58 protein-coding genes (2 of these 58 only partly in view) are annotated in these 55,667 nt (G+C 72.3%); 38 read left to right on the top strand and 20 right to left on the bottom strand.

Annotated elements, in window-relative coordinates; all coding sequences use genetic code 11:
* Together gcvT and JT1_RS06365 are read left to right on the top strand one after the other, a co-directional pair.
* On the top strand, positions 1-531 hold the 3' end of the coding sequence (gene gcvT / locus JT1_RS06370) for a glycine cleavage system aminomethyltransferase GcvT (RefSeq protein WP_068324800.1). The gene continues 579 nt to the left of window position 1, outside the view; 531 of the gene's 1,110 nt are visible here — the last part of the coding sequence; the start codon falls outside the window, past its left edge; its stop codon occupies positions 529-531.
* Positions 528-740 carry a hypothetical protein gene (locus JT1_RS06365; RefSeq protein WP_068324798.1) on the top strand — a complete coding sequence of 71 codons (213 nt, stop codon included), beginning with the start codon at positions 528-530 and terminating at the stop codon, positions 738-740. Before gcvT ends, JT1_RS06365 begins: the two co-directional genes overlap by 4 nt.
* Before the next feature lie 4 nt (positions 741-744).
* On the opposite strand, the gene JT1_RS06360 is transcribed toward JT1_RS06365, so the two are convergent.
* Positions 745-1,332 carry a DUF3043 domain-containing protein gene (locus JT1_RS06360; protein ID WP_068324796.1) on the bottom strand — a complete coding sequence of 196 codons (588 nt, stop codon included), beginning with the start codon at positions 1,330-1,332 and terminating at the stop codon, positions 745-747.
* A 65-nt stretch (positions 1,333-1,397) separates the two neighbouring features.
* Here JT1_RS06360 and JT1_RS06355 point away from each other — a divergent pair, with 65 nt between their 5' ends.
* From JT1_RS06355 to JT1_RS06340, 4 genes are all read left to right on the top strand, one after another.
* Positions 1,398-2,765, top strand: a complete 1,368-nt coding sequence (locus JT1_RS06355) for a dipeptidase (RefSeq protein WP_068325433.1) — start codon at positions 1,398-1,400, stop codon at positions 2,763-2,765.
* A gap of 3 nt (positions 2,766-2,768) precedes the next feature.
* Positions 2,769-3,266: a macro domain-containing protein gene (locus JT1_RS06350; protein WP_068324794.1), complete on the top strand. Its 498-nt coding sequence runs from the start codon at positions 2,769-2,771 to the stop codon at positions 3,264-3,266.
* A 28-nt stretch (positions 3,267-3,294) separates the two neighbouring features.
* A complete protein-coding gene (locus tag JT1_RS06345; RefSeq protein WP_068324792.1) occupies positions 3,295-4,335 on the top strand; it encodes a glutathione S-transferase family protein in 1,041 nt (346 codons plus the stop codon).
* A gap of 110 nt (positions 4,336-4,445) precedes the next feature.
* A complete protein-coding gene (locus JT1_RS06340; protein ID WP_068324787.1) occupies positions 4,446-5,282 on the top strand; it encodes a phosphatidylinositol-specific phospholipase C/glycerophosphodiester phosphodiesterase family protein in 837 nt (278 codons plus the stop codon).
* Positions 5,283-5,409: 127 nt separating this feature from the next.
* On the opposite strand, the gene nadA is transcribed toward JT1_RS06340, so the two are convergent.
* A complete protein-coding gene (nadA, locus tag JT1_RS06335; RefSeq protein WP_169701882.1) occupies positions 5,410-6,621 on the bottom strand; it encodes a quinolinate synthase NadA in 1,212 nt (403 codons plus the stop codon).
* Positions 6,622-6,661: 40 nt separating this feature from the next.
* Between nadA and JT1_RS06330 the strand changes: the two genes are divergently transcribed.
* The 4 genes from JT1_RS06330 to aat all read left to right on the top strand — a co-directional run bounded on the left by JT1_RS06330 (position 6,662) and on the right by aat (position 10,148).
* Positions 6,662-7,828 (top strand): glycerate kinase family protein, encoded by a 1,167-nt coding sequence (locus tag JT1_RS06330; RefSeq protein ID WP_068324784.1) that lies wholly within the window; start codon positions 6,662-6,664, stop codon positions 7,826-7,828.
* Positions 7,829-7,945: 117 nt separating this feature from the next.
* Positions 7,946-8,329 (top strand): HesB/IscA family protein, encoded by a 384-nt coding sequence (locus tag JT1_RS06325; RefSeq protein ID WP_068324782.1) that lies wholly within the window; start codon positions 7,946-7,948, stop codon positions 8,327-8,329.
* 71 nt (positions 8,330-8,400) lie between these two features.
* Positions 8,401-9,390, top strand: coding sequence for a carbohydrate kinase family protein (locus JT1_RS06320; protein WP_068324780.1), 990 nt, complete (start codon positions 8,401-8,403; stop codon positions 9,388-9,390).
* Between the two features lie 11 nt (positions 9,391-9,401).
* A complete protein-coding gene (gene aat, locus JT1_RS06315) occupies positions 9,402-10,148 on the top strand; it encodes a leucyl/phenylalanyl-tRNA--protein transferase (RefSeq protein ID WP_082807510.1) in 747 nt (248 codons plus the stop codon).
* Here aat and JT1_RS06310 read toward each other — a convergent pair.
* Positions 10,145-11,317 (bottom strand): cysteine desulfurase family protein, encoded by a 1,173-nt coding sequence (locus JT1_RS06310; RefSeq protein ID WP_255218273.1) that lies wholly within the window; start codon positions 11,315-11,317, stop codon positions 10,145-10,147. The genes aat and JT1_RS06310 overlap by 4 nt on opposite strands.
* Before the next feature lie 53 nt (positions 11,318-11,370).
* On the opposite strand from JT1_RS06310, the gene ctaC reads away from it, so the two are divergent.
* The 4 genes from ctaC to JT1_RS06290 all read left to right on the top strand — a co-directional run bounded on the left by ctaC (position 11,371) and on the right by JT1_RS06290 (position 15,784).
* Complete coding sequence (ctaC, locus tag JT1_RS06305) at positions 11,371-12,315, top strand: aa3-type cytochrome oxidase subunit II (RefSeq protein ID WP_439645744.1); 945 nt, start codon at positions 11,371-11,373, stop codon at positions 12,313-12,315.
* Positions 12,315-14,060 (top strand): aa3-type cytochrome oxidase subunit I, encoded by a 1,746-nt coding sequence (ctaD, locus tag JT1_RS06300; RefSeq protein ID WP_068324776.1) that lies wholly within the window; start codon positions 12,315-12,317, stop codon positions 14,058-14,060. Before ctaC ends, ctaD begins: the two co-directional genes overlap by 1 nt.
* Complete coding sequence (locus JT1_RS06295) at positions 14,057-14,458, top strand: cytochrome c oxidase subunit 4 (RefSeq protein ID WP_068324774.1); 402 nt, start codon at positions 14,057-14,059, stop codon at positions 14,456-14,458. Before ctaD ends, JT1_RS06295 begins: the two co-directional genes overlap by 4 nt.
* Positions 14,459-14,575: 117 nt before the next feature.
* A complete protein-coding gene (locus tag JT1_RS06290; RefSeq protein ID WP_068324772.1) occupies positions 14,576-15,784 on the top strand; it encodes a L,D-transpeptidase in 1,209 nt (402 codons plus the stop codon).
* Positions 15,785-15,800: 16 nt separating this feature from the next.
* Here the strand turns inward: JT1_RS06290 and JT1_RS06285 are convergent, their stop codons facing one another.
* The 6 genes from JT1_RS06285 to ctaE form a co-directional block, all read right to left on the bottom strand.
* The gene (locus JT1_RS06285) at positions 15,801-16,184 is read right to left on the bottom strand and encodes a metallopeptidase family protein (protein ID WP_068324770.1); all 384 of its coding nucleotides are present in this window, start codon (positions 16,182-16,184) and stop codon (positions 15,801-15,803) included.
* 2 nt (positions 16,185-16,186) lie between these two features.
* Positions 16,187-17,443 (bottom strand): multidrug effflux MFS transporter, encoded by a 1,257-nt coding sequence (locus tag JT1_RS06280; protein WP_082807508.1) that lies wholly within the window; start codon positions 17,441-17,443, stop codon positions 16,187-16,189.
* 91 nt (positions 17,444-17,534) lie between these two features.
* Positions 17,535-19,238 (bottom strand): cytochrome bc1 complex cytochrome b subunit, encoded by a 1,704-nt coding sequence (gene qcrB / locus JT1_RS06275; RefSeq protein ID WP_068324768.1) that lies wholly within the window; start codon positions 19,236-19,238, stop codon positions 17,535-17,537.
* Positions 19,238-20,365 carry a cytochrome bc1 complex Rieske iron-sulfur subunit gene (gene qcrA, locus JT1_RS06270; RefSeq protein WP_068324766.1) on the bottom strand — a complete coding sequence of 376 codons (1,128 nt, stop codon included), beginning with the start codon at positions 20,363-20,365 and terminating at the stop codon, positions 19,238-19,240. The genes qcrB and qcrA overlap by 1 nt, the downstream gene beginning before the upstream one ends.
* Positions 20,366-20,402: 37 nt before the next feature.
* Positions 20,403-21,191 (bottom strand): cytochrome bc1 complex diheme cytochrome c subunit, encoded by a 789-nt coding sequence (gene qcrC, locus JT1_RS06265; RefSeq protein WP_068324764.1) that lies wholly within the window; start codon positions 21,189-21,191, stop codon positions 20,403-20,405.
* Between the two features lie 50 nt (positions 21,192-21,241).
* The gene (ctaE, locus tag JT1_RS06260; protein ID WP_068325427.1) at positions 21,242-21,844 is read right to left on the bottom strand and encodes an aa3-type cytochrome oxidase subunit III; all 603 of its coding nucleotides are present in this window, start codon (positions 21,842-21,844) and stop codon (positions 21,242-21,244) included.
* Positions 21,845-21,991: 147 nt separating this feature from the next.
* Here ctaE and JT1_RS06255 point away from each other — a divergent pair, with 147 nt between their 5' ends.
* Positions 21,992-22,450 carry a response regulator transcription factor gene (locus JT1_RS06255; RefSeq protein WP_068324760.1) on the top strand — a complete coding sequence of 153 codons (459 nt, stop codon included), beginning with the start codon at positions 21,992-21,994 and terminating at the stop codon, positions 22,448-22,450.
* Complete coding sequence (gene trpD / locus JT1_RS06250) at positions 22,447-23,508, top strand: anthranilate phosphoribosyltransferase (RefSeq protein ID WP_068324758.1); 1,062 nt, start codon at positions 22,447-22,449, stop codon at positions 23,506-23,508. The genes JT1_RS06255 and trpD overlap by 4 nt, the downstream gene beginning before the upstream one ends.
* 28 nt (positions 23,509-23,536) lie before the next feature.
* Here the strand turns inward: trpD and JT1_RS06245 are convergent, their stop codons facing one another.
* Positions 23,537-23,815 carry an Lrp/AsnC family transcriptional regulator gene (locus JT1_RS06245; RefSeq protein WP_068325425.1) on the bottom strand — a complete coding sequence of 93 codons (279 nt, stop codon included), beginning with the start codon at positions 23,813-23,815 and terminating at the stop codon, positions 23,537-23,539.
* On the bottom strand, positions 23,812-25,503 hold the full coding sequence (locus JT1_RS06240; RefSeq protein WP_068324756.1) for a DEDD exonuclease domain-containing protein: 1,692 nt from the start codon (positions 25,501-25,503) through the stop codon (positions 23,812-23,814). Before JT1_RS06240 ends, JT1_RS06245 begins: the two co-directional genes overlap by 4 nt.
* A 63-nt stretch (positions 25,504-25,566) precedes the next feature.
* Here JT1_RS06240 and JT1_RS06235 point away from each other — a divergent pair, with 63 nt between their 5' ends.
* Positions 25,567-26,598: a DUF2332 domain-containing protein gene (locus tag JT1_RS06235; RefSeq protein WP_082807506.1), complete on the top strand. Its 1,032-nt coding sequence runs from the start codon at positions 25,567-25,569 to the stop codon at positions 26,596-26,598.
* 74 nt (positions 26,599-26,672) lie between these two features.
* Entirely contained in the window at positions 26,673-26,945 is a 273-nt protein-coding gene (locus tag JT1_RS06230) for a hypothetical protein (RefSeq protein WP_245634694.1), read from the top strand.
* A 28-nt stretch (positions 26,946-26,973) separates the two neighbouring features.
* Here JT1_RS06230 and JT1_RS06225 read toward each other — a convergent pair whose 3' ends face one another.
* Positions 26,974-28,764: an AMP-dependent synthetase/ligase gene (locus tag JT1_RS06225; protein ID WP_068324752.1), complete on the bottom strand. Its 1,791-nt coding sequence runs from the start codon at positions 28,762-28,764 to the stop codon at positions 26,974-26,976.
* A gap of 120 nt (positions 28,765-28,884) precedes the next feature.
* Here JT1_RS06225 and JT1_RS06220 point away from each other — a divergent pair, with 120 nt between their 5' ends.
* The 7 genes from JT1_RS06220 to JT1_RS06190 are packed head-to-tail and all read left to right on the top strand — an operon-like array spanning position 28,885 to position 33,573.
* Positions 28,885-29,238, top strand: coding sequence for a hypothetical protein (locus JT1_RS06220; protein ID WP_068324750.1), 354 nt, complete (start codon positions 28,885-28,887; stop codon positions 29,236-29,238).
* Positions 29,239-29,248: 10 nt separating this feature from the next.
* The gene (locus tag JT1_RS06215) at positions 29,249-29,695 is read left to right on the top strand and encodes an SRPBCC family protein (RefSeq protein WP_068324748.1); all 447 of its coding nucleotides are present in this window, start codon (positions 29,249-29,251) and stop codon (positions 29,693-29,695) included.
* Positions 29,696-29,702: 7 nt separating this feature from the next.
* Positions 29,703-30,614 (top strand): ArsA family ATPase, encoded by a 912-nt coding sequence (locus JT1_RS06210; protein WP_068324746.1) that lies wholly within the window; start codon positions 29,703-29,705, stop codon positions 30,612-30,614.
* Positions 30,607-30,942 (top strand): hypothetical protein, encoded by a 336-nt coding sequence (locus JT1_RS06205; protein ID WP_068324744.1) that lies wholly within the window; start codon positions 30,607-30,609, stop codon positions 30,940-30,942. The genes JT1_RS06210 and JT1_RS06205 overlap by 8 nt, the downstream gene beginning before the upstream one ends.
* Positions 30,939-31,898: an ROK family protein gene (locus JT1_RS06200; RefSeq protein WP_068324742.1), complete on the top strand. Its 960-nt coding sequence runs from the start codon at positions 30,939-30,941 to the stop codon at positions 31,896-31,898. The genes JT1_RS06205 and JT1_RS06200 overlap by 4 nt, the downstream gene beginning before the upstream one ends.
* Entirely contained in the window at positions 31,895-32,869 is a 975-nt protein-coding gene (locus JT1_RS06195; RefSeq protein WP_068324740.1) for an ROK family glucokinase, read from the top strand. The genes JT1_RS06200 and JT1_RS06195 overlap by 4 nt, the downstream gene beginning before the upstream one ends.
* The gene (locus JT1_RS06190) at positions 32,866-33,573 is read left to right on the top strand and encodes an endonuclease/exonuclease/phosphatase family protein (protein ID WP_068324738.1); all 708 of its coding nucleotides are present in this window, start codon (positions 32,866-32,868) and stop codon (positions 33,571-33,573) included. The genes JT1_RS06195 and JT1_RS06190 overlap by 4 nt, the downstream gene beginning before the upstream one ends.
* 9 nt (positions 33,574-33,582) lie before the next feature.
* On the opposite strand, the gene JT1_RS06185 is transcribed toward JT1_RS06190, so the two are convergent.
* Positions 33,583-34,158, bottom strand: coding sequence for a hypothetical protein (locus JT1_RS06185; protein WP_068324736.1), 576 nt, complete (start codon positions 34,156-34,158; stop codon positions 33,583-33,585).
* 64 nt (positions 34,159-34,222) lie between these two features.
* Between JT1_RS06185 and JT1_RS06180 the strand changes: the two genes are divergently transcribed.
* From JT1_RS06180 to JT1_RS06165, 4 genes are all read left to right on the top strand, one after another.
* The gene (locus JT1_RS06180) at positions 34,223-35,038 is read left to right on the top strand and encodes a lysophospholipid acyltransferase family protein (protein WP_068325421.1); all 816 of its coding nucleotides are present in this window, start codon (positions 34,223-34,225) and stop codon (positions 35,036-35,038) included.
* Between the two features lie 3 nt (positions 35,039-35,041).
* Complete coding sequence (locus tag JT1_RS06175; protein WP_068324734.1) at positions 35,042-36,187, top strand: ATP-binding protein; 1,146 nt, start codon at positions 35,042-35,044, stop codon at positions 36,185-36,187.
* Between the two features lie 34 nt (positions 36,188-36,221).
* The gene (locus JT1_RS06170) at positions 36,222-36,905 is read left to right on the top strand and encodes a response regulator (RefSeq protein ID WP_068324732.1); all 684 of its coding nucleotides are present in this window, start codon (positions 36,222-36,224) and stop codon (positions 36,903-36,905) included.
* A 109-nt stretch (positions 36,906-37,014) separates the two neighbouring features.
* A complete protein-coding gene (locus tag JT1_RS06165) occupies positions 37,015-38,340 on the top strand; it encodes a class II 3-deoxy-7-phosphoheptulonate synthase (RefSeq protein WP_068324730.1) in 1,326 nt (441 codons plus the stop codon).
* 32 nt (positions 38,341-38,372) lie between these two features.
* Here JT1_RS06165 and JT1_RS06160 read toward each other — a convergent pair whose 3' ends face one another.
* From JT1_RS06160 to JT1_RS06150, 3 genes are read right to left on the bottom strand one after another with little or no spacing between them, the layout of a single operon-like run.
* Positions 38,373-38,822, bottom strand: a complete 450-nt coding sequence (locus tag JT1_RS06160) for a DUF2177 family protein (protein ID WP_068324719.1) — start codon at positions 38,820-38,822, stop codon at positions 38,373-38,375.
* The gene (gene pknB / locus JT1_RS06155) at positions 38,822-40,735 is read right to left on the bottom strand and encodes a Stk1 family PASTA domain-containing Ser/Thr kinase (protein ID WP_068324716.1); all 1,914 of its coding nucleotides are present in this window, start codon (positions 40,733-40,735) and stop codon (positions 38,822-38,824) included. The genes JT1_RS06160 and pknB overlap by 1 nt, the downstream gene beginning before the upstream one ends.
* Positions 40,736-40,770: 35 nt before the next feature.
* Positions 40,771-41,910 (bottom strand): LysM peptidoglycan-binding domain-containing protein, encoded by a 1,140-nt coding sequence (locus JT1_RS06150; protein WP_068324714.1) that lies wholly within the window; start codon positions 41,908-41,910, stop codon positions 40,771-40,773.
* Between the two features lie 169 nt (positions 41,911-42,079).
* On the opposite strand from JT1_RS06150, the gene JT1_RS06145 reads away from it, so the two are divergent.
* On the top strand, positions 42,080-42,436 hold the full coding sequence (locus JT1_RS06145; protein ID WP_082807505.1) for an Rv2175c family DNA-binding protein: 357 nt from the start codon (positions 42,080-42,082) through the stop codon (positions 42,434-42,436).
* A gap of 4 nt (positions 42,437-42,440) precedes the next feature.
* Here JT1_RS06145 and JT1_RS06140 read toward each other — a convergent pair whose 3' ends face one another.
* The gene (locus tag JT1_RS06140; protein ID WP_068324712.1) at positions 42,441-43,526 is read right to left on the bottom strand and encodes a polyprenyl synthetase family protein; all 1,086 of its coding nucleotides are present in this window, start codon (positions 43,524-43,526) and stop codon (positions 42,441-42,443) included.
* Positions 43,527-43,645: 119 nt separating this feature from the next.
* On the opposite strand from JT1_RS06140, the gene JT1_RS06135 reads away from it, so the two are divergent.
* From JT1_RS06135 to JT1_RS06110, 6 genes are all read left to right on the top strand, one after another.
* Positions 43,646-43,954: a DUF6504 family protein gene (locus JT1_RS06135; RefSeq protein WP_068324710.1), complete on the top strand. Its 309-nt coding sequence runs from the start codon at positions 43,646-43,648 to the stop codon at positions 43,952-43,954.
* A 10-nt stretch (positions 43,955-43,964) separates the two neighbouring features.
* Positions 43,965-44,375 (top strand): SAV_6107 family HEPN domain-containing protein, encoded by a 411-nt coding sequence (locus JT1_RS06130; protein ID WP_169701880.1) that lies wholly within the window; start codon positions 43,965-43,967, stop codon positions 44,373-44,375.
* Complete coding sequence (locus JT1_RS06125) at positions 44,375-48,118, top strand: DNA polymerase III subunit alpha (protein ID WP_068324705.1); 3,744 nt, start codon at positions 44,375-44,377, stop codon at positions 48,116-48,118. Before JT1_RS06130 ends, JT1_RS06125 begins: the two co-directional genes overlap by 1 nt.
* Before the next feature lie 68 nt (positions 48,119-48,186).
* Entirely contained in the window at positions 48,187-48,966 is a 780-nt protein-coding gene (locus tag JT1_RS06120; protein WP_068324703.1) for a class I SAM-dependent methyltransferase, read from the top strand.
* Between the two features lie 6 nt (positions 48,967-48,972).
* A complete protein-coding gene (gene dinB, locus JT1_RS06115) occupies positions 48,973-50,241 on the top strand; it encodes a DNA polymerase IV (RefSeq protein ID WP_068324701.1) in 1,269 nt (422 codons plus the stop codon).
* A gap of 80 nt (positions 50,242-50,321) precedes the next feature.
* A complete protein-coding gene (locus JT1_RS06110; protein WP_068324699.1) occupies positions 50,322-50,753 on the top strand; it encodes an SCO2097 family morphological protein in 432 nt (143 codons plus the stop codon).
* A 68-nt stretch (positions 50,754-50,821) separates the two neighbouring features.
* Here the strand turns inward: JT1_RS06110 and JT1_RS06105 are convergent, their stop codons facing one another.
* Positions 50,822-51,337 carry a DUF456 domain-containing protein gene (locus JT1_RS06105; RefSeq protein ID WP_068324697.1) on the bottom strand — a complete coding sequence of 172 codons (516 nt, stop codon included), beginning with the start codon at positions 51,335-51,337 and terminating at the stop codon, positions 50,822-50,824.
* A 13-nt stretch (positions 51,338-51,350) separates the two neighbouring features.
* Positions 51,351-51,575, bottom strand: coding sequence for a DUF7455 domain-containing protein (locus JT1_RS06100; RefSeq protein WP_068324695.1), 225 nt, complete (start codon positions 51,573-51,575; stop codon positions 51,351-51,353).
* Between the two features lie 193 nt (positions 51,576-51,768).
* Here JT1_RS06100 and JT1_RS06095 point away from each other — a divergent pair, with 193 nt between their 5' ends.
* Both JT1_RS06095 and JT1_RS06090 read left to right on the top strand, forming a co-directional pair.
* Positions 51,769-53,904, top strand: a complete 2,136-nt coding sequence (locus tag JT1_RS06095) for a DNA gyrase/topoisomerase IV subunit B (protein ID WP_068324692.1) — start codon at positions 51,769-51,771, stop codon at positions 53,902-53,904.
* Positions 53,905-54,046: 142 nt separating this feature from the next.
* Positions 54,047-55,489 carry an APC family permease gene (locus JT1_RS06090; RefSeq protein ID WP_068324690.1) on the top strand — a complete coding sequence of 481 codons (1,443 nt, stop codon included), beginning with the start codon at positions 54,047-54,049 and terminating at the stop codon, positions 55,487-55,489.
* Between the two features lie 146 nt (positions 55,490-55,635).
* Here JT1_RS06090 and JT1_RS06085 read toward each other — a convergent pair whose 3' ends face one another.
* Positions 55,636-55,667 carry the 3' portion of a DNA gyrase/topoisomerase IV subunit A gene (locus JT1_RS06085; RefSeq protein WP_068324688.1) on the bottom strand. It continues 2,404 nt past the right edge of the window, so only the last 32 of its 2,436 coding nucleotides appear in the window; its start codon lies beyond the right edge, outside the window; its stop codon occupies positions 55,636-55,638.

The raw sequence follows: 55,667 nt of genomic DNA, 5'->3' as shown, positions 1-55,667 counted from the left end.
ACGGGGGAGCGCGGCTACGAGCTGGTCGCGCCGGCCGCGGCCGGCCTCGAGCTGTGGGACGCGATCGTCGAGGCGATGGCCCCCTTCGACGGGCTGCCGTGCGGTCTCGGTGCCCGGGACACGCTGCGCACCGAGATGGGCTACCCGCTGCACGGCAACGACCTGTCGCCGGAGATCACCCCGGTCATGGCGCGCTCCGCGTGGGCGGTCGGCTGGGACAAGGAGACCTTCTGGGGCAAGGACGCGCTCGTCGCCCAGCGGGTGGCCAAGTCCTCCAGGCTCCTGCGGGGCCTGCTCGTCACCGGCCGCGGCATCCCGCGCAGCCACTGCGCGGTCCTCGTCGACGGCGTCGAGGTCGGTGAGGTCACCTCCGGCACCTTCAGCCCCACCCTCAAGCAGGGCATCGCCCTCGCGCTCCTCGACCGCTCGGTCACCGACGGCGACGAGGTCGTCATCGACGTCCGCGGCCGCGAGGTCGCGGCCACGGTGACCAAGCCCCCCTTCGTGCAGGTGCAGGTGAGGCAGGCATGAGCGACTCCTACCGCTGGCGGCTCGAGGACTCCTCGGGCGCTCCGCTGGTCAACGGCCCGGGCCACACCGTGCCCTTCCCGACGCAGGCGGACGCTGAGGCGTGGTTCGCCGAGTCGTGGGAGGACCTCGCCGACGCCGGCGTCGCGCAGGTCAGCCTCCTGCACGAGTCGGAGGTCGTGTACGGCCCGATGTCGTTGACGCAGGCCTGAGCCCTCAGCGGGGGGTGCCGCCGCGCTCGACCATCGGCTTGGGCATGCGCGTGCGCCGGATCTGGAAGCAGCGCATCACGGTGTACATGGCCAGGCCACGGGTCGGGGTGTCGGCGCCGAAGCGCTCGTGGATCCTGGCCTTGGTCCGGCGCCACAGCAGCACGGCGTCGATGACCGCGATGATGATCAGCAGGTAGACGGCGAGGAAGACGTAGGTCGCCCACTCCGCGGCGAAGAGGCTGAGCACGAGGACCGCCAGCATGAGCGGCAGCAGCCACTCGCCGAGGTTGAACCGCGCGTCGACGCTGTCGCGGACGAAGCGGCGCACCGGGCCCTTGTCGCGCGGCGGCAGGTGCTGCTCGTCGCCGGTCATCATCGCCTGACGCGTCTTCTGCGCGTGCTCGCGGCGGGCGGCGCGGTCCGCGGCCTTGGCGGCCTTGCGGTCGGTCTGCACGAGGGGACGCCGACGCGCGGCCTCCTGGTCGCGGCGCTTGGGGGTCGGGCGGTTCTTGGCGCCCTCCCGCTGGGGGCGGTCGCCGGGAGCGCGGTCGGCAGAGACCGCCTGGGCATTGTCCTTCTTGCGTCCGAACACGAGGAGAACTCTAGGTGGTGCGGGTGGACGTCCCGGACCCGCCCGGTCGCGATAGCGTCGGGCCCGTGACCGACACCACCCTCACCGCAGACCAGATCGAGGCCATCCGCGGGCGCGTCCGCGAGCTCATGCCGCAGGTGCGCGCCGACCTCGAGGACCTCACCCGGATCCCGAGCGTCAGCCTCGACTCCTTCGACCAGGCCCACGTGCAGGCCTCCGCCGAGCGCACGGCGCAGCTGCTGCGCGCGGAGGGCCTGGACGTCGAGATCGTCAGCGAAGGGGGTCGCCCCGCCGTCATCGGGCACGTCGACGGGCCCGAGGGCGCACCGACCGTCCTGCTCTACGCGCACCACGACGTGCAGCCCCCGGGTGACCTCGACGACTGGGACAGCGACCCCTTCGAGCCGACGGAGCGCGACGGTCGCCTCTACGGCCGCGGCGCGGCCGACGACAAGGCCGGCGTCATGGCGCACGTCGCCGCCCTGCGGGCGCACTCCGGCGACCTGCCGGTGGGCGTGACGGTCTTCGTCGAGGGCGAGGAGGAGATCGCGAGCGAGTCACTGCCGCGGCTGCTCGAGCGGCACGGCGACAAGCTGACCTCGGACGCGATCGTCCTCGCCGACTCGCTCAACTGGGCCATCGGCACGCCCGCGCTCACGACGACGCTGCGTGGCTCCCTTCGCGCCGTCGTCACGGTGCGCACCCTCGACCACGGGGTCCACTCGGGGATGTTCGGCGGTGCCTGCCCCGACGCGATCACCACGCTGTGCCGCCTCATGGCCACCCTCCACGACGACCAGGGCGATGTCGCGATCGAGGGTCTGGTGCATGGCGACGCCCCCGAGATCGACTACGACGAGGCGCGGCTGCGCGAGGAGTCCGGCCTGCTCGAGGCGACCGAGCTCATCGGCACCGGCGCGATCCCGTCGCGCCTGTGGACCAAGCCGGCCGCGGTCGTCATCGGCATCGACGCCCCCGCCGTCGACGAGGCGGGCAATGTCCTCGCCGCGAGCGCGCGGGCCAAGATCAACCTGCGGCTCAACCCGACCCAGGACCCGCAGGAGGCCTGGACCGCCCTGCAGCGCCACCTCACCGAGTACGCCCCGTGGGGTGCGACGGTCGAGGTCGAGCTCGACGAGCAGGGCTGGGGCTTCGCCGCGGACGCGACCGGGCCGGTCTACGACGAGGCGCGGGCCGCCTTCGCCGACGCGTGGGGCAACGACCCGGTCGACGTGGGCATCGGTGGGTCCATCCCCTTCGTCCAGGCCTTCGCCGAGAAGTTCCCCGACGCGGCGATCCTCGTCACCGGCGTGGAGGACCCCGACACCCGCGCCCACGGGGCCAACGAGTCGCTGCACCTGGGCGAGTTCGAGAAGGTGTGCATCGCCGAGGCGCTGCTGCTCGCCCGGCTCGGCGCGATGCCGCGGGGCTGAGCGATGCCCTCCCTCGTCGCGGTCCACGGTGACATCACGACCCAGCAGGTCGACGCGATCGTCAACGCCGCCAGCACCGCCGTGCGCGGCGGCGGGGGAGTCGACGGTGCGATCCACCGGGCCGGGGGGCCGGCGGTGCTCGAGGACTGCATCGCCCGCTTCCCGCAGGGGCTGGCGACGGGGGACGCCGGGTGGACGACGGCGGGGGACCTCCCTTCGCGCTGGGTGATCCACACCGTGGGGCCCAACCATGCCGCGGGACAACGCGATCGCTCGCTGCTGGTCTCCTGCTACACGCGCTCGCTCGCCGTCGCCGACGAGCTCGGCGCCCGCAGCGTGGCCTTCCCGCTCATCAGTGCGGGGATCTACGGCTGGCCCAAGGGCGACGCGATCGATGCGGCCGTCGAGACGATCGCGGGGGCGTCGACGGCGGTCGAGGAGGTGCGGATCGTCGCCCTCGACGCGGCGACCTTCGCGCAGGTCGGCGCGAGGCTGGATTAAAGTTCAAATTTCAACTAATATGGCTCTCATGGCACAGGGCACATACGTCGAGAAGGACTTCAACCGCGACACCACGTACATCGAGGACCGGATCACCTCGGACGGCAGCAGCGAGTGGCCGGTCGAGCCGGGCCGCTACCGGCTCGTGGTCTCGCGCGCGTGCCCGTGGGCCAACCGCGCGATCATCGTGCGCCGCCTGCTCGGTCTCGAGGACGTCATCTCCATGGGCGTCACCGGCCCGACGCACGACGCCGACTCCTGGACCTTCGACCTCGACGAGGGCCACCTCGACCCGGTGCTGCAGATCCCGCGGATCAAGGACGCCTACCTCCGGCGCTTCCCCGACTACCCGAAGGGGATCACCGTCCCCGTCATGGTCGACGTGCCGAGCGGGCAGGTCGTGACCAACAACTTCCCGCAGATCACCGAGGACCTCACGACGCAGTGGCGCGAGTACCACCGCGAGGGTGCTCCCGACCTGTGGCCCGAGCACCTCCGCGAGGAGATGGCCGAGGTCAACAAGCGCGTCTACACCGAGGTCAACAACGGCGTGTACCGGTGCGGGTTCTCCGGCGACCAAGCCGCGTACGACGCGGCGTACGAGCGGCTGTGGACGGCGATGGACTGGCTCGAGGAGCGCCTCGCGACGCGCCGGTACCTCATGGGCGACCACATCACCGAAGCCGACGTCCGGCTGTTCACGACGCTCGCGCGGTTCGACGCGGTCTACCACGGGCACTTCAAGGCCAACCGGTCCAAGCTCACCGAGATGCCCGTGCTGTGGGCCTACGCGCGTGACCTCTTCACCACGCCCGGCTTCGGTGACACGACGGACTTCGTGCACATCAAGAGCCACTACTACGAGGTCCACACGGACATCAACCCCACCGGCATCGTCCCCGCGGGGCCGGACTACTCCAGCTGGCTGCAGCCGCACGGCCGCGAGTCGCTCGGGGGGTCCCCCTTCGGTCCCGGTGGCACCGCCCCCGGCGCGCCGAGCGAAGGGGAGCGCGTCCCCGTCGCGCACAACCCGCTCCTCGACGAGACGGGCATGGTCCGCACGGCCTGACCCTCGTGCGGGGAGCCGTTCGGGAGACGTTCACGCGGGGTCAGCGGAGGCGACACCTGCTGTCGGCAGGCTCGGGGGTGCCATCTCGCCCCCCTTCCCGAGGAGCTCCCATGACCCCCGCAACCCGCGCCCTCGCGGCCACCGTCGGCGCACTGGCCCTGACCATGCCCGTGGGCGCGGCCACCGCTGCCCCCGTCGAGCTCGGCACGCCGCTGGCCCAGGCGCACGCGCACAACGACTACGAGCACGAGCGACCGCTCCTGGACGCGCTGGAGCACGGCTTCACCTCGGTCGAGGCCGACGTCTGGCTCGTCGACGGTGAGCTCCGCGTCGCGCACGACTCGTGGCAGCTCGCGGACGCCCCGACCCTCGAGGAGGCCTACCTCGACCCGCTCAGCGAGATCGCCGGCCGGGGCGGCCAGGAGATCTACCCGGGCTACGACGGGGACTTCCAGCTGCTCATCGACATCAAGAGCGAGGGATCGACGACCTGGGCGGCGGTCGAGGACGAGCTCGAGGAGCACCAGCAGGTCTTCACCCGCGTGCACAGGGGCAAGGTCAAGGACCGCGCAGTGGAGGCCGTCATCAGCGGCAACCGCCCGCGGGCGGAGATAGCCGCCGCCACGACGAGGTACTCCTTCTACGACGGTCGCTCGAGCGACCTCGGCTCCGGCGCCGACGAGACCTTCATGCCACTCGTCAGCGAGAACTGGACCAAGCTCTTCACCTGGCAGGGCGTCGGAGAGATGCCCGCCGCGGAGCGCGAGCGCCTGCACACGTACGTGCAGCAGGCCCACTCCGACGGGTACCGGGTCCGGTTCTGGGCGACCAACGACCTGGACGGCCAGGCGCGCGAGAACCTGTGGCGTGAGCTGCAGGAGGCCGGTGTCGACCACATCAACACCGACGACCTCGACGGGCTGCAGGAGTTCCTGACCCGGGAGTGACCGCCCCTCGGCGAGGACCCCGCAGGCTGAGCAAGAGTTACCTCGCCTTCGCAGGAGTTTCAAACTCTTGCGAAGGCGAGGTTTATCGGGTGACCCGAGAATCGTGGGGCAGGTGAGGCGCCGCCCGTCAGTCCTTCGAGGTCTCGCCCGGCAGCGCCAGCATCTGGTCGAGCGCCACCTTGGCCCAGTGGGCGACGTCGGGGTCGACGGAGATCTGGTTGACCACGCGCCCCTCGACGAGGGACTCGAGCGCCCAGACGAGGTGGGGCAGGTCGATGCGGTTCATCGTCGAGCAGTAGCAGACGTTCTTCTCGAGGAAGCTGATCTGCTGCTCGGGGAACATCTGCCCCAGCCGCTGCACGAGGTTGAGCTCGGTGCCGACGACCCACTTCGTGCCGGCGGGCGCTGCGGCGACGGTCTTGATGATCTTCTCCGTCGAGCCGACCTCGTCGGCCAGCTCGACGACCTCGTGGCGGCACTCGGGGTGGACGATGACGCGGACGCCGGGGATCTCCCTTCGCGCCGTCTCGACCGCGTCGACGGTGAATCGGCCGTGCACGGAGCAGTGCCCGCGCCACAGGATCATCCGCGCGTCGCGGATCTGCGCGGGGGTGAGGCCGCCCATGGGCCGGTGGGGGTTCCACACGACGCAGTCGTCGAGGTCGCGTCCGAGGTCGCGCGCCCAGGTGTTGCGGCCGAGGTGCTGGTCGGGGAGGAAGAGGACCTTGCCGCCCCCGTCGATGCCACCGGTCTGGTCGAAGGCCCACGTGAGAGCGGTCTCGGCGTTGGACGACGTGCAGACCGTCCCGCCGTGGCGGCCGGTGAAGGCCTTGATCGCCGCGGAGGAGTTCATGTACGTCACGGGGACCGTCGACCCGGCGACGCCGGCCTCGACGAGCTCGTCCCAGCACTCCTGCACCTGGTGCAGCGCGGCCATGTCGGCCATCGAGCAGCCGGCGGCGAGGTCGGGCAGGACGACCGCCTGCTCGTCGCTGGTGAGGATGTCCGCGGACTCGGCCATGAAGTGCACGCCGCAGAAGACGATGTAGGGCGCGTCCGGACGGGCCGCCGCCTCCTTGGCCAGCTTGAAGGAGTCACCGGTGGTGTCGGCGAACTCGATGACCTCGTCGCGCTGGTAGTGGTGACCCAGGACGAAGACCGAGTCGCCGAGCGCCTCCTTGGCCGCGCGGGCCCGGGCGACGAGGTCGGGGTCGGACGGCGCGGGCAGGTCGCCCGGGCACTCCACACCCCGCTCGGAGTGCGGGTCGGTGCCCTGCCCGAGGACGAGCAGGGACAGTGGGGTCGGCGAGGACTGCGTCGGGGCGCTCACGGCAGGCATGATCCCACAGCGCCCACCCGCTCCTCGGTACAGTCCATGGGTGCACGTGATCATCGCTCCTGACTGCTTCACCGGCACCCTCACGGCCACGCAGGCCGCGGAGGCCATGGCCGCCGGCTGGCGCCGCAAGGCCCCCGAGGACCTGCTGACGCTGGTGCCCCTCTCCGACGGCGGTCCCGGCTTCCTCGACGTCATCACCAGAAGCGTGCCGGGGGAGTCCTCGATCGTCACCGTCACCGGGCCGGGCGGCATGCCCGTCCCGGCCGCCGTCCACATCACGACGGACGAAGGGGGGCGCCGCACGGCCTGGGTGGAGTCCGCCCAGGCGATCGGGCTGCACCTGCTCGACGCACCCGAGCGGGACCCCGGGGTGACGACGACGTGGGGCCTCGGCGAGCTGCTCGCCGCCGTCCTCGAGCACGACGTGCAGCGCGTCGTCGTCGGGCTCGGCGGCTCGGGCACCAACGACGCCGGGGCGGGCATGCTCGGGGCGCTCGGTGCGGGCCCACGCGAGGTCCTCGGGGGCGGGGGAGCGGGGCTCATCGCGACGCGGGAGCACGACCTCGCCGGCCTGGCCGCGACGCGGGAGCGCTTCGCCGGGATCGAGCTCGTCGCCGCGACCGACGTCGCCTCGCCGCTCCTCGGGCTGCAGGGCGCGAGCGCCGTCTTCTCCCCGCAGAAGGGCGCCACCCCCGAGCAGGCGCAGGTGCTCGAGGGGTCGCTCGGCCACTTCGCCGACCAGGTGCGCCGCGTGCTGCCGCCCGGCACCGACCTGCTCACCGGCCGCGAGCGCCGGCTGGACCGCGAGCCGGGAGCCGGTGCGGCCGGGGGCGTGGGCTACGCCCTCATGCTCCTCGGCGCACGTCGTGTCAGCGGCGTCGACACCGTGCTCGAGGCCGTGGGCCTCGGCCGCCTGGTCGCCGCGGCGGACCTCGTCCTCACGGGGGAGGGCTGCCTCGACTGGCAGAGCCTGCAGGGCAAGGTCGTCGCCGGCGTCGCCGAGCTGGCCCAGGGCCACGGGACCCCGGCTGTCGCCCTCGCCGGGCAGGTCCTCATCGGGCGCCGGGAGGCGATGGCGCTCGGTCTGGGCGGCTGCTACGCCGTCGCCGAGCGACCCGAGGAGCTCGAGACCGCGATGGCCGACCCGGTCGGCACGCTCGAGGCCCGGGCGGCGCGGGTGGCCGCGACGTGGTCACCGCGACGGTGACCCCCTTCGCCGCCTGACGTATGGTGGACGGACGGGAACAACCCGCGCACACCACGTGTTGACCCCGTCGTGGCGGACACCGTCACCCCACAGAACCCCGAGCCGTGAGGACATCGCATGAGCGTCCAGGACACCCAGGCCACCACCCCCGAGACCACTGACGCGGCCACCGAGGCCCACGGCGTCGTCCTCACCGACGTCGCCGCCGGCAAGGTCAAGTCGCTGCTCGAGCAGGAGGGTCGCGACGACCTGCGCCTGCGCATCGGCGTCCAGCCGGGCGGCTGCTCCGGCCTGATCTACCAGCTGTACTTCGACGAGCGCTCGCTCGACGGTGACCTCGTGCGCGACTTCGACGGTGTCGGGGTCGTCGTCGACCGGATGAGCGCCCCGTACCTCACCGGCGCGACGATCGACTTCGCCGACACCATCGAGAAGCAGGGCTTCACCATCGACAACCCCAACGCGGGCAGCTCCTGCGCCTGCGGCGACAGCTTCAGCTGAGCCGACCCCGCGTCCACGAGGCCCCCACCGTTCGACGGTGGGGGCCTCGTCGCGCTCTGTAGGGTGTCGGCGTGCCCATCGCCATCGCCGGATCCATCGCCACCGACCACCTGATGACCTTCTCGGGTCGCTTCGCCGACTCCCTCGTCGTCGAGCAGCTCGACAAGATCTCCGTGAGCTTCCTGGCCCACGCGCTCGAGATCCGCCGCGGGGGAGTGGCCGCCAACATCTCCTTCGGCATGGCCAACCTCGGGCAGCGTCCCGTGCTCGTCGGCGCGGTCGGCGAGGACTTCGCCGACTACCGCAGCTGGCTCGAGCGCCACGGCGTCGACTGCGAGTCGGTCAAGGTCTCCGAGACGCTGCACACAGCGCGCTTCGTCTGCACCACCGACGACGACATGGCCCAGATCGCGACCTTCTACGCCGGGGCGATGAGCGAGGCGCGCGAGATCGAGCTGGCCCCCATCGCCGCCCGCGTCGGCGGCCTCGAGCTCGTCCTCGTCGGTCCCGACGACCCGGAAGCCATGCGCCGGCACACCCGGGAGTGCCGCACGCGCGGCATCCCCTTCGTCGCCGACCCGAGCCAGCAGCTCGCCTTCGGCGACGGCGAGCTCATCCGCGACCTCATCGACGGTGCCGAGTACCTCATCACCAACGAGTACGAGTCGCACCTCACGGAGCAGAAGACCGGCTGGAGCCAGGACGAGATCAACTCCCGCGTCCGCTACCGCGTCGTCACGCTCGGCAAGGACGGCGTGCGCATCACGGGGAAGGACCTCGACGAGGAGATCGTCGTCGGCGTGGCCCGCGAGGTCACCAAGGCCGACCCGACCGGCGTCGGTGACGCCTTCCGGGCCGGCTTCATCACCGGTGTCGCCGAGGGCCTGCCGCTGCGCGAGTCGGCCGAGCTCGGCTCGATGCTCGCGACGTACGTCATCGAGACGGTCGGCACCCAGGAGTACGAGCTCGGCACCGGGCGCTTCCTCGAGCGCCTCGCCGAGGCGTACGGCCGGGAGAGCGCCGACCTCATCGCCGAGCACATCTCCTGCCCGCGACCCTGACCCGCCCGGCGATGCCTCCCTTCCCGCCCATCGAGCCCGCGGGCGGGTCCGCGCTGTGGGCCGGCTACCTGCGGGCCGGGCTGGAGGCGGCCGACGCCGCCCCCGGTGAGGTCGCCGAGGTCGTGGGCGTCGGTGGTCGCCTCGACCCGTCGTCGCTGCTCACCGCCTACCGCCTCGGGATCTTCCCCATGGGCCTGGGCGAAGGGGGGTCCCCGCCGATGGGGTGGTGGTGCCCGACGTGGCGCGGCGTCCTGCTCCCGGGCACCGCGCACGTGAGCCGCTCCCTGCGCCGTTCCCTGCGGGGCTTCGAGGTGAGCGTCGACGAGGACTTCGCCGGGGTCGTCGCCGCGTGCGCCGACCCCCGGCGTGACGGGGCCTGGATCACCGACGACGTCGCCCTCGCCTACCTCGAGCTGCACGCGCTCGGGTGGGCGCACAGCATCGAGGTGCGGGACGCGGACGGGACGCTCGTCGGAGGGCTCTACGGCGTCGCGATCGGTGGGCTCTTCGCGGGGGAGTCGATGTTCCACCACGCGACCGACGCGTCCAAGGCGGCGTTCGTGCACCTCGACCGGATGGTCGGTGCCGACGGCGACCCCCGGCGGATCATCGACGTCCAGTGGCGCACGCCGCACCTCGGCTCGCTCGGTGTCCGGGAGATCCACCGTCGCGAGTACCTCGCGCGCCTGCGGCAGGCGGTGCAGGCGCCGCAGCTCGACCTCGCCGCGCTCGTCGGCGGGTCGGGCGACACGCCCTAGGCCCCGAGTCGGGCCCGGCACGTCGCGACGACGTCGCCCAGCTCCGTGACGAGGCGCTCGACCGAGGTCGCGCGGTCCGGTGCGACGGCGGCCAGCGGCAGGGTGAGGCGCACATTGCCCTGCGTGAGCGCGCCCATCGCGGCGAGCACGTGGCTCGGCTCGAGGGTGTCAGCGGTGCACGCCGAGCCGGAGGCGACGGCCAGACCCCGTCGGGCGAGCTCGTCGACGATGGTCTCGCCGTCGACGTAGAGGACCGAGAAGGTGCACACGTGCGGCAGCCGGTCCTCCGGGTCGCCGACGACGTCCACCTCGGGCAGCGACGCGGCGGCGGCGCGGACACGGGCGACCAGCCGGCGGGCCTGGACCTCCTCGTCGGCGCGCTGAGCGGCCGTGTGCTGCCAGGCCTCGGCCGCCGCGAGGACCGTCGGGACGTCCACGGGGTCCAGGGCGTAGCCCCCTTCATGCGGGCTCGGTGGGTGGTGCGGCGCCACCCGGGTGCCGGTCCGCACGACGAGCACCCCGAGCCGCGGACCGCCCCAGCCGGTCGCGTCGGCGACGAGCACGTCGTGCTCGCCGGGCACCTCGTCGCGGCCGGCGGACGCGCGGGCGTCGACGAGCAGCGGGACGCCGTGGGCGGAGGTGACGCGGCGGGCGGCCGCGAGGGGTTGGCGGGTCCCGACCTCCTGGTTGGCGGACTGCAGGACGGCGAAGGGGGTCTCCTCGCCGACCGCCTCCTCCCAGGCCGCGAGGTCGACGGCTCCGAGGGCGTCGACGGGCACGAGGGTCGGTTCCCGGTCCCCGGCGGCCAGGTGCCGCAGGAGCACGGAGTGCTCGACGGCGGAGGCGACCGGGGCAGCGGTGCGGCGGCGCCGACCCCGGCCGAGGGCGAGGAGGGCCGTGCGGGCCGCCTGGTCGCCGCTGGCGTGCAGGGTGACCTCGTCGGGACGGGCGCCGAGCCCGTCCGCGATGACCGCGCGGGCGTGGTCGAGCAGGGCGCGGGCGTGACGCCCGGCGGCGTGCCGTGCGGTGGGGTCGGCCCACGCCACCGACAGTGCCGAGGAGAGCATCTCGCGGGCCTCGGGGCGCAGCGGCCCGGGGGATGCGTCGAGGAGGCCGACGACCCCCTTCGTCGTCGAGGTCCCGGGGGACGAATCGCTCTCTCTCGCCACGTGTCGAGGCTAGTGCCCCCCCTCCGCCGGGGTGCGTCCGGGCTGGGGTAACGTTGGCTACGTCTTCTGCAAACCTTCGGATCAGTAGTAGGTGCCCCTTGCCTCAGTCTTCGAGCGCGAACTCCCGGCGGTCTCGCCGCGGGATCGGTGCCATCGGACTTGTCATCGCCGTAGTGGCGCTCTCGGCGTGCAGCGCGGTTGGTGTCCACACCAGCCCCAGCAACGGGTACCTCCCCGAGGGGGTGACCGAGGAGTCGGCCATCGTCGAGAACCTGTGGATCGGCGCGTGGATCGCGGCGCTCGCCGTGGGTGTCCTCGTGTGGGGCCTGATCCTCTGGTGCATGGTCGCCTACCGCCGCCGCAAGAACGACGACGGCTCGCTGCCCATCCAGCTGCAGTACAACGTGCCGCTGGAGATCCTCTACACGGTCGTGCCCATGCTCATGGTCGGTGCGCTCTTCTACTACACGGAGGACGCCCAGTCGAAGCTGCACGACGTGTCCCAAGAGCCGGACACGACGATCAACGTCGTCGGCAAGCAGTGGAGCTGGGACTTCAACTACGTCGACGAGGACGTGCACGAGGCCGGCCAGATGGCCAAGCTCGACGGCAAGGAGGGCGCGGAGGCGGAGCTGCCGACCCTGTACCTGCCGGTGGGCGAGCGCGTCGAGTTCGTGCTCACCTCGCGTGACGTCATCCACTCCTTCTGGGTGCCGGCCTTCCTCGAGAAGCTCGACGTCAACCCGGGGCTGGTCAACCGCTTCCAGGTGACGCCCAACCAGACGGGCACCTTCCAGGGCAAGTGCGCCGAGCTCTGCGGCGCCTACCACTCCCAGATGCTCTTCAACGTCAAGGTCGTCGAGCGCGAGGAGTACGACGCGCACATGGAAGAGCTGAAGAAGAAGGGTCAGACCGGTCTGCTCGACACCGGCCTGAACCGCGAGGCGGTCTCCGACCGGGACCAGCACCTCATCGACGAGATCGAGGGGACCAACTGATGTCCACGGCATCCGGCGCACTCGCCAGGAACACCTCCGAGACCGAGGTCCCGGAGCGGACCATCGCCCGGCGTGAGAAGGCGGGGTCGCAGTTCTTCCGCCACGTCACGACGACCGACCACAAGGTCATCGGCAACCTGTACATGATCACCAGCTTCGTGTGGTTCCTCATCGGGGGACTCATGGCGCTGGTCATCCGGCTCGAGCTGTGGGCCCCGGGCCTGCAGGTGGTGGACAACCCCGAGCAGTTCAACGAGATGTTCACCATGCACGGCACGATCATGCTGCTGCTCTTCGCGACGCCGGCCTTCGCGGCCTTCGCCAACGCGTTGATGCCGCTGCAGATCGGTGCCCCCGACGTCGCCTTCCCGCGGCTGAACATGTTCGCCTACTGGCTCTACCTCTTCGGTGGCATCATCGCTGCGGCCGGCCTGTTCACCCCGGGTGGCGCGGCCTCCTTCGGCTGGACTGCCTACACCCCGCTGTCCGACCCGACCTACAGCCCCGGCCTCGGCGGCGACCTGTGGGTCTGGGGCCTCGCCCTCAGCGGTTTCGGCACCATCCTCGGCGCGGTCAACTTCATCACCACGATCATCTGCATGCGCGCGCCCGGCATGACGATGTTCCGGATGCCGCTGTTCACCTGGACCGTCCTGATCACGTCGGTGCTGATCCTCATGGCCTTCCCGGTCCTCGCGGCCGCCCTGATCGCCCTGGGTGTCGACCGACGCTTCGGCGGGCAGATCTTCGACGCGGCGAGCGGCGGGGCGCTGCTGTGGCAGCACCTCTTCTGGTTCTTCGGCCACCCCGAGGTCTACGTCCTGGCGCTGCCCTTCTTCGGCGTGATCTCGGAGATCCTCCCGGTCTTCTCCCGCAAGCCGATCTTCGGTTACAAGGGCCTGGTCTTCGCGACCATCGCCATCGCGGCGCTGTCCGTCTCCGTGTGGGCCCACCACATGTACGGCACGGGCCAGGTCTTCCTGCCCTTCTTCGCGATCATGACGATGGCGATCTCGGTCCCGACCGGTGTGAAGTTCTTCAACTGGATCGGCACCATGTGGGGCGGCAAGCTCGTCTTCGACACCCCGATGTACTGGGCGATCGGCTTCCTCGTGACCTTCCTCTTCGGTGGGCTCACGGGCGTGATCATGGCCAGCCCCGCGCTGGACTTCCACATCACCGACACCTACTTCATCGTCGCGCACTTCCACTACGTCCTCTTCGGCACGATCGTCTTCTCCTTCTTCGGCGGCCTGTACTTCTGGTGGCCGAAACTCACGGGCAAGATGCTCGACGAGGGCCTGGGCAAGCTGCACTTCTGGCTGCTGTTCGTCGGCTTCCACACGACCTTCCTCATCCAGCACTGGCTGGGTGTCGAGGGCATGCCGCGCCGTTACGCGGACTACATGCCGGAGGACAACTTCCAGCTGGCCAACCAGATCTCCACGGTGGGCTCGCTCATCCTGGCCATCAGCTTCCTGCCCTTCTTCTACAACGTGTGGAAGACCCAGGCCAGCGCGCCGCTGGTCGAGGTCGACGACCCGTGGGGCTACGGCGGCAGCCTCGAATGGGCCACCTCGTGCCCGCCCCCGCGGCACAACTTCACGTCGATCCCGCCGATCCGCTCGGAGCGGCCGACCTTCGACATGAACCACCCCGAGTACGCCCCGGCCGCGATCCGCTCGCGCTTCGCGCAGGCCCAGGTCGCGTCCTCCGCCACGACCGACGGTGAGGGAACCCGATGAAGGACGAGGTCAAGTTTTTCGCCCAGATCGGCGTCTTCTTCGTCGCCGTCGCCACCGGCTACGGGTTCTGGACGGAGTGGGTCGAGCCGGTCGGCTGGGTCGCCCTGTACCTGTGCGGTGGGCTGGGCCTGATGGTCGCCTTCTTCCTGTGGAACACGGCGCGCCACCTGCCGCCGCGCCCGGACGACGACCCGGACGGTGACATCGAGCAGATCGAGGGCCCCTACGGCTCGTTCTCGCCGTACTCCTGGTGGCCGCTCTGGCTCTCCCTGTCCGCCGCGCTGGTCTTCCTGGGCGTGGCCGTGGGCTTCTGGGTCGCGGCCCTCGGCGCCATCCTCGGCGTCTGGGCGGTCTGCGGCTGGGTCTTCGAGTACTTCAAGGGTGAGCACGCCCACTGAGCGCACGTACACTCGGCTGAAGGGGCCACGGACTGGTCAGGTCCGGGCCCCTTCAGCGCGTCCGGGAGCAGGGCTTCCACGGACGCACGATCCACACCAAGGGGTGCTCCTCACGTGATGTCCGTCGTCCGTCGGGTGCGAGCGATCGCACTGACCGTCGTCCTGCTCCTCGTCGCCACGGCATGTGCCGAGGGATCGAGCTCGTCGACCGGCACGGTCACCACCTCCCAGCACCCGCAGAGCGTGAGCACGACCCGTGAGCTGCCGCCCGCGCAGGTCAAGGTCAACCCTGGCAAGGGCACCACGGGCGTCATGCCGGACGACCCCATCAGCGTCCAGGTGATGCGCGGTGACCTCTCGGCGGTCACCGTCACGGGGGCCGGGGGCGGGAAGGTCGACGGCAAGGTCACGGGGCAGACGTGGACCTCCACGTCCAGGATGCGGCCGGCGACGACGTACACCGTCGCGGTGACGGCCGAGGGCCCCGAGGGCGGGACGACGACCCAGAGGTCGACCTTCACCACCCACGAGCCGCAGGTCACGGCCACCTACGGCGTCGTCTACGACGGGCAGGCCGTGGGCGTGGCCATGCCGGTCAGCCTCCAGTTCGACTCCGTGGTCACCGACGCGAGGTACCGCCGGGCCATCGAGCAGGCCGTCTCCGTGACGACCGAACCCGTCACGGAAGGCTCGTGGGGGTGGCTGGACAACCGACAGCTGATGTGGCGACCCAAGGACTTCTGGGTGCCGGGGACCGAGGTCACCGTCGACGCGCCCCTCACCGGCTTCCAGACCGGCGAGGACAAGTGGATCGCCGAGGACGTCTCGGGGTCGATGACCATCGGCCGCGAGCAGCTGGCCCGGGTCGACATCGACCGGCACCGCATGGTCGTCACCCGCGGCGGGAAGCAGGTCAAGGCCTTCCCCGTGAGCAGCGGCAAGCCGGGCAAGGAGACCGAGACCCGCTCGGGCATGAAGGTCGTCATCGGGAGGCAGCGCGAGATGACCATGGACTCGGCGACCGTGGGGATCGACAAGGGCGAGCCCGGGTACTACAAGGTCGACACCAACTTCAACGTGCGCGTCACGTGGACGGGGGAGTTCGTCCATTCCGCGCCATGGTCCGTGGGGTCCCAGGGCAGCAGCAATGTCTCGCACGGCTGCGTCAACATGGCTCCGGAGGACGCGAAGTGGTTCTACCACAACTCGCTGCCGGGTGACCCCGTCGACTTCCGCGGCTCGGACCGTGAGTTCCTCCCGACGGAGGGCATCGGGGTCTGGCAGTACGACTACGCGCACTGGCAGCAGCTGAGCGCCTCGGCCTGACGCGGGTCGCTGCGGCCTAGCCCCAGCCGAGCTCGTGGAGACGCTCCTCGTCGATCCCGACGTGGTGCCCCGCCTCGTGCACGATCGTGATCGCGATCTCCTCGCGCAGCTCCTCCAGGTCCGCACACATGCGGGACAGCGGTCCGCGGAAGAGCACGATGCGGTCCGGCAGCGCGCCGGCCGCCCACCCGAGGTCCCGCTCCGTGAGCGGTGTGCCGAGGTAGATCCCGAGCAGTTCGGCGTTGTCCTGCGGCGTGAGTCCCGGATCGGCGTGGTCGGGCCCCGGCTCGTCCTCGACGAAGAAGGCGACGTTGTCGAGCATGGCGAGCAGGTCCTGGGGTACGCGGTCCAGCGCCTCGCTCACCGCCGCCTCGAAGTCCTCGACACTGATCTCGACCATGGTCAGACCACCTCCGGTGGGATGGGTCGTCGGGAGGGTGGACGCCGGGCGCGTCCCCGGTGCAGGTGGAACAGGGCGATGCCGATGGCGAGCAGACCGAGCGAGGTCGCCGCGAGCCGCGCCAGGGAGGCCGCCGCGATCGGCACCACGGCGCTGGTGAGCACCGAGTTGAGCAGGAGCATCAGGAAGGTCGACACGGACGCCGCCGTACCCCTGGCGTGGGGCACGGCGTCGAGCAGCGCCAGCTGGTAGACGGGCAAGGAGATGCCCGTGCCGAAGGCGATGGCCGAAGGGCCGACGACCGCCCACGGCAGGGTGGCGGTCGAGGGAGCGAGCGCGAGCCCGAGGCCGGCGACGGCACCCGTGAGGGCGACCGCCTGGCCGCCGATGATGAGGTGGTCGCCGCTGACCCGCCCGGCGAGCCGGGCGCCGGTGAAGGAGCCGAGGACCATGGCTGCGACCATCGGGACGAAGAAGACCCAGAAGTCCTGGGGTCCCTGACCCAGCAGCGTCACGACGAAGATCGGGGCGGCGGCGATGTAGAGGAACTGGCCGGCGAAGGAGAACGCGCTGGCGGCCGAGAGGACCTGGAAGCTGCGCATCCGACCCACGGTGCGCACGCCGCGCACGATCGCCCCCAGGTCCAGGGGCGTGCGCTGCTCCGGCGGGTGGCTCTCGGGCAGCAGCACGAGGACGGCGACGGCCAGGACCCCGCCGAAGAGGGCGAGGAACCAGAAGATCAGCGGCCACGGGCCGACGAGGAGCAGCAAGCCCCCGATGATCGGCGCCAACGCCGGACCGATGCCGAAGATCATGGCGATCGTGCTCATCAGCCGCTGCGCCCGGACCCCCTCGAAGAGGTCACGCACGACGGTGCGCGAGACGATGGTCCCGGCACCGGCCGACATGCCCTGCAGCACGCGGAAGGCGAGCAGGACCGGCAGGGACGGGGCGAGGGCGCACCCGATGGACGCGAGGGCGTAGACGGCGGCCCCGGTGACCATGACGGGCTTGCGGCCGACGGCGTCGCTGAGCGGCCCGTGGATGAGGCTCATCAGGGCGAAGGCCCCGAGGTAGGCGCTGACGACGAGCTGCATCGCCGCCTCGCCGACGACGAGGTCGCGACCCATCTGCTGGAAGGCGGGGAACGGGGTGTCGATCGAGAAGGGTCCGAACATGCCGAGCAGCGCCAGGAGCAGCGTGGTGACGGCCAGGGGAGCGGTCGTCGGTGGCGCAGGAGTGGGTCTGTCTCGGATCATGTCGCGCTCATCCTCGCACCGTGCCCCAGCAGGGGCGCCGCAGGCCCCGGAGGGCGAACCTCCGGGGCCTGCGGACGATCTCTGACCGGGGTCAGTGGGTGGAGACCTTCTCACCCGACTCGATGGCCTCGTGGCCGTGGTCGTGGTGCGCGGCCTCGAGCTCGGCCGGGGTGACCGGCTCGACGGCGCCGCCGAAGTAGAAGTCGTGCAGCTTCGCGCGCAGCTTGTTGCGGCGGGCTGCCTTCTTGTCCTCGACGCCGTTCTCGTCGACGGCCGGGGCCAGCTCGAGCTGCGGCGTGGCCTCGTGCTGGACGAGGTTCCAGCGCGTGTACTCGTCGAGCGGCTCGTGGATCTCGTGGAAGGAGCCGGATGCACCGCGCTGGATGCGACCCGTCTCGCGTCCGTGGAGGACGAGGTCACGGTCGTGACGCTGCAGGCTCAGGCAGATCCGCTTCGTCGCCCAGAAGGCGAGGACCGGGCCGAGGAAGACGAGCACCCGCAGGATCAGCGTGATGTCGTTGATCGACATCCCGAACTTGATCGCGATGATGTCGTTGGCCGCGGCGAACATGAGCACGCCGTAGAGCGTCAGACCGGCCATGCCGATGGCGGTGCGGGTCGGGGCGTTGCGCGGACGCTGCAGGAGGTGGTGCTCCCGCTTGTCACCCGTCACCCAGTTCTCGATGAACGGGTAGGCGATCATCGCGCCGTAGAAGGCGGGGATGACCCCCAGGGCGCCGATGATGACCGGCCAGGCCCACGTGTACCCGAAGGTCGTGAACTCCATCCAGCCCGGGAGCAGACGCAGGGCGCCGTCGGGGAAGCCCATGTACCAGTCCGGCTGGGCGCCGGCCGTGGTCGCGTTGGGTTCGTAGGGACCGTGCACCCACACCGCGTTGATCTGGATCAGCGAGGAGATCAGGGCGATGCCGCCGAAGACGATGAAGAAGAAGCCACCGGCCTTGGCCGCGTAGACCGGCATGACGGGGAAGCCGACGACGTTGTCGTTGGTCTTGCCCGGGCCGGGGTACTGGGTGTGCTTCTGCAGGGCCACGAGCACGATGTGCACGGTGAACAGCGCGATGAGGATGCCCGGCAGCAGCAGGATGTGCACCGAGTACAGGCGGGGCATGATGTCGTCGCCGGGGAAGGTGCCGCCGAAGACGGCGTAGCTCAGGTAGCTGCCGATGACCGGGGCGGCCACCATGAAGCCCTGCGCGGCGCGCAGGCCCGTACCGGAGAGCAGGTCGTCGGGGAGGGAGTAGCCGGCGAAGCCCTCGACGAGCGCCAGCAGGGACAGCACGCAGCCGATGACCCAGTTGATCTCGCGCGGCTTGCGGTACGCGCCGGTGAAGAACACGCGCAGCATGTGCACCGACAGCGCGACGATGAAGAGCAGCGCCGCCCAGTGGTGGATCTGGCGGATCAGCAGACCGCCCTTGACGTCGAAGGAGATGTCGAGCGTCGAGGCGTAGGCGCGGGACATGCCGACGCCGTTGAGCGGCGCGTAGCTGCCCTCGTAGACCGTGTGGGCCATGGACGGGTCGAACCAGAAGGTGAGGAAGACACCCGTCAGCATGCAGACGATCATCGAGTACATCGCGATCTCGCCGAGCATGAAGGACCAGTGGTCCGGGAAGACCTTGCGCATGAGGTAGCCGACGCCCTTGGCGGAGCCGGTGCGGTCGTCGATCCATCCGGCGACGCCGCCGACCTTCTTCATGCCGGGGGAGAGGGGGGCCGTGACCGGCGCGTCATCTGCGCGCAGGGCGTCGGCGGGGCGAGTGGTGCTCATCAGGACTCACGCTCCCAGAAGCTCGGGCCAACCGGTTCCTGGAAGGGCTGGTCGGCGATGAGGTAGCCCTCGCTGTCAACGGTGATCTTCAGCTGCGGCAGCGGGCGGCCGGCGGGGCCGAAGATGACCTCGCAGTCGTTGGTGACGTCGAAGGTGGACTGGTGGCAGGGGCAGAGCAGGTGGTGCGTGGTCTGCTCGTAGAGGCCGACCGGGCAGCCGACGTGGGTGCAGACCTTGGAGTAGGCGACGATCCCCTGGTAGCCCCAGTCACGGGCCTTGCGGCCCTGGTCGGTGTTCTGGAAGTCCTGGGGGTCCAGGCGCATGAGCAGGACGGAGGACTTGCTCATCTCGTCGAGCTTGTCGTCCTCGAGCTCGAGCAGACCCTCGGGCTGGATGTGGAAGACCGAGCCGATGGTGACGTCGCCGGGCTTGATCGGGGTGTCCTCCGGGTCGCGGTGCAGGCGGCGCTTCTTGGCCGTCCAGTGCCCGTCCTCGCCCTTCTCGCCGTTCCAGAACGTGACCGACAGGTCGTTCTTGGGCAACGGGCCGAGGGAGCCGACGAGCTGCACGAGCAGCGGCACGGCGAAGAGGCCCATGGCGGCACCGAAGGTGGCCTTGAGCAGCGGACGGCGCGTCAGCTGCGAGGACTCACCACCATCGAGCATCGTGTCGACGAAGCCCTGACGGTCCTCGGCCTGCGAGCGAAGGGGGTGGCGCATCTCGACGGACTCGGCGTCCGGCATGAGCGTCTTGGCCCAGTGCACGGCGCCGAGGCCGATGCCGAGCAGGGAGAAGGCCAGACCGAGGCCCAGGAACAGGTTGGTCGCGCTCATCTCGCCGGTGATCGGGACCCAGACGGTGTCCTCGACGTCGAAGAGGAAGTAGGCGACGACGAAGAGGACCGTGCCGAGGATCGACAGGAGGAACAGGACCGAGACCTGTCGCTCGGCTCGCTTCGCCGCCTTGTCGTCACGGTCGGCGTTGCGCAGCACGTGGGGCGGCAGCCCCGGGTTCGTGAACCGCTCCGGGATACCACCGGAGCCCTGCACGTGGCCCTGGTCGAGGCGCACCGGGTCGGAACCCGTGGGCTCCTCCGGCTGTGCCCCTGTCGGGGTGTGCTCACTCATCTGTTGTCGGTCCTGTCTGTGTGGCGAGTTGTCAGGGTCAGGCGGACTTCTGGCCGAGCCAGACGGCGAAGCCCACGAGGAGGCCGAGGCCGATCGTCCAGGCGAAGAGGCCTTCGGGCACCGGGCCGAGGCTGCCGAGCGGGTTGCCACCGGGGTTGCCGGCCTCCTGCTGGGCCTCGATGTACGCGATGACGTCGCGCTTGTTGTCGGGGGTGAGGTTGGTGTCGTTGAAGACGGGCATGCTCTGCGGGCCGGTGACCATGGCCTCGTAGATGTGCTTGCCGGAGACGCCGGTCACTGCGGGAGCGTCCTTGCCGCGGGTGAGGGCGCCACCGGCGCCGGCGCTGTTGTGGCACATGGCGCAGTTGACGCGGAAGATCTGGCCACCCTTGCCGGGGTCGCCCTGGGAGCCGTCGGTGTACTCGCTGTCGGGGATAGCCGGGCCGGGGCCGAGGGTGGCGACGTAGGCGGCCACGTCGGAGATCTCCTCCTCGGTGAACTTCACCTGCAGGTCGGGCTGGGCCTGGACACCGGGCTCGGTCATCGGCATGCGCCCGGTGCCCATCTGGAAGTCGACGGAGGCGGCGCCGACGCCGGCGAGGCTCGGGCCGACCTGGTCGACGCCCAGGCCGTTCGCGCCGTGACAGGTCGCGCAGTTGGCGACGAAGAGCTTCTTGCCGTTGGCGACGTCGTCAGCGCTGGCGCTGGCGACGGTGGCCTCGGCGTCCTGCGGGGCGACGGCCGCGTAGGCGGTGCCGGTCACGAAGAGCCCCAGCATGATCAGCAGGGCGATCGCCGCGGGGTGGCGACGAGAGAGGGTGGGCATGGAGAGTCCTGTCCTCGTGGTGCGGTTGGGGCGGGGCTGACGCATCGGGATCACCCGAGGAGGTAGATCGCGGCGAAGAGCGCGATCCACACGACGTCGACGAAGTGCCAGTAGTACGAGGTGACGACTGCACCGGTCTGCTGGGCGTGGCTGTAGTTGCGGGTGGTGTACGTGCGGCCGATGATCAGCAGGAAGGCGATCAGACCGCCCGTCACGTGGATGCCGTGGAGGCCGGTCGTCAGGTAGAAGATCGAGGCCCAGGCGTCGGTGTCGATCGACACGCCCTCGCTGACGAGGGTGGCGTACTCGAGAATCTGACCGGAGACGAAGACGGCGCCGAAGATGTAGGTGAGGACGTACCACTCACGCATGCCCCAGCCGGCGACGTTGAGGATCGAGCCGGTCCGCGACTTCTGCCCGTGCTCCGCCCGCAGCACGCCGAGCTGGCACCACACCGACGAGACCACGAGGATCAGGGTGTTGGCGGCCGCGAAGGGGACGTTGAGCAGCTCGCCGTTCTGCTGCCACAGGTCCGGACGCATCCCCCGGACCGTGAAGAAGATGGCGAAGAGCCCGGCGAAGAACATCAGCTCGCTGGACAGCCAGACGATGGTGCCGACGGACACCATGTTGGGGCGGCTGACCGGACCCATCGTGGGGTCGGCGGGCACGTGCCCGGACACGTTTGAAGGCAGAGAAGTTGCAGTGGCCACGGAGCCATTATGTCCCCCTCCCTCCCGGGGTGTGCGCCACCCCCCTCCGCGAGTCTCGTGAGGCACCTCACCGCTACGATCTGGGGCATGACCGGTACCTCCCAGGAGACTCCCTTCGCCCGCGCACAGGACGGCACCGCCGCCGCCACGGGCGTCGTCTCGGTGCAGGTCCTCCTGCACAGCGACAACATCACCACCCGCGACGCCGTGCGCGCCGCGCTCGGGCGCCGCCCGGCCAAGGACGTCGAGATCGCGGGGTGGCGCGAGTGCGCCACGGCCGACGCGGTGATCGAGGCCGTGGAGGCCGGGGGCATCGACCTGCTGATCCTCGACGGCGAGGCAGCCAAGCTCGGCGGACTCGGCCTGTGCCGTCAGCTGAAGTCCGAGGTCCTCGGCTGCCCTCCGGTCCTCGTGCTCACCGGTCGCCCCCAGGACGGCTGGCTCGCGACCTGGTCGATGGCCGACGCCCACGTGCCCCACCCCGTGGACCCGATCGTCCTCGCCGACGCGGTCGCCGGCCTGGCCCGGGGCGTGGCGGCCCGATGACGGGTGCGGGCACCCACACCTGGCCCGTCCTGCTCACGCAGCTCCTCTCCGGTGGTGACCTGAGCTCCGACCAGACCTCGTGGGCCATGAGGGAGATGATGTCCGGCGACGCGGCCCCCGCGCAGATCGCCGGCTTCCTCGTCGCGCTGCGGGCGAAGGGGGAGACCGTCACCGAGCTGCGCGCGCTGGCCGACGTCATGCTCGAGCACGCGCTGCCGATCCAGGTCTCGGGCCCCACGCTCGACATCGTCGGCACCGGCGGCGACATGGTCGGCACGGTCAACATCTCGACGATGTCCTCGATCTGCATCGCCGCGACCGGCGTCCGCGTCGTCAAGCACGGCAACCGCGCCTCGTCCTCCAAGTCCGGCTCGGCGGACGTCCTCGAGGCCCTCGGCGTCAACCTGACGCTGCCCGCGGACGAGGTGGCCGCGATCGCGGGCACGGCCGGGATCACCTTCTGCTTCGCGCAGACCTTCCACCCCTCCTTCCGGCACACCGCGGCCCCGCGCCGCGACCTCGGGGTGGGGACGGCGCTCAACGTCCTGGGCCCGATGACCAACCCCTCGCGCCCGACGTACTCCGTCGTCGGCGTCGCGGACTCGTCCGTGGCGCCGCTCATGGCCGGCGTCTTCGCGCAGCGGGGGACCGATGCCCTCGTCTTCCGCGGGGACGACGGGCTGGACGAGCTGACCGTCGCCGACGGCTCGCACGTGTGGTGGGTCGCCGGGCAGGAGATCCGCGAGCTGCACCTCACCCCGGAGCAGGTCGGGCTGCCCCGCAGCCCGCTCGAGTCGCTCAAGGGCGGTCTGGCGGAGGACAACGCGCAGGTCGCGCGTGATCTCTTCGCCGGGGCACGCGGCCCGGTCCGTGACGCCGTGGTCCTCAACTCCGGGGCCGCGGTCGCCCTCTCTCGGGCCGGCGGGCGGGTCCCGCAGGACCCCGTCGCGGCGATCCGCGCCGGCATGGACGTCGTCGAGGAGGTCCTCGACTCCGGTGCGGCCGCCACCCAGCTCGATCGCTGGGTCGAGGCGACCGCCCGCCCCGCGTCGTCCTAGGGCGACGCGGGGCAGCGGTCGGTCGGGGTCACTCCAGGCCGATGCTGAAGGCCGCGTCGAGGTCGTGCCGGCTGTAGGCGCGGAAGGCGATGTGCGTCGAGGTGTCGACGATCCCCTCGACCTTGTTGAGCCGGCCGGCGATGACCTCGTTGAGCTGCTCGTGCTGGTGGACGCGCACCATCGCGATGAGGTCGGCGTCCCCGGCCACCGAGTAGACCTCGCTGACGCCCTCGAGCTCGGCGACGGTCTCGGCGACCTCGGGGATCCTGGCGGTGTCGGCGTGGATGAGGACGATGGCAGTGATCACGAGGCCCACCCTAGAGCAGGCGCCAGCTCGCCGTGGGCGGCCGCTGCGCCTCCCACGGGGCAGGTCCACTCGCCCTCGATGTCGACCAGGCGGGTGCCCTCGGCCTCGAGCCAGCGCAGGACCAGCTCGGTCTCCTCGGCGAGCGCCCCGGTCCCGGGTGCGGTCGGTGCGGCGACGACCTCGGCGCTGGCCCGCAGCGCCGCGACGTAGGGCATCGGGTCGGCGCCGACGGGGGAGTGCGAGCTGCCGGCGAGCCGGCCGTGGCGCACGCACACGAGGTCCCAGCCGCCGCGCGGGGTACGGCGGGCCGCGACGATCTCCGCCGCCTGCCGCACCGGCGCGGCGCGCTGGGTGCGCGACGCGGCGCGGACGAGGGCCGCGAGCCGGTCGCGCAGCGCGGCCGCCTCCTCGTAGCGCTCGTCCCCGGAGAGCGTGGTCATCCGCTGCCGCACCGCCGCCACGGCCGCGCGGGAGTCGCCGACGAGCACGTCGACGGCCTCGCCGACGGTGACGGTGTACTCGTCGACGCCCACCGCGCCCGTGCACGGGGCCGCGCACCGACCCATGTCAGCCAGGGCGCACGCCGACGTCGGGCGGCGCGGGGAGATGCGCGTCAGGCACTGGCGCAGCGGCACCGCGTCGTGCAGGGCGGCCATCGCGTCCTCGGCGCCGCTCCGCGAGCCGAAGGGTCCGGCGTAGGCCAGGTCGTCCGGCCCGACGCTGCGCACGATCGACAACCGGGGGAAGGCCTCGTCGGTCAGCTTCAGCCACCACACCTTCTCCGGGTGGCGCGAGCGGCGGTTGTAGCGGGGTTTGTGGGCGGCGATGAGCCGCAGCTCGCGCACCTGGGCCTCGAGGGTGGTCGCGCAGACGATCGGCGTCACCTCGGCCGCCAGACGCACCATCTCACCCATGCGTCGGCGCTGCTCGGAGGCGGTGAAGTACGAGCGCACGCGCGAGCGGATGTCGACGGAGGTCCCCACGTAGAGGGCCTCGCCCCGGTCGTCCTTGAAGACGTAGACCCCCGGGGCCGAGGGCAGGCCGTCGGCGAGCACCCGCTTGCGCCGCACCTCGTCGCTCACCCTCGAGGTGTAGGAGCCGAGCTCCTCGAGCGTGTCGACGCCGACGGAGCCGAGCCGTCCGATGAGGCCGTGGAGGACGTCGACCGTCGCGCGGGCGTCGTGCAGCGCCCGGTGGTCCGGCGTCGTCGTCGCCCCGAAGACACGTGCCAGCGTCGCCAGCTTGTGGTTGGGGACCTCGTCCCGGGAGACCACCTGTCGCGCCAGCCGTACCGTGTCGAGCACCTGCGGGGCCGGCCACCGCAGGTCGTGGGCGGCGCACGCGGCCTTGAGGAAGCCGATGTCGAAGCCCGCGTTGTGCGCGACGAGCACCGCTCCCTTCGCGAACTCGAGGAAGCTGGCCACCGCCTCCCCGGTGCGCGGTGCGTCGCGGACCATGGCGTCGGTGATGCCGGTGAGCGACTGGATGAAGGCGGGGATCGGCTCACCCGGGTTGACGAAGGTCTGCAGCTCGCCCAGCTCCACGCCACCGCGGACCTTGACCGCGCCGATCTCGGTGATCCCGCAGTCGCGCGGTGACCCGCCCGTCGTCTCGAGGTCGACGACGACGAAGGTGACCTCGGCCAGTGGTGTGCCGAGATCACCGAGCCTGTCCTGGACGACCTCCATGCCGACGACCGTAGGTGGGGCCACCGACAACCCGGGGGATGCGCGCCGTGGCAGGCTCGTCGCATGCGCACGATGGACGACCTGGAGGACGTGGCCGGGTACTACACGTACTTCGCGCGGCAGGAGGCGAAGGGGGAGTCACCCACCTTCGAGAGGTGGGCGGCGGGCGTGGCCGAGGACCCGACGGTCCTCGACCTGCTGTCCGGGCTGCCGGTGCCCAAGCGCCAGCCCAACCTCGTCTTCGCGGCCGCCCGGTGGCACGGCGCGGTGACGCCCTCGGACTACCCGGTGCTGCGTGAGGTCCTGCTGACCCGCTGGGAGCAGGTGCGGGCCACCGTCCTGGAGCACTCGACGCAGACCAACGAGGTGGGGCGCAGCGCGACGCTGCTGCCCGTGCTCGCCGGGCTGCCCGGCCCGCTCGCCCTCGTCGAGGTGGGCTCGAGCGCCGGGCTGTGCCTCCACCCCGACCGTTGGTCCTACCGGTACGTCGACGAGGCGGGTACCGAGATGGCCCGGCTCGACCCGGCCGAGGGCGTCTCGCCGGTCGTCCTCCGGTGCACCGTGCGCGGACCGGTGCCGCTGCCCCCTTCGCTCCCGCAGGTCGTGCACCGCGGTGGCGTCGACCTCAACCCGCTCGACCCGTCCGACGAGGAGACCGCGGCCTGGCTCGGGACGCTCGTGTGGCCCGAGCACGAGGACCGGCGCGCTCGTCTGGCGGCGGCCTGCCGGGTGGCCGCGGGAGCGCCCGTCGACGTGGTCCGCGGCGACCTGCTCGTCGGGGTGGACGAGGCGGTCGCCCGCGCCCGGGCAGCGGCGCCGGACGCGACCCTGGTGCTCTTCCACTCCGCGGTCATCGCCTACCTCGACGCCGCCGGCCGTCGCCGGTGGTCCGAGGTCGCCACGGCCACGCTCGAGCGGGTGCGGGCGGAGGGCGGCCGGGCGCACTGGGTGAGCAACGAGGGGCCGGGTGTGCTCCCGGAGGTGGCCGCGGGCGCGGGGTGCGGGCCGGCGACGTCGGCCGACTTCTGCCTCGGTCTCGACGGTCGCGGCATGGGCTGGACCCACGGTCACGGTCGTCACCTGACATGGTGCTGAGGAGCGTTGTCGGGGGTCGCTCCTAGCGTGGTCGGTGCCGGGATGGACCCGGTGACGACGAGGAGGTGACGGACATGGCCCGTCGACCCGGAGCACCCCTGACGATCGACTGCGGTACCTGCCCCGTCCAGCACGTCGGCTGCGCCGACTGCATGGTCACGGTGCTCTACTCGCCCGAGGTGCCGGTGGCCGGCGAGGGGGAGGAGATGCCTCTGGACCGCCGTGAGCGGGAGGTGCTCTCCCGGCTCGTCGCGTCGGGGCTCGTCGCGCCGCAGACGGCGACCGGGGCCCGCGCCGTGCGCGAACCCCGGTCCCGGTACGACGACCTGCGCAGCGCCGCGGGCTGAGCCCGGGCCCCCGCGGCCGTGAGGCCGGTCAGCTGCCGTAGAGGCTCTCCACCTCGTCCTCGAAGTCGCGCATGATGATGTTGCGCTTGAGCTTCAGCGACGGGGTGAGGGTGCCGTTCTCCTCGGTGAAGTCCTCGGGGAGGACAGAGAACTTTCGGATCGACTCGGCCTTGGACACGGCCTTGTTGGCCTCGTCGACGGCGCCCTGGATCTCGGCGAGCACGGTCTCGTCGGTGCGGGCCTGCTCGAGCGTGAGCGTGCCCAGGCCGTGGTTGGCGGCCCATCCCGGCAGCATCTCCTCGTCGAGCGTGACGAGCGCGGCGATGAAGGGCTTGCCGTCGCCGACGACGAGGCACTGGCTGATGATCGGGTGCGCGCGCAGCCGGTCCTCGAGCACCGCCGGGGCGACGTTCTTGCCGCCCGCCGTGACGAGGATCTCCTTCTTGCGGCCGGTGATCTTGAGGTAGCCGTCCTCGTCGAGCTCACCGAGGTCGCCGGTGTGGAACCAGCCGTCCTTGATGGCCTCGAGGGTGGCCCCCTCGTTGCCGTGGTAGCCGGCGAGGATGTTCAGACCCTGGATGAGCACCTCGCCGTCGTCGGCGATGCGCACGCTCACGCCCGGCAGCGGCGGGCCGACGGTGCCGATCTTGACCTTGTCCGGGACGTTGACCGTCGCGGGGGCGGTGGTCTCGGTGAGGCCGTAGCCCTCGAGGATCGTCACGCCGATGCCGCGGAAGAAGTGGCCCAGGCGCGTGCCGAGCGGCGCGCCGCCGGACACGGCGTACTCGACCTTGTCGCCCATCTTGGCGCGCAGCTTGCTGTAGACGAGCTTGTCGAAGACGGCGTGCTGGACCTTGACCTTGAGCGGGATGCTCCCGGTGTCCTGGCCCTCGGACCAGGCGATGGCCACGTCGGCGGCCCGGGCGAAGATCTTGCCCTTGCCGTCGGCCGTGGCGGTCTCGTTGGCCTTGTTGAAGATCTTCTCGAAGACCCGCGGCACGGCGAGGATGAAGGTCGGTCGGAAGGACTGGAAGTCCTCGAGGATGTTGGCGATGTCGGCGCTGTGGCCCATCCGGCGATTGGCGACGACGGCGAGGACCTCGATGAACCGGGCGAAGACGTGCGCGAGCGGCAGGAAGAGCAACGTCGACGCGTCGTCCTTGCCCAGCACGGCATCGAGCTTGGCGACCGTGTTCTCCGCCAGGCCGAGGAAGTTGTCGTGCGTCAGCTCGCAGCCCTTGGGCCGACCGGTCGTGCCGGAGGTGTAGATGATCGTGGCGATGGAGGAGCGGCCGCGACCGGCGATGCGCTCGTCGAGCTGCGCGTCGTCCACCCGGGCGCCCTCGACGGTGATCGACTCGAGGTCGCTGTGGTCGATGACCCAGACCTGCTCGATGCCGGGCACCGCGGCGCGGGCCTCCTCGGCGACCGAGGCGTGGTGGGCGGTCTCGACGACGAGGAAGCGCACCCCGGCGTCCTGGGTGATCCACTCGACCTGCTCGGGGGAGCTGGTCTCGTAGATCGGCACGGGCACGCCGCCCGCCATCCAGGTCGCGAAGTCGAGGAGGGTCCACTCGTAGCGCGTGCGGGCCATGATCGCGAGCCGGTCACCCTCGTCGAGGCCCTTGGCGATGAGTCCCTTGGCGAGCGCGCGGGCCTCGTGGTTGAACTGGGAGGTCGTGACGTCGCGCCACGCACCGGACTCCTTGATGGTGAAGGCGACCCGCTGCGGGTCCGTCGCCGCGTTGCGACCCGGCAGGTCCGCCAGGGAGTCGGTGGGGTCGCCCTCGATGAGTCGGGGCATGGAGCTGTCGATCACGGGATCTCCTTCGTTCGGCGTCGGTGCACGGACCGGGCACGTGCAGGCCTGCGGCGAGCCTACCCATGCGCCCGGGCTGCCCGCGGGGAGCGCAGTCGTGACCGTGGCCATACTGGTCCCATGCCCGTCCGCCGCCGCACCGTCGACGTCGTCGACGAGACCTTCGTGCGCGCCGCGCCCGAGGTCGTGCGCGCCGCGCTCGACGTCCCCGGCGTCCTCGACGAGTTGTGGCCCGGGCTGCAGCGGGAGGTCGTGCAGGACCGCGGGACGAAGGGGGTGCGCTGGCGGACCGGGGGAGAGGTCGAGGGCCGTCTGGAGATCTGGCTCGAGGAGGGCCACGGCGGCACGATCATCCACCACTACGTCCACGGCGAGCAGCGGGGCGGGCCGTGGCGCTGGACCAGGGCGCACCGCCGCCGGTGGAAGGCCGGCGTCCACGACATCAAGGACCGTCTCGAAGGGCGTACGCGCTAGTCTCCCCACCATGGCCGACAGCACCCGCTCCAGCATCGTCATCGACTCCGCGCCCGGCGAGGTGCTCGACATCATCGCCGACCTCGAGGCGTACCCGGAGTGGGCCAAGGAGATCAAGAACGTCGAGATCCTCACCGAGGACGGCGACGGCTGGCCGGACCAGGCGGTCTTCACCCTGGACGCCGGCGCGATCAAGGACACCTACACGCTGGACTACGCCTGGGAGGTCGACGAGGACGGTGTCGGCGTCGCCTCGTGGACGCTCGTCGAGGCCACGGTGCTCAAGGCGATGGACGGGTCATACACGCTCGCCGCGACCGAGGGCGGCGGCACAGAGGTCAGCTACGCCCTGACCGTCGACGTCAAGATCCCGATGCTCGGCATGCTCAAGCGCAAGGCCGAGAAGGTCATCGTCGACACGGCCCTGCGGGACCTCAAGAAGCGCGCCGAGGGCTGAGGGGGACGTGCGCGCCCACCTCGTCGTCGGCGGGGGCGACCACGGCCCCGCGGTCAGAGACGGGGTGCTCGCCGCCCTTCGCCCCCACCACCACGTCGTCCTGCCCGGTCCGGTCGACCGCCCGGACGACCCCGTGACGACGGCGATCGAGAGCCACCTCGACCGCCTGCTGTCCGCGCTCGACCTGCCCGCCCCGGTCGTCGGGGACCTCGTCGCGGCCGTCCTACCGTCCGAGCTCTCGGCGCTGCTGCGCCTCGCCCGCGGCATCGAGCAGGCCGGCCTCGCCGGGCACGAGCTCGTCGTCGACCTCGACATCGAGGTGGCCCGGGTCCTCGACGTGCCCCAGCGCGTCGCACGGGCGTGCGCGGCCTTCGTCCCCGTCGTCGCCCGGTGGGAGGTGCTCGTCGCCCCCGAGGGCATCGGCGCCCTGCCGCACCCCGACCGACCGGTGCTCATGGCCCTGCGGGAGGCCGCCCGGCTCCTCGAGCTGCTCGACGCCGCCCTGGCCGACCCGACCGACACGACGATCCACCTCGCACCACCCGAGGGCCCGGTAGGTGCCGCCCGCCGCGCCGACGCCGAGGTGCTCCTGGCCCTCATGGGGCGCACCCTCACCGCCGTGCACCCCAGCGGAGGAGCCGGCGTCGAGCACCTGCCCTCCCCACCGGCCGAGCACGGCGCACGCGTCGAGCGTGGGGCCGGCTGCTGGTACCTGCACCTCGACGTCCCGGGCGTGCGCGCGAGCGACCTCGACCTCGTGCGGCACGAGGACGAGATCGTCCTCGGGTGTGCCGGACGTACCCGCCGCGTGCGGCTGCCCTCGGTGCTGCGCCGCTGCGACATCGACCGCGCCGGGGTGGCCGGCGGTGTCCTCACGCTGACGATGACCCCCGACGAGGCGGTGTGGCCGCGTGGTTGACGACCCGGACCCCTTCGGCGAGGCCCAGGCCGTCGTCGTCCAGCTCCTGCGCGTGCTCGCCGAGGTCGACCTCGACGGGCTCGGCGAGGACCTGCGCCGGCTCGACAACGCGACGAGCCGCCGGGCAGTCACCGGCGCCACGCTCCTCGCCGAGGCCATCACACGCGCCACCCTCGGCGCCGGGCCCGTGGCCGACGCCCTCGGCGTCGAGCTCGGCGCGCCGCCGGAGCACGTGCCCCTGCGCGCCCGGGGTGTGAGGATTCAGGTCCACGACGACGAGCTCACCGCCGGCCGCGCCGGCGCCACCGACCCACGAGGGGACAGATGACCTCCACCACCGCCATCGGCATCGACATCGGCGGGACCAAGATCGCCGGGGCGCTCGTCGGCCCCGACGGGCTCGTCACGCACCGCGTGCGGGTCGCCACCCCCGACGACACCGCCGCGATCGTCGACGTGACGGCCGAGCTCGTCGAGACCCTCTCCGCCGCGGCGGACGGTGAGGTCGCCGGCACCGGCGTCGCGTGCGCGGGCCTGGTCGACGGACGCACCGGCAAGGTCTGGTACGCCCCCAACCTGCCCTGGCGTGACCTCGACCTCGGGCAGGAGGTCGGCCGCCGGGTCGGCCGCGCGGTCCTCGTCGAGAACGACGCGAGCGCGGCGGCGTGGGGCGAGTACCGCTACGGCGCCGGCCGCGACTGCGACGACATGGTGCTCGCCACCGTCGGCACCGGCGTGGGGGGTGGCTGCATCATCGGCGACCGGCTGCTGCGCGGGGCCTTCGGCATCGGCGGCGAGATCGGGCACGTGACCCTCGACTCGCGCGGTCCGCGGTGCGGCTGCGGCAACGACGGCTGCCTCGAGGCCTTCGCCTCCGGCACCGCGCTGGAGCGGCGGGCTCGTGAGGTCCTCGCCTCGGGGGTCCCGCAGGCCGCCGCCCTGCGCGAGCGGTGCCGCGGCGACGTCGAGGCACTCACCGGCCAGGACGTCACCGAGCTCGCCCAGCAGGGCGACCCGGCCTGCGTCGAGCTCCTCGCCGAGCTGGGGACGCACCTGGGCCACGGGCTCGCCTCCGTCTGCGCGGTGCTCGACCCCTCTCTGGTCGTCGTCGGCGGCGGGGTCGCCGACGCGGGCGACCTCCTCCTGCGGCCGACCGCGGAGGCCGTGGCCAGCCGGCTCGTCGGGCGGGGTCACCGCCCTTCGCCCCGGGTCGTGCCCGCCACCCTCGGCAACGACGCCGGTCTCGTCGGAGCCGCCACGCTCGCCCGGGAGGCGAACGCATGAGCACGAGCATCGGCATCGACATCGGCGGGACCAAGGTCTCCGGCGGCGTCCTCGACGCGGACGGGCGCATCCTCGTGCGCACCCGCAGGGACACGCCGGACCGCTCCAACGCCCCGGCCGTCGTCGAGGACACGATCGTCGAGGTCATCGAGGAGCTGCTCGGCCTCGCCGACGAGCAGGGGGTCGAGCGCCCCACGACCGTCGGCGTCGGTGCCGCCGGCTTCGTCGCCGCCGACCGGTCGACGGTGGTCTTCGCGCCGCACCTGTCCTGGCGCAACGAGCCCCTGCGCGAGGCCCTCGGCCGGCGCATCGACCTGCCGATCTCCATCGACAACGACGCCAACGCGGCCCTGTGGGCCGAGCACCGCTTCGGCGCCGCCCGGGGCGCCACGCACGCGGTGATGATCACCCTGGGCACGGGCATCGGCGGCGCCATCATCGTCGGCGGGCACCTCGTGCGCGGCCGCTACGGCATCGCCGGCGAGTTCGGCCACATGCAGGTCGTGCCCGGCGGCCAACGCTGCGAGTGCGGCAACCGGGGGTGCTGGGAGCAGTACTCCTCGGGCAACGCGCTCGTGCGCGAGGCCCGCGGCCTCGCGATGGCCAACTCGCCGATGGCCACGGACCTGCTCGCGCACGCCGGCGGTGACCCGGCCTCGCTCACGGGCCCCATGATCACCGAGGCGGCCAAGCAGGGCGATGCCACCGCGACCGAGCTGCTCACCGAGATCGGCCACTGGCTCGGCGTCGGCATCGCCAACCTCGCCGCAGCGCTCGACCCGGAGGTCTTCGTCATCGGCGGCGGCGTGAGCGCGGCCGGCGACCTGCTGCTCGCGCCGGCCCGCGACACCTTCGCGCGCCAGCTCACCGGTCGCGGGTACCGCCCCGCGGCGACGATCGTCGCCGCGCGCTTCGGACCCGACGCCGGGCTCATCGGGGCCGCCGCGCTGGGGGCCGAGGAGCAGGTGTGAGCCTGCGCGTCGCCTCGTACAACCTGCGGGCCCTCCAGGACGACGTCGCGGCCCTGGCCCGGACGGTGCGGGCCATCGACCCGGACGTGCTGTGCCTCCAGGAGGTCCCGTGGATCGGGCCGGTCAACCACCGGATCAGCGACTTCGCCCGGCGCTGCGGCCTCGTCTGGTCCGGGCGCAGCCAGCGCGCGGGGCAGACGAGCGTCCTGACCAACCTGCGCACCAACGTGCTCTCGGTGACCCACCACCCCCTCCCCGCGAGCTCCTGGCGCGACCGGCGCGGCTTCGCGGTCACCCGGGTCGCCCCCTTCGGCCACACCTCCGTCTCGGTCGCGAGCGTCCATCTGGGTCTCGACGCGCAGGAGCGCCTGCGGCACGCCCGGCAGATCATGGAGACGCTCGTGGCGGTCCCCGGGCCGGCGCTGCTCGCCGGCGACCTCAACGAGCAGTCCGACGGTGCCGCCTGGCAGCTCTTCGGCGGGGCGATGCGGCCGGTGAGCCAGCTCGTGCCGACCTATCCGTCGGCCTCGCCCGACCGGGTCCTCGACGTCGTCTTCGCCACGCCGGACGTCACCGTGCTGCCGCACACGGAGGTGCCGTGGGTGTGGGAGGACCTCAAGGCAGGGACCGACCACCGACCCGTCTGGGTCGACATCGAGACCACGCAGCTGCCCGGGGGCGCGAGGACCAGCACGGGGGAGTGAGCCGCCGGCTCAGACCTGTGCGCCGCGGGTCGGGTCGTCGTCCCGGTCCGGCGGCTGGCGCACGACGAGGCAGGCGAAGCCGCCCACGGTCAGCCCGAGCACGACCCACATCGCCCAGGCGCCGACGTCCGGGCGCACGACGACGAGCCAGATGAGGCCGAGCGGGCCGAGGACGAGACCGAGGATCGCGCCCCAGAAGAGTCGGTCGGTCGTCGGCGGCAGCGGCCGCGGCGGGGGCGGCGTGTAGCCCTCGTCGTCGCCGGCCGAGCCGGGGTCCTCGTCGGACGACAGGAGGGCGTCGGCGACGGAGCTGGTCGGGTCGACGCGCCACGGCACGGGGTGCTGCGCCTCGGGACCGGGTCCCGGGTCGACCTCGGGTGCGGGCTCGGGGGTGCGCGGCCGCAGGGCGTCGCGCACATCCGCGGTGCTCTGCCGGCGCTCGTGCCCGGGCACCTCGTCGGGGACCTCGTCCCACCGCGCGATGATGGACTCGAAGACGGCGTCGACGTCCGGCTCGTCAGGGTGCTGTCGCTCCACCATCACCGTGTCCCGCCCGTCCGTGCCCGCCCGCTCCGTCGCACCCATCCTCGCACGCGCCGCAAGGCCGCTGGCTACCGTAGAGTTCGCTCGATCTGGAGGTGGTGTGACGGTGCTGTACTGGTTGCTGAAGAAGGTCGTCCTGGGACCCGTGCTCAAGGTCCTCTTCCGACCGCGCGTCGAGGGACTCGAGCACGTGCCCGAGCGGGGCGCCGCCATCTTCGCGAGCAACCACCTCTCGTTCTCGGACTCGATCTTCCTGCCGCTCGTCGTCGACCGCCGGATGACCTTCCTCGCGAAGTCGGACTACTTCGAGGGGCCGGGGATCAAGGGGTGGCTCACCGCCGCCTTCTTCCGCGGGGTCGGCCAGCTGCCGATCGACCGCAGCGGCGGCAGGGCCAGCGAGGCCGCCCTGCGTGCCGGGCTCAGCGTGCTGGAGGAGGGCGACTTCCTCGGCCTCTACCCCGAGGGCACGCGCTCGCCCGACGGGCGCCTCTACCGCGGCCGCACCGGCGTCGCCCGCATGGCGCTCACCGCCGGTGTGCCGGTCATCCCCGTCGCGATGATCGACACCGACAAGGCCCAGCCGACCGGTCAGGTCATCCCCAACATCCGGCGCATCGGCGTCAGGATCGGCGCTCCCCTCGACTTCTCCCGCTACGAGGGGATGGAGGGCGACCGGTTCGTCCTGCGCTCGATCACCGACGAGATCATGTACGAGCTCATGCAGCTCTCCGGCCAGGAGTACGTCGACATGTACGCGACGTCGATGAAGGAGAAGCTGCTGACCCGCGCGAGGCGCCGGGCCCGCGCCCTGCAGGACGCTGCCCGCCCCGGGCGGGCCGCGCCGGAGCTCGAGGAGGCCATCGAGCGGGCCGACACCCCCGGCCCCGACCCCTGGGCCGAGGAGAGCCGGGACGGGCTGTAGCCCATGACGCTCGACCCGGGCGCGAGCTCCCTGCGCCGGCACTACCACCCGACGCCGCTCTTCGACAGCGCAGGTGGACGTGGGCTCGCGGTCTACCGATTCGTCTCCCTCGCGTACGCCGCCATCCTCGTGGGCACCCACCGCGAGCACGTCGTGCTGTGGTGGCCGATCATCGCCTTCTTCGGCGTCGCCCTCGCCTGGTCGGTGGTGGCGCCGCTGCTGCCCCGGCCGACGTGGTGGGCGATCGGTCTCGAGCTGACCATCGCCTGCGCCGGCATCTTCCTCACCAGCGAGGTCTACACGCCGGCGCAGGTGAGCGCCGGCATCTCGACGGTGCCGGGGGTCTGGAGCGCCTCCGGCGTCGTCGCCGGCGCGCTGCTGGCCGGGATGCGCGGCGGGGTCATCGCGGCGACCGTCATCGCCGCCGCCAACCTCGTCCAGGCCGAGGAGGCCGGCCAGCTGACCTGGCACAACATCTTCCTGCTGTACATCCTCGGCCTCCTCATCGGTCTGGCCGTCCAGCTGGCCCGCGAGAGCCAGAAGCGCCTCGAGCAGGCGCTCGCCGTCAGCGAGCGGCTCGCCGAGCGGGAGCGCATCGGTCGGGAGGTGCACGACGGCGTGCTCCAGGCACTCGCGCTGATCCACCGGCGTGGACGGGCGCTCGGGGGCGAAGGGGAGGTCCTCGCCGACCTCGCCGCTGACCAGGAGCGGTCCCTGCGCACCCTCATCACCCGCTTCGAGCCGGCAGCCGGGCAGGACCGCGGGACCGGCGCGACCGCGGTGACCGACCTCGCGGCCCGGCTCGCCTCCCTTCGCTCCGGGGTGGTGGACGTCGTCCTGCCCGCCGGCGCGGTGCGGGTCGCGGCCGGCACGGCGGACGAGGTCGAGGCAGCCGTCCGCGCGGCGCTCGACAACGTCGCCCGGCACGCCGGGGACGGCGCCCGGGCCTGGGTGCTCCTCGACGCGGACGACCACGGGATCGAGGTCGTCGTCCGGGACAACGGGATCGGGCTGGCCCCCGACCGGCTCGTGCAGGCGGCGCAGGAAGGACGGCTCGGGCGAGCAGCTCGATCCGCGGGCGCATGCTCGACCTCGGCGGCGACGCCAGCTGGCGCACCCCCGCCGCGGGTGGCACGACGCTCACCCTGACCCTCCCGACCTCGCCCGTGGCAGGCTCCACCCCATGAGCGAGCCCGCCGTCCCCCTGAAGGTCCTCGTGGCCGACGACCACCCGCTGTGGCGGGACGCCCTCGTGCGCGACCTCGAGGAGGCCGGTTTCGACGTCGTCGGCACGGCGGCCGACGGTCCCTCGACGGTGCGCCGCACCCGGGCGACGGTCCCGGACGTGCTCGTCCTCGACCTCAACCTGCCGCAGATGCGCGGCGACGAGGTCTGCACCGCCATCAACGACCTGCCGACGACGGTCCTCATCCTCTCCGCGAGCGGCGAGGAGCACGATGTGCTCGCAGCGGTCAAGGCCGGTGCCAGCGGCTACCTCGTGAAGTCCGCGTCGCCGGCCGAGATCCGCGATGCCGTGGCCGCGACCGGGGCCGGCGAGGCCGTCTTCACCCCCGGGCTCGCCGGGCTCGTGCTCGGCGAGTTCCGGGAGATGAGCTCGCGGGCGCGCGCCGCCCCGGAGCCCACCGCGGCGGCGTCCTCACCGGTGCCCGAGCTCACCGAGCGGGAGACCGAGATCCTGCGGTACGTCGCGATGGGCATGACGGCCAAGGAGATCGCCGCGGACCTCGTCCTGTCGCACCGGACGGTGCAGAACCACGTGCAGAACATCCTCGGCAAGCTCCACCTGCACAACCGGGTCGAGCTGACCCGGTTCGCGATCAGCCGGGGTCTCGACACCCCGGAGTGATCCTGTGCCTCCTGTGCGCCGCCCTGTGCCGTCCTCTGGCTGGACGGGTGCGGGGGCGAAGGGAGCCGCGGCCTATCCTTGTCGGGTGACCACCGCAGTGCCCTCGCCCATGACCGCCGCCTCCATCGACAGCGACCTGCCGGCCGCCCAGCAGCCGAGCTGGCCGGACCGCGGTGCCCTCGACGCCGCCGTGGCGCAGCTGGCGACCTATCCGCCGCTCGTCTTCGCCGGCGAGTGCGACAACCTGCGTGACCGGATGGCTGCGGCCTCGGTCGGCGAGGCCTTCGTGCTCCAGGGTGGCGACTGCGCCGAGACCTTCGTCCACGCCACCGCCGACAACATCCGCGACCGGATCAAGACGGTCCTGCAGATGGCGGCCGTCCTCACCTACGGCGCCGGCATGCCCGTGGTGAAGATGGGCCGGATGGCCGGGCAGTTCGCCAAGCCCCGCAGCAAGGACACCGAGACCCGTGACGGCGTGACCTTGCCCGCCTACCGCGGCGACATGGTCAACGACTTCGCGTTCACCCCCGAGTCGCGCCACCCCGACCCGCAGCGCCTGCTCCGCGGCTACCACACGAGCGCCGCGACGCTGAACCTCGCCCGGGCGTTCACGCAGGGCGGGTTCGCCGACCTGCGCCGCGTGCACGACTGGAACGTCGGCTTCGTCTCCAACGCCGCCAACCGTCGCTACGAGGGCCTGGCCCGCGAGATCGACAAGGCCATGCGCTTCATGGCGGCCTGCGGCGTCGACTTCGAGGCGATGCGGGCCACCGAGTTCTGGTCCGCGCACGAGGCGCTGCTCCTGGACTACGAGCGGCCGATGACGCGTGTCGACTCGCGCACCGGCGACCTGTACGACACCTCGGGGCACTTCCTGTGGATCGGCGAGCGCACCCGCCAGATCGACCACGCGCACCTCGACTTCGTCAGCCGCATCCGCAACCCCATCGGCATGAAGGTCTCCGACAAGGCCGACCCGGACGAGCTGCTGCGGATCATCGACCTGCTCGACCCGCACCGCGAGCCGGGCCGCCTGACCTTCATCACCCGCATGGGTGCGGACAAGATCCGTGCGGCCATGCCGCCGATCGTGGAGAAGGTCCGCGACTCGGGTGCCATCGTCACCTGGATCTGCGACCCCATGCACGGCAACACCTTCGAGTCGGCCTCCGGGTTCAAGACGCGCAACTTCGACGACGTCGTCGACGAGGTGCGCGGGTTCTTCGAGGTCCACCGCTCGCTCGGGACCGTCCCCGGCGGTCTGCACGTCGAGCTCACCGGCAACGACGTCACCGAGTGCCTCGGTGGAGCCGAGCGGATCCTCGACGAGGACCTCAACAAGCGCTACGAGAGCGTCTGCGACCCGCGCCTGAACCACCAGCAGAGCCTCGAGCTGGCCTTCCTCACCGCGGAGATGCTCGGCGAGGTCTGAGCCGAGCGTGCCGGGGGGCGCGCCCCCGGCACTCACCGGCCCGGGTGTCCGCCCCGGCACACGAGCACGGCGACGATCGACGCCGTGCTCGTGAGCACCCCGCCCCACAGGGTGTCGGCGACGGAGACCACCACCGGCCAGCCCTCGAGGACGGCGAGGTTGGTGAACCCGAAGGTCGCGTAGGAGCAGACACCGAGCAGTGCGCCGCGCACGAGCGCGGTGCGCACGGAGCGCGCGTCGAGCGCCGGAGCGACGACGAGCGCGGTCGTGCCGATGACGTACACGACGTAGAAGACGGCGGCGGCCCACGCCACCACCGGCTGGGCGAGACGCCCCCCGAGCTCGGCCTCGTACAGGGGGCCGGCGACCAGCCCGATCCACAGGGCGTCGAGCAGGCCGATGACGAGCGCGACGACGGCTGCCGGCAGCACCCACCGGCGCACCGGTCCCGTCCTGTCGGCGGCGGGGTCGTCGGCGGCCATCAGACGACGAGGATCGTGACCGTGGAGCCCTTGGGCGCTGTGCCGCTGCCCGGGCGGGACGCGCGGACCTCGTCGAGCACGCCGCCGAGGAAGGTCTGCACCGAGACCTTGAACCCGGCGGCCTGGAGCTTCTGCGTGGCGGCGGCGCGGCTCAGGCCCTCGACCTGCGGGACCGTCACCATCTCGGGGCCCTTGGACACCGTGAGCGTCACGGTCTCGCCGCGGGTGAGGGTGCCGCTCGCCGGGGCCTGGCTGATGACGCTGTCCTTGGGCACGGTGGTCGACCAGGCGTCGTCGGCGCGGGCGACGTCGAAGCCCTTGCCCTCCAGCGTGCTCGTCGCGGCCGCGGTGGTCTGCCCGACGACGGACGGCACGGGGATCGGCTCGGGGCCCTTGGAGACGACGAGGTCGACCGTGGCGTCGCGCTTGAGCTCGGTGCCGGCCGCGGGTGCGGACGAGACGACCTCGCCGGCAGGGACCTCCTCGTCCCAGGCCTGGGTCGTCGTGCCGGTCGCGAGGTGGCGGCGCTCCAGGTCGGCGGTGGCCTGCGCCGTGGTCCGTCCCTCGAGGTCGGGGACCTCGTACCGCTCGGGCCCGCGGGAGAAGACGACCGTGACGTCCGCTCCCTTCGACAGCTCGGTGCCGGTGGGCGGGTTGGAGGTGATCGCGGCGCCGGCGGGCACGGACTCGTCGAAGGCGCGCTCCTCCGCCAGCCGCAGCTCGTGGGCGCCGAGGGTGGCCTCGACCTCGGTGCGCTCCTGCCCCGCGACGTCGGGGACGAGGACGACGCTGCCGGGGCCCTCCTGGGTCCACCACCAGCCGCCGCCGGCCGCCACCAGCGCGGCGAGCAGGAGGGCGACGAGGGCGCCGCGACGGCGCCGCCGCACCCGGGAGGACGAAGGGGGAGTCCCCGCACCTGCCGCAGCGGGCGAGTCCTCGCTCGCCGGCTGCGCGCTCGGCCTCGCGATCGCACGTGTGTGGGAGGGGCGCGGGTGCGCCACCGTGGCGGCCGCGCCGGCGGACGCGCGCTCCGTCGGTGCGCGGCGGTGGTCCAGCTCGTCAGGGGTGAGGTCGGCGCGCACGCGCTGCACCTCGGCGAGGTAGGCGCCCGCGTCGCGGGGTCGCTCGTCGGGGTCGCGGTGGGTCGCGAGCGCGACGAGGTCGTCGAGCCCTTCCGGCAGCCCGGCCACGCGCTCGGAGGGCGCGGGGACGGAGCCGTGCACGTGCTGGAAGGCGACGTGGATCGGCGACTCGCCGGCGACGGCGCGCTGCCCGGTGAGCAGCTCGAAGAGGATCAGGCCGGCCGCGTAGACGTCGCTGCGGGCGTCGGCGATGCCCCGCTCGACCTGCTCGGGGGAGAGGTAGGCGACGGTGCCGAAGAGCACGCCGTCGTCGGCGGTGGTCGTCTGCGAGGTGACGGCGCGGGCGAGCCCGAAGTCCGCGACCTTGATCGGGCCCCGGTCGGGGATCAGGATGTTCTCGGGCTTGACGTCGCGGTGGATGTAGCCCGCCTCGTGCGCGGCGGCGAGCCCGGTGAGCACGGCCTCGATGATGTCGAGCGCGGCACGCGGGGTGAGCGCGCCCTCCTCGTCGAGCACGGCACGGGCGGTGCGTCCCTCGACGTACTCCATGGCGAGGAAGACCCGCCCCCCGTCCTCGCCCTGGTCGAAGACCGGGACGACGTTGGGGTGGCTGAGCCGGGCGGCCGAGCGCGCCTCGCGGCGGAAGCGGGAGACGAAGGTCTCGTCCGCGGCGAGGTCGCGCCGCATGACCTTCAGGGCGACCTCGCGGTCGAGGCGGGTGTCGGTGGCCAGCAGGACCGTCGCCATGCCGCCGTCGGCGATGTGCCGCAGCACCCGGTACCTGCCGTCGACGAGCTCGCCGACGAGGGGGTGCGCGGATGCGGTGGTCATCCTCGAAGTCTAGGTTCGACCCCGACGAACGTCCGTCACATCCGGCTTCGGAGCGCCTTGACGTTGGCGACGTACTGCTTGGTGTCGCTGTACATGCCGTTGCTCTGCACCGAGGCGAGGCCCTGGTAGTAGCCGGCGATGGCGTCGGAGGTCGAGCCGGCCTGCTGGGTCAGGGTCTTCAGCAGCAGCACACCGGCGGTGATGTTGTCGTCGGTATCGAGCAGGTCGAGCTCTCGCCCGGCCATCTGGGAGGCCCAGTCGCCGGAGCTCGGGATGACCTGCATCGTGCCGACGGCGTTGGCGACGGAGACCTGCCGCTGGTCCCAGCCGGACTCCTGGTAGGAGATCGCGAGCGCGATCGAGGGGTCGAGGCCGTGCTGGCGGGAGATCCGGGTGATCTTGCGACGGACCTCCTCGCGGCTCGGGACGGAGCGCCCCGCCAGGGTCGAGCGGTTGCGCTCGGCCGCGGCGACGATCTCGTCGGGGTAGGTGCGTCCGGCGAAGGTGTTGGCCGAGGTCTGCTGCGGGCTCGCGGGCCGCGCGGCCGTACCGGTGACGAGCAGCCGGGTGCCGGGGTGGATGAAGTCGTCGGTCGAGACGCGGTTGAGCTTGGCCAGGCGGGCGAGGCTCATGTCGTAGCGCACGGCGATGCCGGAGAGGGTCTCGCCGGAGCGCACGGTGTGGCGGCTCGTGGGACGGCCCGCCGACCGCTTCGCCGGCTTGGCGGCCGTGCCGGTGACGCGCAGCGACTGGCCCGGGTGGATGAACCCCTCGGCGAGGTCGTTGAGCGAGCGCAGCCGGTCGACGCCCATGCCGTGGCGGGCGGCGATGCCGCTCAGCGTGTCGCCGCTGCGCACGGTGTAGGCGCGGGTCGAGCCGGAGCGCTGCGGTCGCGAGGACGAAGGGGAGGACGCGCCCGAGCCGCGGCCGGGCACCGTGAGTCGCTGGCCCGGGTGGATGAACTCGTCGGCGGACAGGTGGTTGCGCGAGAGCAGCGCCCGGACGGAGACGCCGTAGCGGGCGGCGATGTCATAGGCGGTCTCGCCGTCACGCACCGTGTGGTGGCGGCCGTGGACGGCGGACGAGGCGCTGGAGTGGGTGCTGGTCTCGGCGGTCAGGTCGATCGCCGGGGCCACAGGGGTGGCCGGGACGGGGACGAGCAGCGGAAGGACCACGATGACTCCTGGGTCGGGGGGTGTTCAGGTGCGTGTGTGACCTGTGTGGCGGGTGTGGCGGGTGTGGCGGAAGTGTTTGGCGTCTCGACGGTACCGAAGATCTTCCCGGGGCGCCGGACGAGACCGGGGCGCGTCCCCCTTCGTCACGGGCGGTGACACACTGGCCGACGTGAACGAGACGACCTCCACCGACACCTGGCTGACCCTCCCCGACCTCGCCGAGCAGCTCGGCGTGCGCATCTCCGAGGTGCGCCGCTGGCTCGACGAGCGCCAGCTCGTCGCCGTGCGTCGCGGCGAGCGCAAGGTGCTCTCGGTCCCGGCCGCCTTCATCGGCGAGGACGGGCCGCTGCCGGAGCTCGCCGGGACCTTCACCGTCCTCGCGGACGGGCGCTTCAGCGACGACGAGATCGTCGAGTGGATGTTCGCCCACGACGAGACGCTGCCCGGCGGGACGACCCCGATCGAGGCGATCCGCGCCGGCTTCAAGACCGAGGTGCGGCGCCGGGCGATGGAGGAGGCGCTCTAGCGCCTCAGGTGGCCCGGGCGGTCGTGACGTCGACGAGGTCGGCGAGGACCGTGCGGGCCGGCTCGCTGACGCCGGTCGCGTCGGCGAGGGCCGCGCGGGCGGCGTCGGCGCCGGCGGTGATGTCGGCCTCCACGCCGTCGAGCGCGCCGGTGTCGACGAGCAGCTCGCGAAAGGCCCCGACCTCGTCGCCCGTGAGGTCGGGTGCCCCGAGCCACTGGTCGATCCTGGTCGTCATGACGTCGTCGGCCCCGGCGAGCGCCCGGGCGATGAGCACGGTGCGCTTGCCCTCGCGCAGGTCGTCGCCGGCCGGCTTGCCGGTGACGTCCGGGTCGCCGAAGACGCCGAGGACGTCGTCGCGCAGCTGGAAGGCCTCGCCGAGAGCCAGGCCGTAGCGCGAGAGCGCCGCGAGGTCGGTCGCGGACGCGCCGCCGGCGGTGGCGCCGATGAGCAGGGGGTGCTCGATGGAGTACTTGGCGCTCTTGTAGCGGATGACCTGCCGGGCGGCGGCGACGCGCTCGTCGTCGTCGAGCCGCTGCCAGGGGCGCATCGAGGTGACGATGTCGAGGAACTGGCCGCCCATGAGCTGGCCGCGCATCCGCTCGAAGACCGGACGGGCGGCGGTCAGGGCCTGCGGGGGCAGGCCGGAGTCGGCGAAGAGGTCGTCGCACCAGCCGAGGCAGAGGTTGCCGGCGAGGATCGCGCCGGCCACGCCGAAGCGGTCCGGGTCGCCGTGCCAGGCGCGATCGGCGTGGGAGCGGGCGAGCGCGCGGTGCATCGCGGGCCGACCGCGCCGGGTCTCGCTGTCGTCCATGACGTCGTCGTGGATGAGCGCCGCGGCCTGGAAGAGCTCCATCGAGGCGGCGAGCGAGACCGCGCCGTCGTGGTCGTCCTGCCCGGCGGCGCGCCAGCCCCAGTAGGCGAAGCCGGCGCGCAGGCGCTTGCCGCCGCGCAGCAGGGTGCGCACGGGCGCGGTGAGGTCGACGACGTCGGGGCCGACCTCGGCGAGCTCGCTCTCCCAGCGGTCCAGCTCGGCGTCGATCCGGTCCTGGACCCGCGAGCGCAGGTCATCCCGGTCCAGCGGGTGCGGCACGTGTGCTCCAGTGGCGAGGGGGACAGGGCTGGACCCAGCCTACGTGGCGGGGGTTGACGCGCTGTCGGGACCTCGGTCTATCGTTGTTCGAACAGGTGTTCGAGGACGAAGGAGTGGTCATGGTCAGGCGCGTCGAGGAGACCATCGAGGTACGGGTGGGCGAGACCTCGCCGGAGCAGTTCCTGTGGAGGGGGCGGCTGTACCGGGTGACCGAGGTCGTCGACCACTGGCAGGAGCGGCACGCGTGGTGGCGCTCGAGCGGTGGGCAGCCGCTGGCGCAGGTGCCGCTCGCCCGGGAGGTGTGGCGGGTGAGCGCCCAGCGCGGCCGGAGCAGCTCGCCCGGCGTCTACGACCTGGGCGTCGACAGCGCAGCGGGTGACGGCGCGTCCGTCGCCGGCGGGTGGCTGCTCCTGCGGACGCAGGACTGAGGTGGGGGTGATGGCCGCCGTCGCCCTGCTCGCCGCGGCCGGCGAGAGCCTGGCCACAGCGCACATGGCCCGCTCCGTCCCGGGTCGCAGCGCCGGCACCCGGCTCGCCGTGCTCCGCGCCGCCGCGGCCGTGCTGTCCGTGCGCGGCGGGACCGCCGGCAGCGACGGTCCCGTCGACGTGTGGCGCCTGCTGCCGCGGGTGGCGCCCGAGCTGACCGAGTGGGCGGACTTCTTCGCGACCGTCCTGCCCGAAGGGGGCGCCCACCCCGGTCACGGCGCGTCCGGGCCGATGTCGGTCCGGCAGGCCGACGACCTGCTGCGCCAGGGGGAGGAGTTCGTCGACCTCGTCGCGGGGATGCTCGGGCTGCCGCCGGTGCGCGTCACCGGTGACCTCGTCGCGATCACCGGGGGTGGGGCCTGATGGGCTTCGCCCACCTGCACGTGGCGTCGGGGTTCTCCCTGCGTCACGGCACGACACCCCCGGAGGCGCTCGTGGCCCGGGCGGCCGAGCTCGGGCAGCCCGCCCTCGCCCTCACCGACCGCGACGGCCTCTACGGGACGGTGCGCTTCGTGCGGGCCGCGACGGCCGCGGGCATCGCGCCGGTCCTCGGGGTCGACCTCGCCGTCGACGGAGGGGGCCGGGCCCCCGCCCGCGGCCGGACCCCGGTGCGCGGCGGTGCCGAGGTCGACCCGCGGCACCCTCGCGTCACCGTCCTCGCCCGGGGGGCCGGGGCGGGCGTGCCGCACGGGGTCGGGTGGGCGCGGCTGTGCCGGCTCGTCAGCGAGGTGCACCTCACGGGGGAGCGCGGTGAGGCCGTGGCCACGCCGGCGATGATCACGCGGCACGCCACCGCGCCCGGACCCGAGGAGCCCGCCCCGCTGCTCGTGCTCCTCGGGCCGACCTCCGACGTCGGGGCCGCGCTGCTCGCCCGCCGGCCCGACATCGCCCGGCAGCGCCTGCGGGCCTGGCAGCAGGCCCTGCCCGCCGGTGCGCTCGCGATCGAGGTCGTCGACCACGGCGGTCCGCCGGGCACGCCCGCCTCGACGGGCCACGCCGCCCACCTGCTCGGCCTCGCCGACGCGTGCGGCGTCCCGGCCGTGCTCACCGCGGCCGTGCGCCACCTGCACCCGCAGGACGCGAGCACCGCCGACGTCCTCGACGCCACCCGCCGGCTCGTCGTCCTCGACACCCGGCACCTCGACCGGGTGACGACCGCCGGGCACCTCGCCGACGACGCGACGATGGCCGCCTCCGCCCACCGGGTGGCCACGGTCCTCGGGGGCGGCGCCGGCGGGTGGTCCTGCGCGAGCCCCGCCGAGCGGGCGGCGGCGCTGCTCGACGCGACGGTCGCCACGGCGCTGGCCTGCGCCCAGGACGGGCGCAAGGACATCGGCATCGGCCGCGTGCACCTGCCCGAGGCGCACGTGCTCGGGCTGCGGCCGGACGAGGACCCGCAGGCGGTCCTCGCGCAGCGCTGCCGGGCGGCGATCGGCGCGCGCTACCCGGACGCGTCGCCGTCGCTGCTGCGGCAGGTCGAGGAGCGGCTCGCCGACGAGCTCGACGTCGTCGCGGCCCTCGGGTACCCGACCTACTTCCTCACCGTCGCCGAGGTCGTCGACCTCATCGTCGGGGCCGGGGTGCGGGTCGCCGCCCGCGGCTCCGGCGCCGGCAGCCTCGTCAACCACCTGCTCGGCATCAGCGCCATCGACCCGATCCGGCACGACCTGCTCATGGAGCGCTTCTGCTCGCCGCTGCGGGCCGAGCTGCCCGACATCGACATCGACGTCGAGTCCGCGCGGCGCACCGAGATGTACGAGCTGATCCTGCAGCGCTTCGGGCGCGACCGGGTGACGTGCGTGTCGATGATGGACACGTACAAGGCGCGGCACGCGATCCGGGACGTCGGCGCGGCCCTGGGGGTCCCCCCTTCAGAGGTCGACGAGATCGCCAAGGCCTTCCCCCACATCCGGGCCAAGGACGTGCGCTCGGCGATGGCCGAGCTGCCCGAGCTGCGCACCCGCAGCCTCGACGCGGGCCGGCTCTCGACGCTCTTCGACCTCGTCGAGCGGCTCGACGGACTGCCGCGGCACATCGCGCTGCACCCGTGCGGCGTCGTCCTGTCCGACGGTGGCCTGCTCGACCGCACGCCCGTGGAGTCGAGCTGGCTGGGCTTCCCGATGAGCCAGTTCGACAAGGACGACGTCGAGGCGCTCGGGCTGCTCAAGCTCGACGTCCTCGGCATCCGGATGCAGTCGGCGATGGCGCACGCCGTCGGCGAGGTCGAGCGGGTCACGGGGGAGCGGATCGGCCTCGACGACCGCGAGGACGTACCGCTCGACGACCCGGCCACCTTCGCGATGATCCGCACGACCCGCACGCTCGGGTGCTTCCAGATCGAGAGCCCGGGGCAGCGCGAACTCATCGGCAAGCTCGCGCCCACGGTCTTCGACGACCTCATCATCGACATCTCGCTCTTCCGTCCCGGCCCGGTGAAGTCGGACATGATCCGCCCCTTCCTCGAGGCCCGGCACGGGTGGAGCCGGCCGCAGTTCCTCCACGACCGGCTCGTGCCCGCGCTCGCCGAGACCGAGGGCGTGGTCGTCTTCCACGAGCAGATGCTGCGGATCATCTCCGAGACGAGCGGTGCGACGCTCGCGCAGGCCGACGAGGTGCGGCGGACCATGGGCAGCCCCGACGGGCAGGCCCGCATCGAGGCGTGGTGGCGTCCCGCCGCGGCCGCGCGCGGCTACCCGCCCGAGGACGTCGACCGCATCTGGGCGGTGCTCGCGGCCTTCGCCTCCTTCGGGTTCTGCAAGGCGCACGCCGCGGCCTTCGCCATGCCGACCTACCAGTCCGCCTGGCTCAAGGCGCACCACCCGGCGGCCTTCCTCGCCGGCGTCCTCACCCACGACCCCGGCATGTACCCCAAGCGGCTGCTGCTCGAGGAGGCGCGCTCGCTCGGGGTGAGCATCCTCGGCGTCGACGTCAACGCGAGCACGGGGGAGTACCGCATCGAGCGCGCCCCCGTGCCCGGCCGGGCGCCGGACGACCCGGACCTGCCCGACGGCTCGGCCTGGGGGATCCGCCTCTCGCTCGCGGACGTCAAGGGCATGAGCGAAGGGGAGGTCGCCCGCGTCGTCGCCGGCGCGCCCTACGACTCGCTCGCGGACTTCTGGCAGCGGGCGCGGGTCTCGCGGCCGGTCGTCGAGCGGCTGGTCCTCGTCGGGGCCTTCGACTCCGTGCACGGGACCGGCGCGGGCCGGGGCGGGCCGGGGCTCGGCAGCCGCGGCCGGCTCACCCGGCGCGACCTGCTGCTGCACGTCGCCGAGCTCGACCGGTGGTCACGGGCGACGGCGACGGGACGCTCGCCGGGAGGCGGTCGTGGCCCGTCGCGTCGGGCCGGGACGCCCGCGTGGGCGGCGGGGCAGCCGGGGGCGCAGCAGGTGCGCGCCACGACGACGGTCACCCCCGTCGCGAGCCAGCTGACCCTCGACCTCGGTGACTCCCCGGAGCTCGGCGAGGGCGTCGGGCTGCCCGAGATGACCGTCCCCGACCAGGTGGGCGCCGAGCTGGAGATCCTCGGGCTCGACGCGTCGCGGCACGTCATGGACTTCTACGCGCCGATGCTCGAGGCGCTCGGGGTGACCCGCAGCGCCGACCTGCTCTCGGTGCGCAGCGGTGCGCAGATCCTCGCCGCGGGGGTCAAGGTCGCGACCCAGACCCCGCCGATCAGGTCCGGTCGGCGGGTCGTCTTCCTCACCGTCGACGACTCGACCGGACCGGTCGACGCGACCTTCTTCGAGGACGTCCAGGGGCCCTATGCGGCGACGATCTTCCACTCCTGGCTGGTGCTCGTGCGCGGCACGGTCCGCCGGGCCGGCCCGCGCGGGGTCTCGGTGCTCGCCTCCGGGGCGTGGGAGCTGTCGACGCTGTGGGAGGCCTGGCAGTCCGGCGGGCTGGCCGCCGTCCACGCCGCGCTCGACGAGGCCGACGACCTCGCGCGGGCCCGGGACGCCGCGCACCAGCAGCCCGCCGGGCACCGGGTGCTCGTCCACGCCTCGGGGTTCCGGCAGTCGCCGTGGGCCGACATCCGCCCCGCAGGCACCGGCGTGGAGCCCCCGCGCAAGCTGTGGCACTCCTCGCCGGGCAGCTCTGGCCACTGAGCTGCAGGACCGGGCGGGGCACCGCCGGGGCGAAGGGGGTGTCGCCCGCGCCGACTAGGGTTGGGGCCATGAACGACGAGCGAGCATGGCGCCGTGGCGGCAGCGGGGTCGAGGGCAATGTCCGGACCGCCGCGATCTGGGCGCAGGTCCGTGAGCTCAGCGCGTCCCGGCAGCGCGAGCTCTCCCGCCCACTGCGCGTCCTCGACCTCGGGGGTGGCACCGGCGGCATGGCCGTCGCGCTCGCCGAGCACGGTCACACGATCACCGTCGTCGACCCGAGCCCCGACGCCCTCGCCTCGATGCGCCGCCGGGTGGCCGAGTCCGACGCCGGCTCGCGGATCAGCGCGCTGCAGGGCGACGCCGACACCCTCCACACCATCATCGAGCCCGGCAGCATCGACCTGCTGTGCTGCCACGGCACCCTCGAGTACGTCGAGGACCCCGGGGCCACGCTCACCCGCATCGGCGAGGTCCTCGCCCCGGGCGGGCACCTCTCGCTCGTCACCGCCCAGCGCGTCGCGGCGGTCATCGCCCGCGCCATCGCCGGCCGCTTCGACCAGGCCCGGGCAGCGCTCACCAGCCCCGAGGGCCGCTGGGGTGAGGACGACCCGGTGCCGCGCCGCTTCGACCGCGCCGACCTCGGCGAGATGCTCACCCGCGCCGGCTTCACCACCCTCGAGGCCCGCGGAGTGCGGCTTTTCAGCGACCTCGTCCCGAGCACCTTCGTCGACACCGACGCCGACCGGCAGGCCCTGCTCGAGCTCGAGGAGCTCGCCGCGCAGGACGCCGGCCGCACCGGTCTCGCCGCGCTCGGCGCGGCGGTGCACCTCATCGCCCGCCGCGACTGAGAGCCGATGAGCCGGCGTCAGTACCGGCCCCCGCCACGGGTCGGCCAAGGTCCCCCGGACGACACGGGGTGCACGGTCCTGCACGTCGACATGGACGCCTTCTACGCGTCCGCGTCGCTCCTCGCCCGCCCCGAGCTCGTCGGGACCCCGGTCATCGTCGGCGGCGGCACCCGGGGCGTCGTGCTGTCGGCGACCTACGAGGCGCGCGCCTTCGGCGTCACCTCGGCGATGCCCATGGGTCGTGCCCGTCGGCTCTGCCCGCAGGCGACGATCCTCACCCCCGACCACGAGCTCTACGCGCGGATCTCCGCGGCGGTGATGGCCACGTTCGCCGACATCACCCCCTTCGTCGAGCCGTTGAGCCTCGACGAGGCCTTCCTCGACGTGGCCGGGGCGGTGCGTCTCATGGGCCCGCCCGCGACGATCGCCCAGCGGATCCGCGACACCGTCGCCGACGAGCAGGGGATCACCTGCTCCGTCGGCGTCGCCAGCAGCAAGTTCGTCGCCAAGCTCGCCTCAGGGCTGGCCAAGCCCGACGGGCTGCTCGTCATCCCGGCGGCCGAGGTCGTCACCTTCGTCCAGCAGCTGCCCGTCGGCGCCCTGTGGGGGGTGGGGGACAAGACGGAGGAGGCCCTCGCCCGGCTCGGGCTCAAGACCGTCGCCGACATCGCCCACACCCCGCGCTCGACCCTCGTGCGCGCCCTCGGCGAGGCGACCGGCAACCACCTGCACGACCTCGCCTGGGGGCGGGACCCGCGCTCGGTCGAGCCGGTCCGCCGCGAGCGCAGCATCGGCAACGAGCGCACCTACGACCACGACGTCGACGACCCCGAGGTCGTCCACCGCACCCTGCTCGCCCTCGCCGACAAGACCGCCTCGCGCCTGCGTGCCGCCGGGCTGGTGGGGCGGACCGTGAGCATCAAGGTGCGCTTCGCGGACTTCACGACGATCACCCGCTCCCGCTCCCTGCGCGATGCCACCGACGTCTCCCGAGACATCGCCGCGCTGGCCCGCGAGCTCTACGACGCCCTCGGGCTGCAGCGTGCCCGGGTGCGGCTCGTCGGGGTGCGGGTCGAGCAGCTCTCCGATGCCTCCGCGACCCCGGTCCAGGTGGCCCTCGACGAGCCGGAGCACGGGTGGCGCGAGGCGGACCGGGCCGTCGACCGGGCGAGCGCACGGTTCGGCGCGGGCAGCGTGCGACCGGCGAGCCTCATCTCGGATCGGGAGCGGCGAGGACGCCCACCTATCGCAGGGCGTGGCGGGGACATATCATGAGAGGGACCACGGTGGTTTCTCCTCCGTGGGACATCGCGGGCCCCAGGCCCGCCCGACGTCAGGCTGGTAGGGAGGTCACCGTGGCGCTGTCGGAGCGCGAGCGGCAGATGCTCGAGGAGATGGAAGAGGCCATCCGGGCCGAGGACCCCCGTTTCGCCTCGCAGATGAACGGCGCGCACCCGGGTGGGAGTGATCGTCGTCGGATCGTCGTCGGGGTCATCGGTGCGCTCGCCGGGCTCGGACTCGTCCTGCTCGGCATCAACACCAACGTGTGGGTCGGCGTCGCCGGCTTCGTCCTCATCGTCGCCTCGGTCGCGCTGGCCTTCGCTCCCGGGTCGTCACGCCCGCGCGCGGGCCTCGGGGTCGTCGGGGCGGATGGCTCCGTGCAGCACCACCGCACGCTGCGCGGGCACGGGGCGAAGGGGAGGCGCAAGGCGGCCGGGCAGGCCACCTTCATGCAGCGGATGGAGCAGCGTTGGGAGCACCGGCGCCAGCGGGGCCAGGGCTGGTAGAGCCGGCAGGCTGGTAGAGCCGGCAGGTTGGTAGAGCCGGCAGGTTGGTAGAGCCGGTGGGCAGGGCCTCAGTGGGCGACGATGCCGCCGACCCACACCACCGCGACGAGTGCGGCCGTCGCCAGCTCGATGCCCATGCTGTGCAGGACGCCGCGCAGGGCGGCCTTGGTCGCCTGCCAGGCGCGGTCGAGCTCTCGGTAGCGCAGGTACTCGGCAGCGAAGACACCGACGACGAAGCCGATCGGCAGGCCGACGCCCGGGATGACGAAGAGGCCGATGATCGCGCCGACGACGCCCAGGGCGAGCGTCAGCCCGCCGACTCCGTCACGCTTCATCCGGCGGCCGGGGAGCAGGAGCTGCAACGCGACACCCAGGGCGTACAGCGCCAGGATGATGCCGAAGGTCACCCAGGCCGTCGCGCCGCCGGTCTCGGTGGCCCAGAGCAGGACCGCCGCCACGCACAGCAGCAGGCCCGGCAGGACCGGGACGACGATGCCGAGGACGCCGACGACGTAGATCGCGACAGCCACCCACAGGACCCAAGAGGTCGGGTCGGGGGCGGTCTGCGAGACCGTGGTCAGCACCGGGGGCGGTGGATCAGCGCTCGTCTGCCGGGGCCGAAGCAGGGGTGCTCTCGTCCAGGCGCTCGCTGTGGTCGTCGATCTCGGCGAGGTCCTTCAGCGCCGGCAGGTGCTCGCGGCCGTGGTGCGCGCAGAAGAGCAGCTCGCCGCCGGCGTGCAGGCGGGCGCGCACGTAGGCCTTGGCTCCGCAGCGGTCGCAGCGGTCGGCTGCGGTCAGGGGGCTGGCCAGGGTCGCGTTCACGTGGTGCCTCTTCTCTTGCGTAGATCGTGGACGTCCGGGTCAACAGTCAAACATGCCAAACCCTTCCCGGGCAGCACCCTTTCCGCGTGGCGTGACGCAACCGACACCGTGAGCGAGCCTGCGCGGCGCTGTCGGGACCGCGGTTTACGCTGCGAGGAACCCACCTCCCCGACGACGAAGGACCGGCCACCTCGTGCCTCCGGCAGCCACCACCGCCAAGAAGACCGCCAGCAGCAAGTCGGTCCAGGACTACTCCGCGCACCACCTGCAGGTGCTCGAGGGTCTCGAGGCCGTGCGCAAGCGGCCCGGCATGTACATCGGCTCGACCGACCAGCGCGGCCTCATGCACTGCATGTGGGAGATCATCGACAACGCGGTCGACGAGGCGCTCGGCGGCCACGGCGACCGCATCGAGGTCATCCTCCACGGCGACGGCTCGGTCGAGGTCCGCGACAACGGCCGCGGCATCCCCGTCGACATCGAGCCGCGCACCGGTCTCACCGGCGTCGAGGTCGTCTACACCAAGCTGCATGCGGGCGGGAAGTTCGGCGGCGGCTCGTACACCGCCTCCGGCGGCCTCCACGGCGTCGGCGCCTCCGTCGTCAACGCCCTCTCCTCCCGCCTGGACGTCGAGGTGGACCGCGGAGGCAAGACCTACGCGATGAGCTTCCGCCGCGGCGAGCCCGGCACCTTCTCCGACGTCGCGGGGGCGAAGGGGGTCAAGTCGCCCGACCACGACTTCGTCGCCTACGACAAGGGCAGCGAGCTCGAGGTCATCGGCAAGGCCGGGCGCGGCGTCACCGGCACCCGGGTGCGCTACTGGGCCGACCCGCAGATCTTCCTCAAGGGCGCCGAGCTCGACGGCGAGGCCCTCGCCGCGCGCGCCCGTCAGACCTCCTTCCTCGTGCCCGGCCTCACGCTCGTCGTGCGCGACGCGCGTGGCGACGAGCCGGTCGAGGAGGTCTTCCACCACGACGGCGGCATCAGCGAGTTCGTCGAGTTCCTCGCACCGGACGCGCCGGTCACCGACGTGTGGCGGCTCGAGGGCACCGGCACCTTCACCGAGACCGTGCCGGTCCTCGACGCCAAGGGACACATGACCCCCACCGACGTCGAGCGGGAGTGCGGTGTCGACATCGCGGTGCGCTGGGGGACCGGGTACGACGCCAAGGTCTCCTCCTTCGTCAACATCATCGCCACGCCGAAGGGCGGCACGCACGTCGCGGGCTTCGAGCAGGCGCTGCTCAAGGTCTTCCGCAAGCAGCTCGAGGTCAACGCCCGCAAGCTCAAGGTCGGCAACGACAAGGTCGACAAGGACGACATCCTCGCGGGCCTGACCGCTGTGGTCACGGTGCGTCTGGCCGAGCCGCAGTTCGAGGGGCAGACCAAGGAGGTGCTCGGCACCAACGCCGTGCGCTCCATCGTCACCAAGGTCGTGGAGACCGAGCTGACGAGCCTGCTCACCTCGACCAAGCGCGCCGAGAAGCAGATGGCCGGCCAGCTGCTCGACAAGGTCGTCGCCGAGATGAAGTCGCGGATCTCGGCGCGGCTGCACAAGGAGACCCAGCGCCGCAAGAACGCGCTCGAGACCTCGTCGCTGCCGCCGAAGCTGCGCGACTGCCGCAGCACCGACGTGGAGGCCACCGAGCTCTTCATCGTCGAGGGCGACTCGGCGATGGGCACGGCCAAGGAGGCGCGCAACAGCGAGTTCCAGGCGCTGCTGCCGATCCGCGGCAAGATCCTCAACGTGCAGAAGGCCGCCGTCGGGGACATGCTCAAGAACGCCGAGTGCGCCTCGATCATCCAGGTCATCGGTGCCGGCTCCGGGCGCAGCTTCGACGTCGACGCCGCCCGCTACGGCAAGGTCATCATCATGACCGACGCCGACGTCGACGGCGCCCACATCCGCACCCTGCTGCTCACGCTCTTCTTCCGGTACATGCGTCCGCTCGTCGAGGCCGGCAAGGTCTTCGCGGCCGTGCCGCCGCTGCACCGCATCGAGGTGGTCAACGCGGGCTCGAAGAAGAACGAGCTGATCTACACCTACTCCGAGGCCGAGATGCGCAAGAAGCTCGCCTCGTTGGGCTCCCGCGGCAAGAACATCAAGCAGCCCATCCAGCGCTACAAGGGCCTGGGGGAGATGGACGCCGACCAGCTCGCCGAGACCACGATGGACCCCCGCCACCGGATGCTGCGCCGGGTGACGACGGCCGACCTCGAGGCCGCCGAGGAGGTCTTCGAGCTGCTGATGGGCAAGGACGTCGATCCCAGGCGCGACTTCATCGTCTCCTCGGCGGACCAGCTCGACCGGGAGCGCATCGACGCCTGACCGGGGCTACTCCCTTCCCGGACGGCGTCACGATTGCGACCGATCTCGGCGCGTCGGAGCGTCAGTGGTTGCACGAGACGGTGGCGTGGGTCACGGTTAGGGGATTGGTACGCACCAGCGTGCCCCGACCCAGGGAGGACCCATGACCGACGTCGCCACCTCGGACCGCGACGCAGGCGAGGAGCCCACCGAGCTCAAGCGGGTCATGGGACCCAGGCTCCTGCTGCTCTTCATCGTCGGCGACATCCTCGGTACCGGTGTCTACGCCCTGACCGGCGATGTCGCCGCGGAGGTGGGCGGGGCCGCGTGGGCTCCCTTCATCGCGGCCTTCGTCGTGGCCACCATCACGGCACTGTCCTACCTCGAGCTCGTGACGAAGTACCCGCAGGCCGGCGGTGCCGCGACCTTCGTGCACAAGGCCTTCGGCCTGCACTTCGTCACCTTCATCGTCGCCTTCGCCGTCATGTGCTCCGGCATCACCTCGGCCTCCACAGCCTCCAGCGCCTTCGCGGGCTTCCTGCGGGACGGTCTCGGTGTGGGCTGGGAGGACGGCTCGACGCCGCTGCTGCTCATCGCCCTCGGCTTCATGACGATCATCGCGCTCATCAACTTCCGGGGCGTGGGCGAGAGCGTCAAGGCCAACGTCGTCCTGACCTGCGTCGAGCTCTCCGGCCTCCTGCTCATCATCTTCGTCGGCCTCTACGCCGTCACCCAGGACAAGGCCGACTTCTCCCGGGTCGTCGTCTTCGAGAGCGCGAGCGACAAGAGCGTCTTCATCTCGATCTCCATGGCCACGGCCCTGGCGTTCTTCGCGATGGTCGGGTTCGAGGACTCCGTCAACATGGCCGAGGAGACCCACGAGCCGTCCAGGATCTTCCCCAAGGTCATGCTCTCGGGTCTGGCGATCACCGGCATCATCTACGTGCTCGTCTCGATCACCGCCGTGGCGCTCGTCCCGGTCGACCAGCTCGTCGGTGGCGAGAAGTCCGCGCTCACCCAGGTCGTCGCGACCGGTGCCCCCGGCCTGCCCTTCGACAAGATCTTCCCCTTCATCGGGATGTTCGCCGTCGCCAACTCCGCCCTGATCAACATGCTCATGGCCTCGCGCCTCGTCTACGGCATGGCCCGGCAGGAGGTCCTGCCCCCCGGCATGGGACTGGTGCACAAGAAGCGCCGGACGCCGTGGGCCGCGATCATCTTCACGACCCTCGTCGCGTACGGGCTGATCACCTACGTCGTGCTCGGCAGCGACAGCCCGGTCGTCAAGCTGCTCGGGGGCACCACGGCGCTGCTGCTGCTCGCGGTCTTCACCGTCGTCAACATCGCGGTGCTCGTGCTGCGCCGCGAGCCGGTCGGCCACCAGCACTTCCGCACCCCGACGTTCATGCCGATCCTCGGAGCCCTCACCTGCGCCTTCCTCGTCGGCCCGTGGGCCCGCAGCGAGGAGCAGCAGGAGCAGTACGTCATCGCCGGCGGCATGCTGGCGCTCGGCGTGCTGCTGTGGGTCGTCACCTGGTTCCTCAACCGCGCGCTGTACGCGAAGAAGACGTTCATCCGCGACCCGGAGCACATCGACCACGAGTGAGCCGCACGGCGAAGGGGGCGGGGCCGGATCACCGGCCCGCCCCCCTTCGTCGTGCCGGGAGGTCTGCATTGCCCTAGGGGAATGCACCATCGTGACGTCGAGACGGTGCATTGCCCTAGGGGAATGCAGTCTCGGGGTGGTCAGCGTCAGAGGGAGCCGATGCCGCCGATCACGGCGG

The organism is Janibacter terrae NBRC 107853 (assembly GCF_001591405.1).
Lineage (GTDB): Bacteria > Actinomycetota > Actinomycetes > Actinomycetales > Dermatophilaceae > Janibacter > Janibacter terrae.
This window is presented reverse-complemented; position numbering and strand designations above follow the sequence as displayed.

Coding starts and splice junctions, on each gene's coding strand:
- JT1_RS06235 (WP_082807506.1), top strand. CDS start 25,567: ATGCGCACGATGGACGACCTGGAGGACGTGGCCGGGTACTACACGTAC.
- JT1_RS06160 (WP_068324719.1), bottom strand. CDS start 38,822: ATGGCCGCCGACGACCCCGCCGCCGACAGGACGGGACCGGTGCGCCGG.
- JT1_RS06345 (WP_068324792.1), top strand. CDS start 3,295: ATGGCACAGGGCACATACGTCGAGAAGGACTTCAACCGCGACACCACG.
- aat (WP_082807510.1), top strand. CDS start 9,402: ATGCCTCCCTTCCCGCCCATCGAGCCCGCGGGCGGGTCCGCGCTGTGG.
- JT1_RS06170 (WP_068324732.1), top strand. CDS start 36,222: ATGAGCGAGCCCGCCGTCCCCCTGAAGGTCCTCGTGGCCGACGACCAC.
- qcrB (WP_068324768.1), bottom strand. CDS start 19,238: ATGAGCACCACTCGCCCCGCCGACGCCCTGCGCGCAGATGACGCGCCG.
- JT1_RS06350 (WP_068324794.1), top strand. CDS start 2,769: ATGCCCTCCCTCGTCGCGGTCCACGGTGACATCACGACCCAGCAGGTC.
- ctaE (WP_068325427.1), bottom strand. CDS start 21,844: ATGGGTCCGGTCAGCCGCCCCAACATGGTGTCCGTCGGCACCATCGTC.
- JT1_RS06120 (WP_068324703.1), top strand. CDS start 48,187: ATGAACGACGAGCGAGCATGGCGCCGTGGCGGCAGCGGGGTCGAGGGC.
- qcrA (WP_068324766.1), bottom strand. CDS start 20,365: ATGAGTGAGCACACCCCGACAGGGGCACAGCCGGAGGAGCCCACGGGT.
- JT1_RS06135 (WP_068324710.1), top strand. CDS start 43,646: ATGGTCAGGCGCGTCGAGGAGACCATCGAGGTACGGGTGGGCGAGACC.
- JT1_RS06200 (WP_068324742.1), top strand. CDS start 30,939: ATGACCTCCACCACCGCCATCGGCATCGACATCGGCGGGACCAAGATC.
- JT1_RS06195 (WP_068324740.1), top strand. CDS start 31,895: ATGAGCACGAGCATCGGCATCGACATCGGCGGGACCAAGGTCTCCGGC.
- JT1_RS06090 (WP_068324690.1), top strand. CDS start 54,047: ATGACCGACGTCGCCACCTCGGACCGCGACGCAGGCGAGGAGCCCACC.
- JT1_RS06220 (WP_068324750.1), top strand. CDS start 28,885: ATGCCCGTCCGCCGCCGCACCGTCGACGTCGTCGACGAGACCTTCGTG.
- nadA (WP_169701882.1), bottom strand. CDS start 6,621: ATGCCTGCCGTGAGCGCCCCGACGCAGTCCTCGCCGACCCCACTGTCC.
- JT1_RS06240 (WP_068324756.1), bottom strand. CDS start 25,503: ATGGAGGTCGTCCAGGACAGGCTCGGTGATCTCGGCACACCACTGGCC.
- pknB (WP_068324716.1), bottom strand. CDS start 40,735: ATGACCACCGCATCCGCGCACCCCCTCGTCGGCGAGCTCGTCGACGGC.
- JT1_RS06165 (WP_068324730.1), top strand. CDS start 37,015: ATGACCGCCGCCTCCATCGACAGCGACCTGCCGGCCGCCCAGCAGCCG.
- JT1_RS06230 (WP_245634694.1), top strand. CDS start 26,673: ATGGCCCGTCGACCCGGAGCACCCCTGACGATCGACTGCGGTACCTGC.
- ctaD (WP_068324776.1), top strand. CDS start 12,315: ATGTCCACGGCATCCGGCGCACTCGCCAGGAACACCTCCGAGACCGAG.
- JT1_RS06255 (WP_068324760.1), top strand. CDS start 21,992: ATGACCGGTACCTCCCAGGAGACTCCCTTCGCCCGCGCACAGGACGGC.
- JT1_RS06325 (WP_068324782.1), top strand. CDS start 7,946: ATGAGCGTCCAGGACACCCAGGCCACCACCCCCGAGACCACTGACGCG.
- JT1_RS06185 (WP_068324736.1), bottom strand. CDS start 34,158: ATGGGTGCGACGGAGCGGGCGGGCACGGACGGGCGGGACACGGTGATG.
- JT1_RS06365 (WP_068324798.1), top strand. CDS start 528: ATGAGCGACTCCTACCGCTGGCGGCTCGAGGACTCCTCGGGCGCTCCG.
- dinB (WP_068324701.1), top strand. CDS start 48,973: ATGAGCCGGCGTCAGTACCGGCCCCCGCCACGGGTCGGCCAAGGTCCC.
- JT1_RS06290 (WP_068324772.1), top strand. CDS start 14,576: ATGTCCGTCGTCCGTCGGGTGCGAGCGATCGCACTGACCGTCGTCCTG.
- JT1_RS06215 (WP_068324748.1), top strand. CDS start 29,249: ATGGCCGACAGCACCCGCTCCAGCATCGTCATCGACTCCGCGCCCGGC.
- JT1_RS06280 (WP_082807508.1), bottom strand. CDS start 17,443: ATGATCCGAGACAGACCCACTCCTGCGCCACCGACGACCGCTCCCCTG.
- JT1_RS06340 (WP_068324787.1), top strand. CDS start 4,446: ATGACCCCCGCAACCCGCGCCCTCGCGGCCACCGTCGGCGCACTGGCC.
- JT1_RS06285 (WP_068324770.1), bottom strand. CDS start 16,184: ATGGTCGAGATCAGTGTCGAGGACTTCGAGGCGGCGGTGAGCGAGGCG.
- qcrC (WP_068324764.1), bottom strand. CDS start 21,191: ATGCCCACCCTCTCTCGTCGCCACCCCGCGGCGATCGCCCTGCTGATC.
- JT1_RS06175 (WP_068324734.1), top strand. CDS start 35,042: ATGACGCTCGACCCGGGCGCGAGCTCCCTGCGCCGGCACTACCACCCG.
- trpD (WP_068324758.1), top strand. CDS start 22,447: ATGACGGGTGCGGGCACCCACACCTGGCCCGTCCTGCTCACGCAGCTC.
- JT1_RS06125 (WP_068324705.1), top strand. CDS start 44,375: ATGGGCTTCGCCCACCTGCACGTGGCGTCGGGGTTCTCCCTGCGTCAC.
- JT1_RS06295 (WP_068324774.1), top strand. CDS start 14,057: ATGAAGGACGAGGTCAAGTTTTTCGCCCAGATCGGCGTCTTCTTCGTC.
- JT1_RS06130 (WP_169701880.1), top strand. CDS start 43,965: ATGGCCGCCGTCGCCCTGCTCGCCGCGGCCGGCGAGAGCCTGGCCACA.